The organism is Paenibacillus monticola (genome assembly GCF_009664975.1).
Taxonomy (GTDB): domain Bacteria; phylum Bacillota; class Bacilli; order Paenibacillales; family Paenibacillaceae; genus Paenibacillus_AQ; species Paenibacillus_AQ monticola.
Genome location: NZ_WJXB01000001.1, coordinates 634,385 through 692,055 on the forward strand (window position 1 = coordinate 634,385; position 57,671 = coordinate 692,055).

Annotated in this window: 56 protein-coding genes and 1 riboswitch (2 of these 57 running past the window's edge); of the genes, 29 read left to right on the forward strand and 27 right to left on the reverse strand. The window is 46.0% G+C overall.

Features of this window, described 5'->3' with window-relative positions:
* Window positions 1-670 carry the start of a methyl-accepting chemotaxis protein gene (locus GJB61_RS02570; RefSeq protein ID WP_154116800.1) on the reverse strand. The gene continues 1,019 nt to the left of window position 1, outside the view, so only the first 670 of its 1,689 coding nucleotides appear in the window; it begins with the start codon at window positions 668-670; its stop codon lies off the left edge, out of view.
* Window positions 671-1,002: 332 nt separating this feature from the next.
* A riboswitch (PreQ1 riboswitch) is annotated at window positions 1,003-1,048 on the forward strand.
* 10 nt (window positions 1,049-1,058) lie between these two features.
* On the opposite strand from GJB61_RS02570, the gene GJB61_RS02575 reads away from it, so the two are divergent.
* The gene (locus GJB61_RS02575) at window positions 1,059-1,784 is read left to right on the forward strand and encodes a queuosine precursor transporter (protein ID WP_154116802.1); all 726 of its coding nucleotides are present in this window, start codon (window positions 1,059-1,061) and stop codon (window positions 1,782-1,784) included.
* Between the two features lie 74 nt (window positions 1,785-1,858).
* Here GJB61_RS02575 and GJB61_RS02580 read toward each other — a convergent pair whose 3' ends face one another.
* Complete coding sequence (locus tag GJB61_RS02580; protein ID WP_154116804.1) at window positions 1,859-2,953, reverse strand: M24 family metallopeptidase; 1,095 nt, start codon at window positions 2,951-2,953, stop codon at window positions 1,859-1,861.
* A 226-nt stretch (window positions 2,954-3,179) separates the two neighbouring features.
* Between GJB61_RS02580 and GJB61_RS02585 the strand changes: the two genes are divergently transcribed.
* Window positions 3,180-4,022: an SDR family oxidoreductase gene (locus GJB61_RS02585; protein ID WP_154116805.1), complete on the forward strand. Its 843-nt coding sequence runs from the start codon at window positions 3,180-3,182 to the stop codon at window positions 4,020-4,022.
* A gap of 44 nt (window positions 4,023-4,066) precedes the next feature.
* Window positions 4,067-4,576 (forward strand): GNAT family N-acetyltransferase, encoded by a 510-nt coding sequence (locus tag GJB61_RS02590; RefSeq protein WP_154116807.1) that lies wholly within the window; start codon window positions 4,067-4,069, stop codon window positions 4,574-4,576.
* 4 nt (window positions 4,577-4,580) lie between these two features.
* On the opposite strand, the gene GJB61_RS02595 is transcribed toward GJB61_RS02590, so the two are convergent.
* A complete protein-coding gene (locus tag GJB61_RS02595; protein WP_154116809.1) occupies window positions 4,581-4,913 on the reverse strand; it encodes a winged helix-turn-helix transcriptional regulator in 333 nt (110 codons plus the stop codon).
* Between the two features lie 88 nt (window positions 4,914-5,001).
* Between GJB61_RS02595 and GJB61_RS02600 the strand changes: the two genes are divergently transcribed.
* The 4 genes from GJB61_RS02600 to GJB61_RS02615 are packed head-to-tail and all read left to right on the forward strand — an operon-like array spanning window position 5,002 to window position 7,043.
* On the forward strand, window positions 5,002-5,262 hold the full coding sequence (locus GJB61_RS02600) for a YqkE family protein (protein WP_154116811.1): 261 nt from the start codon (window positions 5,002-5,004) through the stop codon (window positions 5,260-5,262).
* A 40-nt stretch (window positions 5,263-5,302) separates the two neighbouring features.
* Complete coding sequence (locus tag GJB61_RS02605; protein WP_154116812.1) at window positions 5,303-5,809, forward strand: metallophosphoesterase family protein; 507 nt, start codon at window positions 5,303-5,305, stop codon at window positions 5,807-5,809.
* Window positions 5,810-5,838: 29 nt separating this feature from the next.
* A complete protein-coding gene (locus GJB61_RS02610) occupies window positions 5,839-6,303 on the forward strand; it encodes a GNAT family N-acetyltransferase (RefSeq protein WP_154116814.1) in 465 nt (154 codons plus the stop codon).
* 29 nt (window positions 6,304-6,332) lie between these two features.
* Entirely contained in the window at window positions 6,333-7,043 is a 711-nt protein-coding gene (locus tag GJB61_RS02615) for an HAD family hydrolase (RefSeq protein ID WP_229521419.1), read from the forward strand.
* 85 nt (window positions 7,044-7,128) lie between these two features.
* Here the strand turns inward: GJB61_RS02615 and GJB61_RS02620 are convergent, their stop codons facing one another.
* Both GJB61_RS02620 and GJB61_RS02625 read right to left on the reverse strand, forming a co-directional pair.
* Window positions 7,129-8,238: an FAD:protein FMN transferase gene (locus tag GJB61_RS02620; RefSeq protein ID WP_154116818.1), complete on the reverse strand. Its 1,110-nt coding sequence runs from the start codon at window positions 8,236-8,238 to the stop codon at window positions 7,129-7,131.
* A 164-nt stretch (window positions 8,239-8,402) separates the two neighbouring features.
* Entirely contained in the window at window positions 8,403-9,335 is a 933-nt protein-coding gene (locus tag GJB61_RS02625) for a glycosyltransferase family 2 protein (protein WP_154116820.1), read from the reverse strand.
* Window positions 9,336-9,538: 203 nt separating this feature from the next.
* Here GJB61_RS02625 and GJB61_RS02630 point away from each other — a divergent pair, with 203 nt between their 5' ends.
* Window positions 9,539-10,828, forward strand: a complete 1,290-nt coding sequence (locus GJB61_RS02630) for a glycosyltransferase family 4 protein (protein ID WP_195724206.1) — start codon at window positions 9,539-9,541, stop codon at window positions 10,826-10,828.
* Between the two features lie 8 nt (window positions 10,829-10,836).
* On the opposite strand, the gene GJB61_RS02635 is transcribed toward GJB61_RS02630, so the two are convergent.
* Window positions 10,837-12,021, reverse strand: coding sequence for an MFS transporter (locus tag GJB61_RS02635; RefSeq protein ID WP_154116824.1), 1,185 nt, complete (start codon window positions 12,019-12,021; stop codon window positions 10,837-10,839).
* A 165-nt stretch (window positions 12,022-12,186) separates the two neighbouring features.
* Here GJB61_RS02635 and GJB61_RS02640 point away from each other — a divergent pair, with 165 nt between their 5' ends.
* The gene (locus GJB61_RS02640; RefSeq protein WP_154116826.1) at window positions 12,187-12,909 is read left to right on the forward strand and encodes a DsbA family oxidoreductase; all 723 of its coding nucleotides are present in this window, start codon (window positions 12,187-12,189) and stop codon (window positions 12,907-12,909) included.
* A 77-nt stretch (window positions 12,910-12,986) separates the two neighbouring features.
* On the opposite strand, the gene GJB61_RS02645 is transcribed toward GJB61_RS02640, so the two are convergent.
* The 4 genes from GJB61_RS02645 to GJB61_RS02660 form a co-directional block, all read right to left on the reverse strand.
* Complete coding sequence (locus GJB61_RS02645; RefSeq protein ID WP_338115644.1) at window positions 12,987-14,567, reverse strand: oleate hydratase; 1,581 nt, start codon at window positions 14,565-14,567, stop codon at window positions 12,987-12,989.
* Window positions 14,568-14,742: 175 nt separating this feature from the next.
* A complete protein-coding gene (locus tag GJB61_RS02650; protein ID WP_154116830.1) occupies window positions 14,743-15,312 on the reverse strand; it encodes a TetR-like C-terminal domain-containing protein in 570 nt (189 codons plus the stop codon).
* A gap of 22 nt (window positions 15,313-15,334) precedes the next feature.
* The gene (locus tag GJB61_RS02655; RefSeq protein ID WP_154116832.1) at window positions 15,335-15,730 is read right to left on the reverse strand and encodes a hypothetical protein; all 396 of its coding nucleotides are present in this window, start codon (window positions 15,728-15,730) and stop codon (window positions 15,335-15,337) included.
* A gap of 22 nt (window positions 15,731-15,752) precedes the next feature.
* Window positions 15,753-16,268, reverse strand: a complete 516-nt coding sequence (locus GJB61_RS02660; protein ID WP_154116834.1) for a hypothetical protein — start codon at window positions 16,266-16,268, stop codon at window positions 15,753-15,755.
* Between the two features lie 176 nt (window positions 16,269-16,444).
* On the opposite strand from GJB61_RS02660, the gene GJB61_RS02665 reads away from it, so the two are divergent.
* Window positions 16,445-16,726 carry a PALP domain-containing protein gene (locus GJB61_RS02665; protein WP_154116836.1) on the forward strand — a complete coding sequence of 94 codons (282 nt, stop codon included), beginning with the start codon at window positions 16,445-16,447 and terminating at the stop codon, window positions 16,724-16,726.
* A gap of 83 nt (window positions 16,727-16,809) precedes the next feature.
* Here GJB61_RS02665 and GJB61_RS02670 read toward each other — a convergent pair whose 3' ends face one another.
* The 5 genes from GJB61_RS02670 to GJB61_RS02690 form a co-directional block, all read right to left on the reverse strand.
* A complete protein-coding gene (locus GJB61_RS02670; RefSeq protein WP_154116838.1) occupies window positions 16,810-17,850 on the reverse strand; it encodes an RluA family pseudouridine synthase in 1,041 nt (346 codons plus the stop codon).
* A 103-nt stretch (window positions 17,851-17,953) separates the two neighbouring features.
* Entirely contained in the window at window positions 17,954-18,142 is a 189-nt protein-coding gene (locus GJB61_RS02675; protein WP_154116839.1) for a CLC_0170 family protein, read from the reverse strand.
* Between the two features lie 57 nt (window positions 18,143-18,199).
* Window positions 18,200-19,417, reverse strand: coding sequence for a Ger(x)C family spore germination protein (locus GJB61_RS02680; RefSeq protein ID WP_154116842.1), 1,218 nt, complete (start codon window positions 19,415-19,417; stop codon window positions 18,200-18,202).
* Window positions 19,407-20,513 (reverse strand): GerAB/ArcD/ProY family transporter, encoded by a 1,107-nt coding sequence (locus GJB61_RS02685; protein ID WP_154116844.1) that lies wholly within the window; start codon window positions 20,511-20,513, stop codon window positions 19,407-19,409. The genes GJB61_RS02680 and GJB61_RS02685 overlap by 11 nt, the downstream gene beginning before the upstream one ends.
* Entirely contained in the window at window positions 20,506-22,152 is a 1,647-nt protein-coding gene (locus tag GJB61_RS02690) for a spore germination protein (RefSeq protein ID WP_154116845.1), read from the reverse strand. The genes GJB61_RS02685 and GJB61_RS02690 overlap by 8 nt, the downstream gene beginning before the upstream one ends.
* 174 nt (window positions 22,153-22,326) lie before the next feature.
* Between GJB61_RS02690 and recQ the strand changes: the two genes are divergently transcribed.
* From recQ to GJB61_RS02705, 3 genes are read left to right on the forward strand one after another with little or no spacing between them, the layout of a single operon-like run.
* On the forward strand, window positions 22,327-24,159 hold the full coding sequence (recQ, locus tag GJB61_RS02695) for a DNA helicase RecQ (protein WP_154116848.1): 1,833 nt from the start codon (window positions 22,327-22,329) through the stop codon (window positions 24,157-24,159).
* 16 nt (window positions 24,160-24,175) lie between these two features.
* On the forward strand, window positions 24,176-26,089 hold the full coding sequence (locus GJB61_RS02700) for a B12-binding domain-containing radical SAM protein (RefSeq protein ID WP_154116850.1): 1,914 nt from the start codon (window positions 24,176-24,178) through the stop codon (window positions 26,087-26,089).
* A gap of 17 nt (window positions 26,090-26,106) precedes the next feature.
* Entirely contained in the window at window positions 26,107-26,715 is a 609-nt protein-coding gene (locus GJB61_RS02705; protein WP_338115645.1) for a nucleotidyltransferase family protein, read from the forward strand.
* Window positions 26,716-26,742: 27 nt separating this feature from the next.
* Here GJB61_RS02705 and GJB61_RS31040 read toward each other — a convergent pair whose 3' ends face one another.
* The 6 genes from GJB61_RS31040 to mnmL all read right to left on the reverse strand — a co-directional run bounded on the left by GJB61_RS31040 (window position 26,743) and on the right by mnmL (window position 30,949).
* Complete coding sequence (locus GJB61_RS31040; RefSeq protein ID WP_195724207.1) at window positions 26,743-26,931, reverse strand: hypothetical protein; 189 nt, start codon at window positions 26,929-26,931, stop codon at window positions 26,743-26,745.
* Window positions 26,932-27,136: 205 nt separating this feature from the next.
* Entirely contained in the window at window positions 27,137-27,220 is an 84-nt protein-coding gene (locus tag GJB61_RS31485) for a putative holin-like toxin (RefSeq protein ID WP_154117290.1), read from the reverse strand.
* A gap of 170 nt (window positions 27,221-27,390) precedes the next feature.
* Window positions 27,391-28,359: an alpha/beta fold hydrolase gene (locus tag GJB61_RS02715; protein ID WP_154116852.1), complete on the reverse strand. Its 969-nt coding sequence runs from the start codon at window positions 28,357-28,359 to the stop codon at window positions 27,391-27,393.
* A gap of 25 nt (window positions 28,360-28,384) precedes the next feature.
* The gene (locus GJB61_RS02720; protein ID WP_154116854.1) at window positions 28,385-29,353 is read right to left on the reverse strand and encodes a type I phosphomannose isomerase catalytic subunit; all 969 of its coding nucleotides are present in this window, start codon (window positions 29,351-29,353) and stop codon (window positions 28,385-28,387) included.
* A 34-nt stretch (window positions 29,354-29,387) separates the two neighbouring features.
* Window positions 29,388-29,993 (reverse strand): tRNA 5-(aminomethyl)-2-thiouridylate-methyltransferase MnmM, encoded by a 606-nt coding sequence (gene mnmM / locus GJB61_RS02725; protein ID WP_154116856.1) that lies wholly within the window; start codon window positions 29,991-29,993, stop codon window positions 29,388-29,390.
* Window positions 29,993-30,949: a tRNA modification radical SAM protein MnmL/YtqA gene (mnmL, locus tag GJB61_RS02730; RefSeq protein WP_154116858.1), complete on the reverse strand. Its 957-nt coding sequence runs from the start codon at window positions 30,947-30,949 to the stop codon at window positions 29,993-29,995. The genes mnmM and mnmL overlap by 1 nt, the downstream gene beginning before the upstream one ends.
* Window positions 30,950-31,183: 234 nt before the next feature.
* Between mnmL and GJB61_RS02735 the strand changes: the two genes are divergently transcribed.
* Window positions 31,184-31,366: a hypothetical protein gene (locus GJB61_RS02735; RefSeq protein WP_154116860.1), complete on the forward strand. Its 183-nt coding sequence runs from the start codon at window positions 31,184-31,186 to the stop codon at window positions 31,364-31,366.
* 194 nt (window positions 31,367-31,560) lie between these two features.
* The gene (trmB, locus tag GJB61_RS02740; RefSeq protein WP_154116862.1) at window positions 31,561-32,277 is read left to right on the forward strand and encodes a tRNA (guanosine(46)-N7)-methyltransferase TrmB; all 717 of its coding nucleotides are present in this window, start codon (window positions 31,561-31,563) and stop codon (window positions 32,275-32,277) included.
* A gap of 27 nt (window positions 32,278-32,304) precedes the next feature.
* Here trmB and GJB61_RS02745 read toward each other — a convergent pair whose 3' ends face one another.
* Window positions 32,305-33,441, reverse strand: a complete 1,137-nt coding sequence (locus GJB61_RS02745) for an MGDG synthase family glycosyltransferase (protein WP_154116864.1) — start codon at window positions 33,439-33,441, stop codon at window positions 32,305-32,307.
* A 50-nt stretch (window positions 33,442-33,491) separates the two neighbouring features.
* Window positions 33,492-34,019: a phosphatase PAP2 family protein gene (locus tag GJB61_RS02750; protein ID WP_154116866.1), complete on the reverse strand. Its 528-nt coding sequence runs from the start codon at window positions 34,017-34,019 to the stop codon at window positions 33,492-33,494.
* Window positions 34,020-34,421: 402 nt separating this feature from the next.
* Between GJB61_RS02750 and GJB61_RS02755 the strand changes: the two genes are divergently transcribed.
* The 4 genes from GJB61_RS02755 to rplT all read left to right on the forward strand — a co-directional run bounded on the left by GJB61_RS02755 (window position 34,422) and on the right by rplT (window position 37,063).
* Window positions 34,422-35,660: a glycosyltransferase family 2 protein gene (locus GJB61_RS02755; RefSeq protein ID WP_154116868.1), complete on the forward strand. Its 1,239-nt coding sequence runs from the start codon at window positions 34,422-34,424 to the stop codon at window positions 35,658-35,660.
* 254 nt (window positions 35,661-35,914) lie between these two features.
* Window positions 35,915-36,412 carry a translation initiation factor IF-3 gene (gene infC / locus GJB61_RS02760; protein ID WP_154117291.1) on the forward strand — a complete coding sequence of 166 codons (498 nt, stop codon included), beginning with the start codon at window positions 35,915-35,917 and terminating at the stop codon, window positions 36,410-36,412.
* A gap of 57 nt (window positions 36,413-36,469) precedes the next feature.
* Window positions 36,470-36,673 carry a 50S ribosomal protein L35 gene (gene rpmI / locus GJB61_RS02765; protein WP_154116870.1) on the forward strand — a complete coding sequence of 68 codons (204 nt, stop codon included), beginning with the start codon at window positions 36,470-36,472 and terminating at the stop codon, window positions 36,671-36,673.
* 30 nt (window positions 36,674-36,703) lie between these two features.
* Window positions 36,704-37,063: a 50S ribosomal protein L20 gene (gene rplT, locus GJB61_RS02770; protein WP_036649386.1), complete on the forward strand. Its 360-nt coding sequence runs from the start codon at window positions 36,704-36,706 to the stop codon at window positions 37,061-37,063.
* Between the two features lie 136 nt (window positions 37,064-37,199).
* Here rplT and GJB61_RS02775 read toward each other — a convergent pair whose 3' ends face one another.
* Entirely contained in the window at window positions 37,200-37,745 is a 546-nt protein-coding gene (locus GJB61_RS02775; protein ID WP_154116872.1) for an acyl-CoA thioesterase, read from the reverse strand.
* Window positions 37,746-38,049: 304 nt separating this feature from the next.
* On the opposite strand from GJB61_RS02775, the gene GJB61_RS02780 reads away from it, so the two are divergent.
* From GJB61_RS02780 to GJB61_RS02800, 5 genes are all read left to right on the forward strand, one after another.
* Window positions 38,050-39,123, forward strand: coding sequence for a BMP family lipoprotein (locus tag GJB61_RS02780; protein ID WP_154116874.1), 1,074 nt, complete (start codon window positions 38,050-38,052; stop codon window positions 39,121-39,123).
* A 179-nt stretch (window positions 39,124-39,302) separates the two neighbouring features.
* Window positions 39,303-40,841, forward strand: coding sequence for an ABC transporter ATP-binding protein (locus GJB61_RS02785; protein ID WP_154116876.1), 1,539 nt, complete (start codon window positions 39,303-39,305; stop codon window positions 40,839-40,841).
* The gene (locus GJB61_RS02790; protein ID WP_239712664.1) at window positions 40,834-41,907 is read left to right on the forward strand and encodes an ABC transporter permease; all 1,074 of its coding nucleotides are present in this window, start codon (window positions 40,834-40,836) and stop codon (window positions 41,905-41,907) included. The genes GJB61_RS02785 and GJB61_RS02790 overlap by 8 nt, the downstream gene beginning before the upstream one ends.
* On the forward strand, window positions 41,908-42,858 hold the full coding sequence (locus GJB61_RS02795; RefSeq protein WP_154116880.1) for an ABC transporter permease: 951 nt from the start codon (window positions 41,908-41,910) through the stop codon (window positions 42,856-42,858). It begins immediately after the preceding gene.
* 185 nt (window positions 42,859-43,043) lie between these two features.
* Window positions 43,044-43,385, forward strand: a complete 342-nt coding sequence (locus tag GJB61_RS02800) for a hypothetical protein (protein WP_154116882.1) — start codon at window positions 43,044-43,046, stop codon at window positions 43,383-43,385.
* Between the two features lie 21 nt (window positions 43,386-43,406).
* Here the strand turns inward: GJB61_RS02800 and GJB61_RS02805 are convergent, their stop codons facing one another.
* The gene (locus GJB61_RS02805; RefSeq protein WP_154116884.1) at window positions 43,407-43,853 is read right to left on the reverse strand and encodes a GNAT family N-acetyltransferase; all 447 of its coding nucleotides are present in this window, start codon (window positions 43,851-43,853) and stop codon (window positions 43,407-43,409) included.
* 596 nt (window positions 43,854-44,449) lie between these two features.
* Between GJB61_RS02805 and ilvB the strand changes: the two genes are divergently transcribed.
* The 5 genes from ilvB (at window position 44,450) to GJB61_RS02830 (ending at window position 53,433) form a co-directional block, all read left to right on the forward strand.
* Complete coding sequence (ilvB, locus tag GJB61_RS02810; RefSeq protein ID WP_154116886.1) at window positions 44,450-46,192, forward strand: biosynthetic-type acetolactate synthase large subunit; 1,743 nt, start codon at window positions 44,450-44,452, stop codon at window positions 46,190-46,192.
* A gap of 5 nt (window positions 46,193-46,197) precedes the next feature.
* Entirely contained in the window at window positions 46,198-46,677 is a 480-nt protein-coding gene (ilvN, locus tag GJB61_RS02815; RefSeq protein WP_154117292.1) for an acetolactate synthase small subunit, read from the forward strand.
* A 181-nt stretch (window positions 46,678-46,858) separates the two neighbouring features.
* On the forward strand, window positions 46,859-47,851 hold the full coding sequence (ilvC, locus tag GJB61_RS02820; RefSeq protein WP_154116888.1) for a ketol-acid reductoisomerase: 993 nt from the start codon (window positions 46,859-46,861) through the stop codon (window positions 47,849-47,851).
* A gap of 110 nt (window positions 47,852-47,961) precedes the next feature.
* Window positions 47,962-49,503: a 2-isopropylmalate synthase gene (locus tag GJB61_RS02825; protein WP_154116890.1), complete on the forward strand. Its 1,542-nt coding sequence runs from the start codon at window positions 47,962-47,964 to the stop codon at window positions 49,501-49,503.
* Between the two features lie 297 nt (window positions 49,504-49,800).
* Window positions 49,801-53,433: a collagen binding domain-containing protein gene (locus GJB61_RS02830; RefSeq protein WP_154116892.1), complete on the forward strand. Its 3,633-nt coding sequence runs from the start codon at window positions 49,801-49,803 to the stop codon at window positions 53,431-53,433.
* Window positions 53,434-53,523: 90 nt separating this feature from the next.
* Here GJB61_RS02830 and GJB61_RS02835 read toward each other — a convergent pair whose 3' ends face one another.
* Together GJB61_RS02835 and GJB61_RS02840 are read right to left on the reverse strand one after the other, a co-directional pair.
* Window positions 53,524-54,672, reverse strand: coding sequence for a response regulator (locus tag GJB61_RS02835; RefSeq protein ID WP_154116894.1), 1,149 nt, complete (start codon window positions 54,670-54,672; stop codon window positions 53,524-53,526).
* A gap of 39 nt (window positions 54,673-54,711) precedes the next feature.
* On the reverse strand, window positions 54,712-57,671 hold the 3' portion of the coding sequence (locus GJB61_RS02840) for a hybrid sensor histidine kinase/response regulator (protein WP_154116895.1). 148 nt of this gene lie beyond the right edge of the window; only the last 2,960 of its 3,108 coding nucleotides appear in the window; its start codon lies off the right edge, out of view; it ends in the stop codon at window positions 54,712-54,714.

A 57,671-nucleotide genomic window follows, 5' to 3' on the forward strand; every position in this document is an offset into this window, starting at 1 on the left:
CTTCTGCCAACTTGTTGCTGTACGCCGCGAGCTGGGTTATTGGACGTGTAATTCTCCGGCTCATGAACATCGCACCGCTTAGACCAATAATTAAGGCCACTAGTGTAATTCCAGCACTGGTCCAGAGAATACTGCTCATTTTATCTTTTACAAAACCTACATCATTACTTACGCCGATAATCATCGTGCTGCCGGGGATGCCAACATACGCTGTTTTATGTACACCATGACTGTCACTATAGATTTCACTAAGTCCGCTTTTTCCTTTGGAGGCTTGTTTCATTGCAGGCGATACTTCAAGATTCTCTCCAACTTTCAGCTTAGAACCGTGATCTGCAATCAGATTAACGGCCTTGCCATCTTTAAGTTCCATCAGGAAGATGGTCTCCACAGCATGCTGCTTTCGTTTCTCTTGGAAAAAGAATTCAAGATTCGTAGCAGCCTGCTCGCTCTTGCCAAGCGTTTGCTGAGCATAGGTGGCATTTAGATTCTTATACACATCTTGCCCGGCTGCAGTCAGCAGTTTGTTGATTTGTGGCATGACATAACTGTTGATTGTATTAATGGATATAAAGTAGAAGCTTACACTTAACAAAAGAGACGTGAGCAACAGAACGATAAACAATAAACGCGTAAACTTGCGACTAATCGAATGCTTGAAACTAAACATATCATTCTCTCCTTTTCTGTAGCATGCATCTTTAATCCCATACCAACCGCTGGAGGATGGCATAGCCGCAATATATTCCAAAGGTCTAGGTCATATATCAAGCTGTAGCTTGGGGATAGACAACGTGATTGATAACTATTCTATAGAATTAACCTCAGGTTGAATAGTGAAAGTTTTGTTTTGTACCGCATTTTTTTCTGAAAAAGATGAATTATTGTCTAATGTTTTTCTTTTTTATAGAAAATGACGTAAAAAAGAGTTTTTTTCATAAAAATTTAAATAGAATGTTTATTGCTAGTATGCTAAAGTTAATATTTTGTTAAAGCGTCTAAGAAGCCGCGGTTCGTAACCATCCCGCGTAAACAAAACTAGGAGGAGTATCAGTAGAATGTTTAACTTGTTATGGGGAATTGCGTTTGTAATTGTCAATTTTGCTTTTTTTCTTCTTTGCTACCGCTTGTTCGGCAAAAAAGGTTTGTATGCCTGGGTAGGCATTGCTACGGTTATTGCCAACATTCAGGTCACCAAAACAATTTCCATGCCGCCAAATATTGTCATGACCCTCGGAAATACGATGTATGTGACTCTCTATATGACCAGCGATCTGATCAATGAGAAGTACGGGCGGAGAGAGGCGCGAACGGCGGTCTGGTTCGGTTTCTTCACCTTGCTGATGACCACGGTTATTATGCAGATGGCGCTGAAGTTCACTCCGGATGCGAGCGACTTCGCCCAGGAATCTCTGGAAAATATTTTTGGACTTATGCCGCGCTTGGCAATGGGGAGCCTTACAGCATACTTTATCAGCCAGTTTCTCGATGTTCGGTTATATTCGTGGATACGAAAATATTACAGCACTTCACGCCAGCTATGGATTCGCTCTAATGGCAGTACAATGGTTAGCTCCTTTGTGGATACGCTCATCTTCTGTACGATTGCTTTCGCCGGCAGATACGATTGGGGGGTGTGGTTACAGATATTGCTTACAACTTATGTAGTGAAGTTCTTGCTGACTGCAGCAGGCACGCCAATCCTTTACATCGCTCGTTCCTTCAAGTTTGCCGAGGAAGAGTCTGCTGTTCAGAGAGCATCGGATACCCGTATCTCCTCTTAGACAGTAATAAGAGCCACGCGAATTTGCGTGGCTCTTTCTTAAAATAGCAGATGCATTACTTAGAAGATCACTGCTTACAAATGCAGAACAGTCCATTCTTTCGGAAAGCTTGTGAGTGTCTGTGGACCGTCCGCAGTGATCAATACATCATCTTCAATCCGTACGCCGCCAAGTCCTGCAACATAAATACCGGGTTCTACGGTAAACACGTTCCCGTTCTCAATAACGTCTGTATTCAACCCGTGTAGAGAAGGGTATTCATGCGTATCCATTCCGAGGCCATGGCCGACGCGGTGCATGAAATAAGGTCCGAAACCTGCCTCAGTGATCACATCCCGTGCGGCCTGATCGACTGAACCAAAGGTAGCTCCCGCGATGGAAGCAGCAATACCGGCTTCATTAGCAGCCAGCACTGTATTGTATAAGGTCACGAGCTTGGCATCCACCTCTTCCACAGCAAAGGTACGTGTAATATCGGAAGCATATCCACCGGCATACACGCCAAGGTCGAACATGAGAAGATCGCCTGGTTGGATAATCCGGCTACCTGGTACTCCATGCGGCAGGGCAGTATTCGGACCGGAGAGCACCATCGTGTCGAAGGAGGGACCGGAGGCACCAACCTTTTTCATTAGATATTCCAGCTCGGCCACCAGTTCGATTTCGCTTACACCGGTCTTTACATGCTCCAGACCGCGGCGTAGAACTTCTTCTACAAGCTCGGCGGCATGCTTCATGCGGCTGACTTCTTCAGGGGTCTTCTTGGCGCGCATGCTGCGCAACAGCGGACCGATATCTTGGAAGCTCTTCGCTGATATGGAATCGGCCAGCAGTTCATATCGCGATACGGAGAAGTGCTCCTTCTCGATACCGAGTGTATTCAGGGCTGTACTGCCAAGACATTCTTTTAGCAAGTTATAGGGATTATCCGTATCACTATGTGTCAGAATCTTCGTAACCGCTGAGGCCGCATGGGCCGCTTCCGCATCTAGTGCCGGAACGATCAGTACAGGCTCCTCTCCCTTGATTAGGAGCAAGCCTAGAAAGCGTTCATGTGGATTGCTCGCAAACCCCGTCAAATAGTATACATGTTTGGGATCTGTGACGAGCAGAGCGTCAAGGCCCTCAGGCGTCATCTTTTGCGCAAGACTTTTTAGAGCATCGTTCATTTCAGTAGTTCCCCTCTCAGATTCACGTTAAAAACTGCAATGTTTCTATTATAGATCATAACTAAGAAGGGTGCACATATTGGAGAAGCAGGAGAAGTTCACCTCCTAAAGTTAATTACAAACTATCTCCAGCTTATAAAATGATGTAACATTATCTTAGAACATATTATCTTAAAGACTAGACTAGATCCAAGCTGGTAGGTTCCGTCAGGAAGGGGTACTAAGCATGAAGGGTAAAATCGTGATTGTAACCGGAGGAAACTCCGGTATGGGCTTGGCTACAACAATTGAAATGGCACGCAGGGGGGCACAGGTTATTATGGCCTGTCGCAGCCGCAAACGCGGGGAAGAGGCGCTTGCGAACGCCAAGCTGAAGAGCGGTTCAGACCATATTGAGCTGATGCTGTGCGATTTGGCCTCGCTTGACAGCATCCGCAGCTTTGCGGAAGAATTTAAGGCAAGCTATTCCGTATTGGATGTGTTAATCAACAATGCCGGAGTAGTGGCTATTAAACGCCAGTTAACGGCTGACGGTTTTGAGTTGGATCTAGGTGTGAATCACTTGGGACATTTTCTGCTCACTAATCTGCTGCTGGATACACTTAAGGCAGCAGAGCAAGGGCGTGTAGTTGTTGTTGCTTCGGGAGCCTACAAGATCGGTGCCCTTCATTATGAAGACCCTACCCTATCCCGCCGCTTTAACCCGGCCAAAGGATATGCCAGGTCCAAGCTAGCGAATATTCTGTTCACTAAAGAGTTGGCTATACAGCTGGAGGGAACCGGGGTTACTGCCAACTGTCTGCACCCGGGAGCGGTGGGAACAAACATCGGTGTGAACCGAGAGACCGGCTTTGGACGCTCGATGCTGAAGCTGTTGTCAATCTTCTTTCTGACTCCTGAGCAGGGTGCAGATACAGCGATTTATCTGGCGACTGCACCAGAGCTGCGCGAAGTGACGGGGCTGTATTATTATCGCCGCAAGATCAAGGAGCTGTCGCCAAGAGCGGAAAATTCAGCAGAAGCTGTGCGATTGTGGCAGTGGAGTCTGGAGCAGGTTGGCCTGAACTGATTATTTGTAGGGAATTATAATTAACATTGTGGAGGAATGCATGTATGGATTGGCAGAAGGGTAGTATTGAAGATGCAGCACCGGAAGATTTAGCGGCTATTGTAGAAATATATAACTCAACAATTTCTGGTCGAATGGTAACTGCTGACCTGGAACCGGTCACTGTAGAAGAGAGACTGAAGTGGTTCCATGAGCATAATAGCCATCATCGTCCGCTATGGGTGTTGCGAAAAGAGGGACAGATTGCCGCCTGGTTCAGTTTCCAGTCGTTCTATGGTCGTCCTGCCTATAATGGAACAGCAGAAATCAGTGTATACGTGAATGAGAACTTTCGCGGCAGTGGAGCCGGAACTCTGCTACTGAACAAGGCATTAGAGGAAGCACCACGCTTAGGCGTAAAGAATCTCATTGGTTTTGTATTTGGCCACAATCAGCCTAGCTTGCAGCTGCTGCAGAAATTCGGCTTTGAACAATGGGGTTTGCTGCCGGGAGTTGCCGAAATGGATGGTATCGAGCGCGATTTGGTCATCATTGGACGTAAATTAGAATCATAAGAAATCAAGGTTCGATAGATTCAGCCTCAGGTTCGATCCATTCGTCTGACCAGTGCTGCAAATCCCGAATGACGGGCTCCAGTCCAAGACCTTTTTCCGTTAAGGAGTACTGGATTCTTACAGGTGTTTCGGGGAAGACCTCCCGAAGTACAATACCCTCCAGTTCCAGTTCCTTGAGCCGCTCGGACAACAGTCTGCCGCTGATCGGAAGAGAAGCTTCAATGGCACCGAAACGCTGTGGTCCTTGCAGTAACTGATAGATGATCAGGCCTGTCCAACGTCTGCCTATAATATCCATGCTTTTTTGTAACCGTGGACACAGATCTGTGGATTTCATAAGGCTCACCTCTTATTGTCATTATAAACGAAAAGACCTATAACTAAAACAAATTTGAACTATAACACAACCGGAAAGGGTGATAGATATGGCTAAAAAGAAGAAATTGCCAAGCACTCCGCGCCCTGCTGCGGCGGATGGTCCCACTACACTGAAGGATCTGATCAGCAGTGATATCTTAAGCAAGCTTAAAGCGCAGTCTGATGAGTTGAAATCTGAGGAGAACGACCGTAAAGAAGCTGCACGTAAGGTAGTGGAAGATCAGCGTACTGCCGAGAAGAAGCGGCTGGAGAATGATTTTGCCCATTTGCTGGACAATAGCAGTCAGGACTGGAAGAAGTTTAAATAAAGAGGTAACATCACCTAGGATAGATTAGGAGCTGGACAAGATGAGAATTGGAGTAGTATCAGATACGCATATGAGCAAGAATGAGAAGTCTTTGCCGCAGGAGCTTATTGCAGAATTTCGCAAGGTGGACCAGATTCTACATCTTGGTGATTGGATAGACATGGAGATCTATGATCTGCTGGCGGAATTAGCTCCAGTTGAGGGGATTGCCGGGAACAATGATGGTGCCGAGATTATTGCGCGGTTTGGAGAGCGTAAGATCGTTACGCTAGAGGGAATACGTATTGGAATGATCCATGGACATGCGCCTTACTCTGGTAAGGGTACAGACGGGAATGCGCTCCTGGCATTTGCCGATGAACAGGTGGATGTCATTCTGTTCGGTCATTCGCATCAGCCGTTGCTGCATAAGCAGAATGGCATCCTGCTCTTCAATCCGGGCTCCCCGACGGATAAACGGCGTGAGAAATTATACTCTTTCGGTTTGTTGGATATAGAAGAAGGTAAAGTCAGCGGCCGCCATGTATTCTATGAATCTAAGAGCTGAGGCGGAAGCCAAGAAAGTGAGCGATATTGATGCAGAACTATCGTATAGAGCGAGCGAGTATGGAGGATATGGAGCTGCTTATCCCATTGTTTGATGAATATCGGATGTTTTATGGTCAGGTATCCGATCCGACAGGAGCTCGTGACTTTTTGACGGAAAGGCTAAAGCTTGATGAATCGGTTATATTTATGGCAGTAGTGGGTGAAGGCATTAATAAACGTGCTGGTGGCCTTACTCAGCTGTATCCGTCTTTCTCTTCAGTGACTATGCAGCGGCTCTGGATACTCAATGATCTGTTTGTATCTGCAGCGCAACGCGGGTTTGGCCTGGGTTCCATGTTGCTTACAAGTGCTCGCGCTTTTGCTGTAAGTACGGGCACCAAAGGTTTGTCATTAACCACGATGACGGATAATATGGTTGCTCAGCGCTTGTATGAAAGACAAGGTTATCTAAAGGACGACGAATTTTATACGTATAATCTCTTTTTTAAATAATAGATAGAGACATAATGAGGAGAGTTAACTTGGTAAATAGCAACAAGCAAGCTATTTTTTTCGATTTGGATGACACGTTGTATGATCATCTGGTTCCTTTCCGGGAAGCGGTGCGTGAAGTTCTGACTCCAGATGAGAGCAGTCTGGATTACGCTGAATTATTCTACATCGTAAGGCATCACAGTGATTTGCTGTGGCCGAAGTATCTAAGTGGGGAGCTTCCCCTCGAGGAGACGAGGGTGTTGCGTCTAGAACTTGCCTTTGCAGAGTTTGGTCTACCCCTTAATCGGGAGCAGGCTTCAAGGCTACAAGCATCCTATATCGGCCGTCAATACCAGATTGAGATGATCGAAGGCGTGCGGGAGCAGTTGGAACGGTTTATTGCAGACGGGCATATCGTAGGTATTATCACAAACGGCCCTGCGGAGCATCAGATGAAGAAGATCATCGGTCTGGGTGTGGACCAGCTCATCCCGCCAGACAGAATCTTTATCTCTGATGCTGTGGGTATCGCCAAGCCGAACCCTGAACTATTTGCTCACGTTAATCGCATGACAGGAACTGCAGCTGAGAATTCGATTTACATAGGGGATACATGGGCTAATGATGTGGTTGGTGCGCTTGCCGCTGGTTGGAAGGTATGCTGGTACAATCCAAGAGGAAGACAGCCGGCAACAGAACAAGAAGCAAGTTATATTTTCACTGACTATGAGGAATTCAGCAAATTGCCTATAGTGTAACGGACGATAAAAAGCGTTAGAGCCCTGGGCTCTAACGCTTTTTTTGAAAGTAATTTAGAAAGTTAACGCACTAAGCTAGGAATTATTAATTCGCAAAGCTGTACGTAGGATCTGTCAATTGTAGTCTTTCTCTAATCCCCGAGGTTGCATAAATCTTGTTATCATCGGTGATGAAGAAGGCTTCTACATTCTCGGGAAGTGCTTCCAGATATTTAATGCCAGCTTCTTCACCCATCAGGAACACTCCGGTGGACAATGCATCTGCATCTGTAGCATTCGGACTCATGATCGTCACGCTTTTCAGGCCATTCTGAGAAGGAAAGCCTGTGCGCGGATCAAGAATATGATGGTAACGTACCCCGTCTTGCATGAAAAAGCGCTCATATACACCTGAGGCATCAATCACCTCATTAGTAATCTTAATTGTCCCAAGCTGTGTGCCACGGCTCTTGTCAGGATCTTGCAGGCCAATGTTCCACTGCGACCCGTTCGGTTTGGTGCCAAGGGCAATGATGCTGCTGCCGCCGAGGTTAATCATCGCGCTGTCAAGGCCTTGTGCCTTCAAGTAGTCAGCGATACGGTCAGCGGCATAACCTTTGCCGATACCACCCATATCAAGAACCATGCCTTCTTTGGCCAGTTTCACAGTCTTAGCTGCTTCATCAAGGATAACATCCTTATAATTGGTCAGGCTTTTGCCCTTATCTATATCAGCTTGAGGAGGTACGTGGTCACCACCGCTGCCGATATTCCAGAGATCCACAAGGGGTCCAATCGTAGGATCGAACAGCCCGCCCATCTCCTCAGCATATTTCAACGATTGTTTGACAATATCCAAGGTTTCGTCGGAAACAACAACCGCTTCTTTTCCGGCGGCCTTATTGACGGCATAAATTTCACCATCTTCTTTGGTACGGCTGAACTCCTTATCCATTCGCTCCAGCATATGCTGAATATCATCCATATTTTTTTGAGCTACTGTGTCACCATAAACTTTGATATTTACAACCGTATCATAAATATAGAAAGTCTGTGACATAGAGGTTGTATCGCCTTCTTTTGTTACCGTTGCATCGTTTGGAGTTTCAGAAGTTTTGTCTTCCTTATTGCCAACAAATAGCCAGACGCTGACGGCTATGACGAGGATAATGACGAGAGCGGCGAGGATTAGCGTCAATTTCTTGTTCTTAAACATGTTCCACCATCCATAAAGTTAGTTTCTTGACCACATCTTTACTATCATACCCCAGATGAGGGACGGGGGAAACTATAATTCATGATAAATCTGGACATTAAAAGACTCTGCACCCAATATCCTGGAGCAGAGCTGGAACAAGAGCATTAACCTTCCTAATAGAGTCAATCGAGCATATATTCTCTATATTTATTTTTGCGGGGATTAAGTACAAACAGAATACCACCGGCATAACCGGATACCGCATTGAAATTCCGCTTAAGTGTTGCTTTTCCGGTTAAATAAGTCAGCGTCCACAGCAGGGCAGCATAATTTCTTACCGGAGCCTTCCGCAAATTGAGTAGATAGTAATGATTGATCGCGGTAGCCCGGGCAACGCGTCCAGCTTTGTCACGCGAGCTAGGAGATTCATGATGGGTAATCTTCATCTCCGGATTAATCACGAGCTTGCCATAACGACTAGCCAAGTGACACATGTAAATATCATCAGCAACCGCATAGCTGGTCATCCACGGGTAGGGTTTCATATCCTGCAGGGCCGAGCGCCGGAACGACATATTGCAGCCGTGGAAAAAATCAGTCTCAAAGGTATTCTCAGTTTCTCCCCATCGCAGCAAAGAGCCTGCTAATGTACTTGCTGATAGTCTTCCAGGGGAGCCTGACATTTGGCAGGTAAGCATGCCAAGCAGTTTGCCAGAGCGGCTGCTGAATAGACCCTTGGCTATGCCGCCCACACCCACAATGGATTCGTCCGCAGCATAGGTATCCAGCATACGGCGAATGTATAGGGGATCGTCCAGTTCAGCATCATCATCGAAGGTCAGTAGAATCTCACCATCGACCAGTCCCAGTGCTTCATAACGGGAGAGCCAGACACCGGGTTTAGTCTTGCGGTAATATTTCAATTCAGCTTGGGGCATTCCGGCCAGTACCTTACGGAAATACTTCAGCGTAGTCTCTGGAAGTTCACCGTCGTCAACGATAAGCAACTCGATGGATATATCCTCTAGCTCAGTTTGCCTGCCAATAGACTCGATACATAGTCTCAGGTCTTCTATCCGGTTGCGGGTAGGAATTACTATAGATACATCATGCATTTCGCTGACTCCTTCCCGGACGACTCATTCCGTCCGCTCTAATGGTGCAAATTCCCGACAAAACCTAATATCTCAATAATACTCCCCTCTGAAGTAGGACGTATATACCACTTTCGTTTACTTTTATTTAGTCCTATAGGGTTTATAATGGAATGACATCAGTGGTCCATCAACAATTCGGTAGTATAAAGGGAGGCAACGTTATGCATGTCGGGATCTTTATGCATACTAATTACTTTGAAGATTTCTTCGTTAAGGGATTGGGGCTCACTGAAGAGGAATACGTGAATTCATACCATAATGACTTTTCCTTCGATTATGCGCGTCTCTTGGGCAAGAGCGGCATACACACGACCATTTACAATTTTGTACGCAGTGGCAATGAGGTGCGAACTTACCAGCATGGGGTAGTGGATTGCACGGTAAAGTTTATTCCACTCGGCGCACTTTATAGAGCCTATCGTGCCATTCCTTTATCTCATCGGACGCCGATTGGGAAGTTTATCTCTCAATATGTGTCTACTATTCATAAGGATTTAAGCGAAATCTTACGTGCGGACGGGATCAACCTCATCTATGCCCAGGAATATGCTTCGGGCCGCTTCGAGCGCCTGGCTTCCATCGCCAAGAAGTTGAGTATACCCATTATTGCTGCTTATCACGGAGGTAGTATTCATAAATGGATTATGCCGATCAAGAAACGAACGTTGCACAAGGCGACTTTTCTTACAACGCTTAATGAAGATGAGCAGCTCAGCATGGTTACACATTTCCCGTGGCTGTCAGACCGGATCCGACTGCTGCCCAACTTTGTGAATTCGCAAATCTTTTACCGCCGGGATAAAAAACAGGCGCTTGTTGCGCTTGGGCTTGACCCAAGCAGCCGCTACATCATTACTGTAGGCCGTCTGTTCGAGCATCAGAAAGGACATTCCTTGCTTGTTGAGGCTGTACAGCAGCTCAAGGATATTCCGGATCTCAAGATTCTAATCGTCGGCAACGGACCTGATGAACGTAGATTGCAGGAAATGATTCGGGAGAAAGGTCTGGAAGACAAAATCATTCTGCTGGGTTCGATTCGCGATAAAGAAACTTTGGCGAATTATTATAATGCTTCCGAGCTATTTGTGTTGCCTTCGCGCTATGAAGGGCTACCGCTCGTTATTCTGGAAGCTAGCGCCTGTGGGTTGCCGACGGTTGCTTTTAATGTTATGGGAGTAAGAGGGCTGGTGCAGAATGGTGTGAGTGGTCTGCTTGCGGAGAATCTGGACCCCGCCGCCCTTGCTGCATCTCTTAGCAAGCTACTGGGCGATCCCGCCTTATGCTCAGAGATGGGCGAAGCCGCCTTTCAAATTGTCCGTTCCAGTTATTCCGAGGAGATTATTGGTGCCAAGCTGAACAGTCTGCTGCAGGAAAGCTTAGGGCTTGGAGCCGAACTGACTACCTTACGCTTAGGGGATGCCTTTGCACCCAAATTGACGGCGCCTTTGTAATCTATGTACTATTGTTTTGATTTCAGCAACAATGCTGCAGTTTGCTTACGAATGGGCAGAACAGCGAGCGTACTGAGTATTAGACAGACCGCGACAATGTAGAAGGAGAAGGATACGCCAAAGCAGTCGTTGGCTATCCCAATCAGCAGGTTCACTGCCATAGCGATGAGTGTGCCGCACATCAGGATGAGGCCGGTGACATAGGAAGCTCCTTCCTTAAACGCCCCGCGAATCGTGCTCATGAGGGTTGGATAGATAATGGAGAAGAAGAAACCGGAAGTCGCGAATAGAATGAGTCCACTTTGTCCCAATGAAAGGCCAAGTACACAAAGAATTGAGGCAATCGTCCCATAGATAATAATACTGCGGAAATGACCCAATTTATCAGCCACAAATCCGCCGAACAATCGACCGAAGGTCATCAAGCCAAAAAACAAAGTCATATAAAGCGCTCTGCGCTCTGCATCCAGTGAGAATTGTTCGCTCATATAATTGACGAACCAGTTACCGATGCCATACTCTGCTGCCACATAGAACCCGACTGCAGCAATATAGGCGTAGAGCAGCTTATTGCGGAAAATGTCACTTTTTTTATAGGCTCCGCTACCCGTTTGCGGCTTATAGGGAATTCGCAACAGCAGCAAATAGATGAATAAAGCAGCGCAGCAGAACAGCATAACCAGATAAAAGGTTTGCCAGCGCACGCCTTGCTTCAACAAGGTTCCCGTTACCTGCTGCATCGCCGTATTCCCGGTACCATAGGAGAAATTGACAAAGTTCATCAGCACAGCGGTTGAAGCTACGTTCATCGCCGGTCCTAACGTATTTACTCCCACATTGAACATGGCAATCCCTGAGTTAAGTATAGACAAGCCAATGATAAGGACTAGGAACGATTTACAGGTTACCAGTACAACCAAAGAGCCCATCGAGATGATAAAGCCGAGCGAGATGATCGATTTGTAGCCGAATTTCTCAATCAGAATCCCGCCGATATATTGAAAAAGCGCATACATAAACAGGCAAGCTGTTAATACATAACCAATCTGCGTATTGCTCACTCCGAAATCCTCTTTAAACAGAGGGACGAAAATCCCCTTAAAGTTATCGCTCATCGTCACAATTATATACATTAGCAGGAGCAAAAGTACGATTGGCCAGTTTTTGTGCTGCGCTTGCGAAACCTCTTTCATGATTATCTCTCCTATAAGCTGCAATGATGACGTCACTGACTAAAATTACAGTATATTTACGGAATGAGCAACGGGTAAACCTCAGAATAGCTAATAAGAATAGATTTGTAATTTTGAGCCATTAACTATATAATAGTAAGTAACGTAATTCAGGAGGTGTATATCATGAGAATAGATATTTGGTCCGATTATGCATGTCCATTCTGTTATATAGGTAAAAGACGGCTTGAAAACGCGCTGAGTCAGTTTCCTGATCGAGACAAGGTAGAAGTGGTGTATCGCAGTTTTCAACTCGATCCTACCGCTGCTGTAAAGAGCGATAAAGATATTCATGATTTGCTGGCCTCTAAATACGGAATGACCCGTGATAAGGCGAAGGCAATGAATGAACAGCTGGCTGAGCAGGCCAGAGGAGTGGGTCTTGATTTTCATTTTGATACGATGCAGTCCACTAACACCTTTGACAGCCACCGCTTGAGCCACTATGCCAGTGCGCAGGGAAAAGCGGCGGAGATGACAGAACGGCTGCTGCAGGCTTATTTTACGGAATCGCTCAATCTGGGTGAACATTCGGTACTGGTATCCCTTGCTGTCGAGGTTGGCTTGGGTCAAGCAGCTACTGCGGCGATGCTGGAATCCGAAGCCTACAAAGATGAAGTGAATGCAGATATTGCCGAAGGGCAGCGGTTGAATATTAACGGTGTTCCTTTCTTTGTATTTAACAATAAATATGCCGTTTCCGGCGCTCAGCCTGGTCCAGTGTTCACTGAAGTACTGGATACCGTATGGGCTGAAGAGCAGAATGCTCCTGTTCTGCAAGTAGTCGGCACGGGCAAGTCCGAGGGCTCAACGGAAGATGGCTGTTCTGACGGGTCTTGCAGTGTGTAATATAGCTACTGATTAAACTAAAGAGGCGAAAAGCTGGAGGGATTCCCCCATTGCTTTTCGCCTTTTTAGCTTGCTTTTTAGCGGAATGAAGTCACAAAGCTCGTGAACAACGTCCGGACATCGTATTGATACTGGTTAATCGGCTCAATCGGCCGGTTCATCCCAAGCAGCGTGTAAACCGCCGTTCTTGCCGCTCTTACGGAGTATTCCTCAGTAAATACAACATCATCGGGAATCTCGCAATATTGGCTGATGAACGCCAGATTGGTGGAGCCTTCAGGAACTACCTTGGGTCTGTCGCTGTTCAGTCTTGGCATGAACTGGGACGTAATATACGGCATCATACAAGGAATACAATTGGCGGAAGCCATAATCTCTTCTTTAGATTCTTCGAAATGAAGATGACCGATCAGCTCTTCCATAATTTCTTCCCCGGTACAATCGCTCATTCTCTTCTTGACGAAATCGCCGACCTTGTCTGGATACAGTCCGTAACCCCAGAATACGGTCACATTTTCTGGCTGGTTGCGGAAATGCGGCTGGAAGGCCAAGACGATGGACATGAACCAGCTGGAATCCTTGAAGGTAACCAAGGCGCCGGTACCGGCCCGGTTGCGGGAGAATTTCTCCATCCGATCGAAGAACTTGGAATCCTGGAAGGTTACGGTAAAAGACTCCCATTTGGATTCGTCTACATGGTCATCGAAGGAGGAAGGATTGCCTAGACCCGGCTTCTTGCTGGCGATATTCTCCCATAGTTTCCATGAGCTTCCCTTACCGTTCAAGAGTGGCGCTTTGGTCATAGAACCAATACTGGAGCCTTCGGTCATGGAGCCATTTGTGACGATCACAAGATCGCCTTCGTTCACTTCGATCACATCTGCCACACCTTGACGCAGCACATTCATCTTGGTAACAGTAATTCCGTCACCGTCTTTGAATTGCAGGTCGGTTACCGTACATTTTAAGGTGAAATCTATGCCATGCGGTTCAAGATATTTGTGCATTGGCAGAATAATAGAATCGTATTGGTTATAAGGAGTGCGGGTTACGCCTTCTAGGGTTTGAATTCTTGGGAATTCATGCATAAAGCGGATTATATATCTTTTGAACTCGACCGCACTGTGCCAAGGCTGGAAGGCGAAAGTAGTCGCCCACATATACCAGAAATTAGTTTGGAAGAAATGAGGGCCGAACCAGTCATTAATCCGAGCCTTGCCCATTTTGTCTTCCGGTGTAATGATCAGCTTGCCAAGCGCCAGTCGGTCTGCCATATCGAAGCCCATGGACAAGACATCTTCTATTTCGCCTTTTCGATTGACCAATCTGGCATTCGCATGTGTCGGGTTGGCATTATCAAATTCTATAATCTCTTCTCTAACGGATTTCTCCGGATGATCGATGGAAGGAATAGACTGCAGCAGTTCCCATAAATTCTCATAGGCCTCGTCATTGAGCATCCGCCCACCACGAATGACATAACCTTGCTCGCCATTGCCAGAGCCGTCGTTGCTGCCGCCGAGAATTTTCATTTCTTCAATGATGTGAATGTTCTGTCCCGGAAAGTCACAGTCTCTGACGAGGTATGCTGCACCCGCAAGTGATGCAATTCCGCCACCGACAAAATAAACCTGTTGATTACCGTACTCTTTTTTCACAACTGTCGCCTCCAAAGGGTATATTACTTGCTTGCTCTTCATGTTCTTAATGTAAACCTATGAGGACATAGAAGGTATGAGCAATACCCGACGAGTGTAACGTATTTAGTCAATTGGGGCAAAGTGTATGGTTTTTAGACAGCTTCTGCAAAAAAAAAGCCATGCACCCTAAGGGTCACAACGACTTGTTCTCATATTTATGCAGTGCTTTTAGGAAATGGCCTTCAATCAGATCGCTGAGCTTCGTAATAATCTGCTTCGGCGGTTCCTTCATGCCGTCTCTCAACCATTGGATCACGAGACCCGTAAAGGCCAGTGTATAGAAGTTGGCTATAAACCGTTTATCTTCGCTGCTTACCTCCATGCCGGTGGACAGTTCGTTAATAACGCCCATGATCAGGTCGTCCGTTACGTCGTAAAGATAGGCATCCAGATGATTTCTGCCGAGGGAATCGAGGGTGTTGTAGCAGAAGGCTTTGTTGCTCTCAATATAACAAAAAATTCTATGGAAGCCGTCCGTCCAAGTGTTATAGCTGCGATACTGGGCGATACTTTCCACGGCTTCGGTCTTATAGATCCAGCCTAGTAAATCAAAAATATCCTGAAAGTGATAATAAAAAGTCTGTCTATTTAACCCGCAATCATCTACAAGATGCTTGACCGAAATTTTATTCAGCGGAATATGCTCCATCAGCGATTTCAAGGAATGAGCGAGCGCATTTTTGGTCAGGAAGGAATTGGACAAAGGTACACCACCTTATCATCAATCATGATTTCCGCAGCCGTTTCATTAACCATTGAACGAATTCTGCCAATAAGCCGAGTGCAAATCCTCCCAGCATAAATATGGCGAAGGTGAGAAAGCCCGCCAGGTCCTCCCAGCCAGACATATCCCTATAGGAATAGATGAACATAAGCCCAAGTCCGATAATGATCCCGCCTGTGGTAATCAGCCATAGCAGCCTTGCACCCAGCCATCCACTACAGTTAAGAATCGCAGATATGACGAGGGATAATAGTGCAAAACGCAGCAGAAAGGTCCCATTTGCCGTCTGTCCGAGCAAAACGAATCTGTGTAGAATGAAGAGCAACCATAGCAGTAAGGCATAACCCGGTATCCAAAATAACCAGCGTGAGCTTTTGGCAGGAGGCATGAATTCCATTAGTAGTTCACCCCTTCAGTAATTATAGCGATTCTAGCTCCTCTGCACTTTGCAGCAGGTGCTTCAGCAGATTCGGAATATCTTCCATTTGTTCCTCGGTGATTTGTCGTTTGAATTTCAGCTCAATGCAATTATTATAAGTTTCACTTTCTTGACCATAAATAAAACTTAAGGATTGCACTGGCGTAAGCTCCGGACCCCATATGGAATTCAGGATATCTTGGATAGCCAGGCATTCCGTTTCAACATCCCCTATTTCCATATAAAAGCGCAGCCGGAGATTACAGCCCGGAATTGTATCCGGCGTTTCGAGAATTTCGTCGCCCAAATCCTTGAGCGTTGAACTAAGTACTATTTCGGAGGTGACATTCCCACCCTCGGTCAGTTGAAACGAAAGACTGAATTCTCTGGACATCATGGCCAGATCCAAAAGATCTGCACGATCCGTAACCATGAGCGTTCCATCCAGATTATCCAGGTCGTAGATTTGATTCTCAAAAGCGGTTTTAATATTATCAAAGACAGTAGGGTGGAACAATAGAGGCACCTTCTCAGTTCTGTTTCTCTTTATTGTATCATGACGCAAAAAGGAGTGAAAATGTTCCGAAGACAGTAACTGTATGGATGAAATTTTGCCACCTGCGAAGATCTGATTTATTCTATAGTGAATGGATATCATCTTCTATATTAAAACTATGAAAGCGGGAGTGTAGCATGAGTTACAGTTATTTGTCACATTTAGATTGTCCACAATGCGGGGAGACCTACGGGGCAGACTCTATTCAACAGCTATGTGTCTGCGGTTCACCGCTGCTGGTTCGTTATAAGTTGGACATATTGAAGGAGGAATGGAGCCGTGAAGCCTTGCTGGGCCGAAAACCCGACTTATGGCGCTATCATGAGCTTCTCCCCGTGCTGGACTGCAATAATGTAGTGACTCTGGGTGAAGGAATGACGCCGCTCTTGGAGATTGGTGAATTTATTACTAAACGATAAGAAAAAGGCAGTTCCAGGAAAGCACCTTGGACTGCCTTTTTTGTACGAATGAAGAGGTTTCGCGGAAATGAGAAACAGTAGGTCTAATGCTGGCCCTTTGGTGTTGCTGGCGCCGATGTTGCTGAAGGAGCCGTATATTTCAAAAAGGTCTTGGGAATAGGACTCTCAAAGGTTAAGAGTTTACCGGTAGTCGGATGAACAAAAGAGAGCACCCGGGCATGCAACCCCAACCGACCTACAGTTTTGGTTTCAGCGCCATATTTCTTATCACCGGCGATTGGATGTCCAAGATCAGACATATGCACGCGAATTTGGTTCTTGCGTCCGGTTTCCAGGTGTACCTCCAGCAAGGAGAAGTGGCGGTTCATCTGAATCAGCTTATAGTGGGTTATCGCATGCTGACCATCCCCTTCATGGGGGCTGGAATACATTTTGAGGGTAGAGGTTTCCTTCAGCCAAGAGCTGATTGTGCCTTCGGGCCGTTTAACGGCACCTTCCACGAGCGCCACATAAGAGCGTTCTTTAACCGTTTCTTTCCAGTTGTTTTGCAGAGTCTGCTGAATAGCCTCACTTTTGGCAAACATCATTAATCCTGATGTATCACGGTCCAGACGGTGTACGACAAAAATCCGGTTTTTGGGATTGGTGAGACGCACATGCTCCATAAGCTGGTAGTAAGCCGTCAACTCACTCTCCTCCGCAGTGGCGATAGACAGCAATCCTGCATCCTTCTGAATGACGATCAGATCATCATCTTCATGGACAATGGTGAGCCCAATCATTTCTTCTGCCTGAATCGGCTTTTCCTTATCAATGGCCACCGTTTGACCAGAGTGCAACTGGAGATTATGTTGTGTCACAACTTTACCATTCACCGACACTTGTCCACGCGAAAGAATGGATTTGATCGCATTTCGTCCATGGCCAGTAATATGGGTCAGTAAAAAAGGCAGCAACTCGGAGGGCTCGCTTACTATAAAAGGTTTAACTGGAGTTGCTGTTTTGGCTTTGGTTTTTTCATTAAACTTGCTATTTCTAACACTTGATTTAGATTGTGATTTTGCTGTGGAATCGGGCTTCGCGCCTCGTTTGGATGCTTCTTTAGGATTTCTTCTTGTATTCATGACTACATTCTCCGTCCTCTGATATTGTACTCCTCAATATACCATGGGTAGGGAAGAATTACTATGGAGAGAAAGCTTAGGCCATGCAGATAACTAGGATCCGTTAGTGGTCGGTGAACATTAAGGTCAGTATAGTTATAATCATTAAACAGATCTGCACCCAGCCCAAAATATGGGCCAGCTTCTTTTCCTTGCGCATATGATTGACAGCATAAATTTTCATATCCACTGTAAGCAGCAGAACCCCGGAAAAAAAGAGTGAAAATGCTACGAAGATTAACTCACGAAACATTTATACTGCCCTCCTAGTAGTGATACAGAATAATGTTTGTTCAGACCGAAATATTATTTACTTCTGTTTAAGTCCGACTCTACGGATCGACACCTTAACTTTAAAATCTACAGTGATATCTGAATACATGCGCTCCCAATCGCTTTTGTCGTGAATATTAGCCCTCCAGAAGGAGGGGCAATGTGCGCGAACTTTCTCGCCCATCCCGAAGATATCCGAGTGTGCCTGTTGAGATTGTAAAATGGCATGGTAGAAATTTTTGGTGACATACTGGTTTAAGGACTTCTCAAGCTCACTTATAGAATGGCTGGAACTGACTGGAGTAGAGCTGTGCAATTGCTCATCCAAACTTGTATCCAGAAAAATATTATAGGTGATATGAGGCTTCCCATTTTTAATCTGAGCCTTTGACTTGGAGAACCGTTCATCAATCTTGATCATAACTGGGCCGAAGTGTGGTGAATCGAAGAGCACGGAATAACCTCCGGGATCAATCCCCCTTATGCCCATGTATGCACCGAGTTCGATGGGAGTAGTAGATCCTACCATGGCTCCACCACTAAAGTAAGCAAGTCCTTTAATAATAACGTTCTCTTTATCGCCTAAGCCAATATAAGGCAAATTACCACTTTGACCCCATTTGGATTCGGTTGTCCAGAATTCACCTAAATAATTGGCAGGACATTTACCGGATTCCACGGATTTCTCCATCATCGCCAGGATATAGAGTGTCGGTACCCGCTGAAGGGGAGGTTGAATATACATGAATTTAGAAGCATCACCTTCGGACACCAGCAACCATATCCGCCGCCGAACTTCCGGATTACGACGCAAATAATCATTCAGATCATCCAGATTACTGCGTGCGAGCTCTTCACTGATAATGATGACCCGAAGATGAATAAGATAACGAGGATCCGAAATTTGCTGCTGTAAATTATTCAAGGCATCATCCAAAGTATATCCGTAAACTTGTACAACCCATACCGGATTTTGATTTCCACCACCACCACTATCGCCTCCCCCTGGCCCCAGTGGAACTCTTCCCGGAACAGCAATTTGTGCGGTTACACGAATCTGGGGGAGCTTAATCGTATTTTTAATATGTGTCGTCAGGTCATCTTTACCATCGTCAGCTGGTGCTTTATCTATAGACAATCCAAGCAAGAGGGCGCGATCTTCGATTTCGAGCTGATCCCAACAGCCGACAAGCATTCCTGACATTAGAGAGAGAATAATCAGGAGACTAATCCGTCTGAATATTTTATTTTTCATGAGAAAGTCCCCCTTTATTACGAATAAGATCTACTACCCAAAGTAGAAAAGGATAGACGGTTAGAAAAATCAAGCCAATTACTGACGTAACGAGAGCAACATCATAGACCTGGAAAAAATTTTGGGGCAAGAGGGACAAAACAAAGATAAAAGGTAGAAGGAAAGAGGAAATCAGGCGCTGATCCTTGATACGGATTAATTCCCTTAAAGCATATACAGCTAAATAGTAGTTTGTGAAAATCGTTGTGAAAACGGAAATAACCCAAACAACAATAAAAATGGCATCAAGACGTTCCAACAAACCTGTGCCGAAAGAAGCCGAGCGGGCCAACTCCAGAGTTGGATAAATGAGCAGTTCGATTTCATTCATACCAAACATCCCTAGCGAGACAATAACAATTATTGTATAGAAAATCCCACTGAAAAAAAGGGCAGCATTAGCTGCCTTTACCGCCTGTTTTGGCTTTCTCATTAGTGGAACCAGCAGTATCAGAATAAAGGTCCCTTGATAGAGAGAAGCAGATAAGAATACCCCCTTTGAAAAGCTGGATAGGGTGAAATTATTTCCTAATATCGGCAATAGATTCAAACCATCTATTTTTTTCAGGGATAACATTAAAATGATGATCACAGAAATTAAAATAAAGGGTAAATAAAAAACATGTATATATGTAAATTTAACAATGTTACGCCGGACGGATAAGCCAACAAGAATCAGTAGAATCAGCATCAATATTTCAATGGGAGTTCTCTTAAAGAGAACGGTAATACACACCTCCCCAAATTGGCGCATATTAGAACTTGTAGAGTTTAGAAAGAATAGAAAAATAATAATTGTAGAAAAGTCGGCCATGCCTCTTCCCAGCAGTCGGCGGCTGAACACAAACAGAGTCTCATTAGGATACTTTCTGCATACGGAGGCAGTAAACCAGCAGCCTATAAGAGCAGCGAAGATTGCTAAAATAGACATAAGAGGCGCACTATTGCCTCCGTATTCGACCATATATCGGGGGAAGACTAAAATGCCTACACCGATAATAGTACTAATAATTACCGCCATGAATTGGAACGTTGTTATAGGGCGGTTATTATTCATATTCGTCACCTCTATCCTTGAAAATCAAATCAGAGAACGCCTTTGGCAACTGATGTGCAAGCCGCGTAGAATTCGGGGAGTTCAAGAAACTTGGACGTTGTTTCATCCACCACAAAGGGGCTCGGATCACACTATCCTTCATATCCGTAGTCTTGAATGGGACATAGGGTGTCATGTAAGGAACCCCAAAGGATTCGAGAAATAATAAATGGTTAATAATAACAAGGGTACCGATCATCACTCCGTATAGACCGAAGCATCCTGCCAGCACAATCAAGGGAAATCGCAGCATTCTCAAGGCCAATGCAGTACTGTAAGAAGGAGTGGCAAAGGAACCAATGGTTGTTAAGGCAACAACAACAACGGTTGTGGGACTGGCTAATCCTGCTGCTACCGCGGCCTGGCCGATAACGAGAACACCTACGATGGAAAGCGCCCCCCCGATCATTTGTGGTAGACGAATTGTTGCTTCGCGCAGCACCTCCATAAATACTTCCATAACTAGCACTTCCAGTAGCGCTGGAAGAGGGACACCAGCTCTACCACCTGAAAGCGCCACAGCAAATTCAGTGGGCAGCAATTCCGGATTGAAAGAGATGATGGATACATATAGGGCGGGAAAGAAAAGCGAGAATATTAACGCAACTAGGCGGATTAAACGAATAAGACTGCCTACAATAAAACGTTCCGTATAATCGTCTATAGTCTGGAAAAATTGATTAAACAACGCGGGTACAATGAGAGAAAAGGGCGAGCCGTCCACTAGTATGATAGCCCTGCCTTCCAATAAAGCCGCTGTGGATTTATCGGGACGTTCAGTTGATTGCACTTGTGGAAACGGAGATAGCGGCTGATCTTCAATGAACTGTTCGATATACCCCGCGTCAATAATGCTGTCGGTATGAATCGCTGATAACCGCTTCATAACCTTTTTAATTAACGCCGGGTTGGCAATCCCCTCGATATAGCAAAGAGCAACTTGTGAACGTGATCGGGTTCCAAGAGGACAGGTCTGAACTCGGAAGTCTGGAGTTTGCAACCGATAACGGATCAGGGAAATATTTGCTTCCAGATTTTCTATAAATCCTTCACGTGATCCCCGTATGGTTAACTCTGTCTGCGGTGCTTCAATGCTTCGATGCTCGTTTTTGCGCAGATTGAAGGTTAGGGCTTGACCCACGCCGTCTATAAACAGAATTACGTTTCCCTCCACCAAGGATATTGGCAGTGTATTGAGGTCTGAAGTTGTGCTGCCACGAGCAATATGGACCGTTATATTCCAGATGAAATTTGGTAGGTCGCTCAGCTGTGTGGGAATCGTTAAGGGGGCGGAAGGAATATTCATTAATGGCTTAAGCACATGTTCGTGAATTTGCTCTTCATCAATCAGAGGAAAAAAGAAGACGATCGCCGCATCATAAAGACCATACATTCTAAAGTTGCGCACAACGAGATCCCCATTGTCTCCAAGTATCTCTTGAATGGTCTGCAAGTTATTTTTGAGCTCTAGATCAACCGGTTTCTGTTGAGGGGTTGGGTGAGCATTGCCGGACCCAGTGGATTGGCTTGTGATGGCTTTGTTTTTCGCCGGTGTTTTTTTTTGTTTAAAGGTTAAATATTTCTCGTTCCAATCCTGCATGGGCAACTTCCTCCCGGCTGAACAATATAGTCTACAAGATTTAGTGTTTCACAAGGCTTCATTATTTATGTAAGTTCTATAGTATAGGAGATGTAATTTCCCCCTCTGACAGTTGCTCATTGCTCCATTGGCCGCTAAACTAAAGATAGAAACGCTTAAGGAGTTATGATAGAGATGAAGATGCAAGTCCCTACTATGGAACAGGCGCAGGCTGAACTGCAAAAATATTATGGCTATCCGGACTTCCGCGAGGGTCAGAAAAAGATAGTTGAGAGCCTGCTGGAAGGCCGAGATACGTTGGGCATTATGCCAACTGGAGGCGGAAAGTCGATCTGCTACCAGGTTCCGGCGCTGCTGCTGCCGGGCTTGACGCTTGTAATCTCACCGCTGATCTCGCTAATGAAGGATCAGGTGGACGCACTGACCACAGCCGGCATTCCGGCAGCTTTTATTAATAGCACGCTGAGCGGGAAGGAAGTTAACGAACGGATTCGCGCTGCCCATCGGGGCGAGTTGAAACTGCTCTATGTTGCACCGGAACGGCTGGAGCTGGACTGGTTCCGTCTGGAAATGGCAGAACTATCTATTTCCTGTGTGGCTGTCGATGAAGCTCACTGCGTATCGCAATGGGGACATGATTTCCGCACGAGCTATCTTTCCGTTTCTCCGTTCGTGGAGGAATTGCCCAACCGGCCTATTCTGGCCGCTTTTACCGCAACCGCTACGCCGGAGGTAATGGAGGATATGGTCCGACTGCTGCGTTTGCGCAAGCCGGGTGTCTTCATGACCGGACTAGGACGGGATAATCTGGCGATGTCAGTACTGCGGGGCGAGAATAAGCGGGAGTTCGTTATGGACTACGCGGCAACACATTCTCATCAGCCAGGCATTATATATGCCGCCACTCGCAAAGATGTGGATGATCTGCATCAAAGACTGCAAGGTGCCGGAATAGCAGTAGGCCGCTATCATGCCGGAATGAACGATACTGAGCGGGCCGACAGTCAGGAAGGCTTCCTCTATGATGATATCCGAGTCATGGTAGCCACGAATGCTTTTGGCATGGGGATCGATAAGTCAAATGTACGTTATGTTATTCACTATAATATGCCGAAGAATATGGAGGCCTACGTTCAGGAAGCAGGGCGTGCCGGTCGGGACGGTGAGACTAGTGAGTGTATCCTGTTGTTCAGTGCGCAGGATATCATGACGCAGAAGTTCCTGATCGAGCAGAACCCGCAAGATCCGGAGCGCAAAGCCAACGAATACCGCAAGCTTCAATCGATGATTGATTACTGCTATACCACCCGATGCCTGCGAAATGCACATCTGGATTATTTCGGTGAAGAGCATGGGGACAAGCCTTGTGGGATTTGCAGTTCATGTACGGATGAACGGGAATTGGTCGATATGACCGTAGATGCGCAAAAAATATTCTCCTGCATTCACCGCATGCGGGAGCGCTATGGTGTGGCACTGGTAGCCTCGGTACTGAAGGGCTCTCGTAATCAGAAAGTAGTACAGTATGGTTTCGATAAGCTGCCAACACATGGCATGATGTCCGGCAAGAGCGAGAAGGAGATTTCCGAGATCATCAATGTGCTGATCTCGGAAGGTTATCTGGCCTTGTCGGAAGGGCAATATCCAGTCGTGCGACTGCAGCTCCCTGCTGCTGAAGTGCTGCGCGGCCAGCGTGAGGTTCTGCAGCGTGTAGCAAGGCCTTCCCGCACGGGTGCATCCAGTTCACGGGATCGCGGCCGTGGCCACGATCTGTCACCCTCAGCAGTTAATGAGACCGTATTCGAGCAGTTGCGCCTCATCCGGCGGGAGCTGGCAGGTCGGGAGCATGTGCCATCCTATATTATTTTTAATGATGCGACTTTGCGTGAGATGAGTGTGGTTTGCCCGCAGACAGAAAGTGCAATGCTGAGAGTGAAGGGTGTCGGGGAAGTGAAATATCGCAAGTACGGCAAGGAATTCCTTGATTTTTTCCAAAATGAAATGTAAAGAAGGTCGCAGAAGCATGAGAATCATCCTGGCCACATTAAATGCTAAATATATCCATACCTCACTGGCGATCCGTCTGCTTAAGGCTTACAGTGAACATGAATTTAAGGATATTCTTTTGGCAGAGTACACCATCAAAGATCCCTTGATGAATATCGTGTCGGATTTGTTTCAGAAACGGCCGGATGTGATCGGTTTTTCCTGTTATATATGGAATATCGAGGAGACGGTCAAGCTGATCGGTATTCTTAAACAGGTGATGCCTGAAGTGAAGATTATTTTGGGTGGGCCTGAGGTATCGTATGAGCCGCTGTATTGGATGAAACGGGAAGCTGGCATTGATTTTGTTGTTAACGGCGACGGCGAAGAAACCTTTCACCACCTGCTGCAGGAGCTGCGCGATGACCACAAATTCCACTTTGTATTTGGAGCTGCCTACCGTCAGGGGGAGGAGCTGATTGTCAATCCGCCGCGTCCCAAAAGTGATCTCAACACCCTGCCCACACCGCATCGTTTTGCCGATGATTTGCCGGATCTGGGCAAACGGATTGTATATTTTGAGACCAGTCGAGGTTGTCCCTTCAGTTGCTCCTTCTGTCTGTCGAGTATAGAGGTAGGCGTACGCTACTATGATATTGAACGAGTAAAGTCGGATCTGCTCTATTTAATTGGAAATGGTGCTAAGGTCATCAAGTTTCTGGACCGTACATTCAATATCAACCGCAGCTACGCGATGGAAATGTTCCAATTTCTGATCGATAACCACCAAGGCTGTGTGTTCCAGTTCGAAATAACAGCCGATATTATGCGGCCTGAGGTCTTGGATTTCTTGTCCAATAATGCCCCACCAGGAGTGTTTAGATTTGAGATTGGCGTGCAGTCTACCAATGACGAGACGAATGAACTGGTCAAACGCCGCCAGAACTTTACGAAGTTGTCCCGTACGGTGATGAAGATTAAGGAGAGCGGCAATATTGACCAGCATCTGGATTTGATTGCCGGACTACCGATGGAGGATTATTCCACCTTCCGCAAAACCTTCAATGATGTCTTCGCCATGGAACCGGAAGAGCTGCAATTGGGCTTTCTCAAGATGCTTCGTGGTACTGGGTTGCGTGCTCAGGCAGCCAAATATGACTATACCTACATGGAGCATGCGCCTTATGAGATTCTGAGCAGTCATATGATGCCCTTTTCCGATATCATCCGCTTAAAGCGGCTGGAGGATGTGCTGGAGAAATACTGGAACAGCCATAGACTCGACCATACGGCCAAATATTTGATCCGCCATGTGTTCGAATCGCCCTTCGATTTCTTTCAGAAATTCGGTGATTATTGGGAAGAGCGGGGCTGGCAGAAGATCGGCCATCAGTTGGAGGATCTGTTCACCCGCCTGCAGTCATTCCTCAACGACCGGGGAACACCATCCATGGAGGTTATAACAGGACTGATGAAGCTCGATTACTTCCTTGGACATAAATATAAGCCGCGTAAAATCTGGTGGGATTACACACTCGAGAAAGCGGATTGGTCGCATCATTTGAAGAGAATTGTCAGCCATCCTGAAAAAATCTCAGCGAAGCTGGCGGAGGCCAAACTCAGTGAACGGGAGCTGCAAAAGTTTATTATGCTCGAGGTGCTGCCCTTTTCGCTGGAAGCGGTGCTGGAATCCATCAGCGGCATGCGGGCCGGAGCAGAGGCCCCAGCTTTCGTGGATACCCTTTCCAGCGGTGAGTCGGGTAGCGATATCGTCTCAGCGTTAGCAGCCAGTGATGCAAATATCACGTTTGCGGCTGCGATGGCGGATGTTGCCTCTACAGCTGTGGCTGATGTACCCTCCAGCATAGTTGGAACCGGGAACACTTTGCTCATTGTGCTGTACCAGCAGGATGAAAGCCAGCGGGCGCAATATTACACGCTGCCGCTATAACACAGGGGGGCTTGGACGTGAAGGAACCAATTTCCTTATCTTTGCATGAAGAACAATATAAGGATAGGCTAATTAATATTTTTACTGAGAACGAAACGCTAATGTCTTTATTTCAAGCAGCGAGGTCATTAGGCCCACATCCCTATTTCATTGGGGCAGGCTGTCTTGTGCAGACTGTGTGGAATAAGTTAACGGAACGCCCACCGGAATATGGCATTGGTGATGTAGACATCATCTATTATGATGAGGCTGATCTCAGCTACGCTGCAGAAGATGCAATGATCACGAAAGGAAAGGAGTTTTTTGTCGGAACTCCCTTTCCGGTGGACATTAAGAATCAAGCTCGTGTGCATCTTTGGTATCGAGATAAATTCGGGATTGATCTTCAGCCTTATCACTCTTTGGAGGCCGCAATTGACACGTGGCCGACTACAGCCACGTGTCTTGGAGCGAGGTTGAAAGAGGATGACAGCTGGCACATATACGCGCCATTTGGCTTGGGAGATTTATTCAGCCTGATTGTCAGACCGAATAAAGTGCTCATAAACGAAAGCATATATTGCAGCAAAGCGCAGAAATGGAAGAAGTTATGGCCAGAGTTGCAGATTATTCCTTGGGAGGATTGACTGGGAGTGTAAGGCAGAACAGTGATCCTACAAGGAGGATATTCCCCTAGCGTTTGGTGAGCTTTTCAAATTACAGGGACGAACCCAGATCGGCGGTCGCATCAGCTTCAGGCGCAAGCTCAAACATATGGACCTCATGGCCCATTGCCGCCAGCCATCTGGAGTAAGCACCTGTTCCACCGCCGATATCGTAGATAACCTGTTTACTGGCTCCAAGATATCTGCTGATGATTTCCTTGCTCCGCTCCCATTCTCCCTTATTAATTGCAGGTGTAGTATTTCTGTAATAAAATGGGTTATGTTATAATAAGTATAAAAAAGGAGCCCTGCGTGAGCATGGCCCCACGTACAACCACTGCTGAATGAGCAGCCGGTCGTTAGTTTTTGCGTATGAGATAGACCGAAACCTTGCCGGGGCGGTCTATTTCTTTTTGATATAGGCTAGAAGCGCTAATATAAACATCCCGAATGCGAACATTAAAGCAATTGCATCGCGTACCTCCATTTCTATCACCTCCCAATAAAGGGGATGACCGGGTACTCAAACATGCAGTGTTGTACAGTTAAATTATATCATACTAGCATTGTTAAAAAATGGATCATTAGTAGATTTGTAGCGGATAAAAGAAAAGACAGGCATTCCGGAAAAGCTGGAATGCCTGTCTTTTAGCGTACCTAGGAGATTAAAGTAGCAGTCGTTTGCTGCTTCGTCTCTGCAGGCAAATGGCGGGCGAGCCAATCAAGCACATCGCTTGTAACTTGTTCCCGATTCACCTCATTCAGCATTTCGTGTCTGCCTTCTGGATATAGCTTATGTTCCACATCCGAGATCCCATGCTCCTTATATATCTTTACAAGACGCAGGACCCCCTGGCCGTTCATGCTGACGGGGTCTTTTGCTCCGGAAAAAAGATATACAGGCTTGTCTTTACATAGGGTGCGCAGAGATTTTCGCGAGTGTATGTCACGCAGCAACCGGAAGAAGTCACGGAAAAAGCGGGTAGTGCAGATCGCACCGCAAAAGGGATCAGCAATGTATTTATCTACTTCAGATGTATCACTGCTTAGCCAGTCAAACGGTGTTCTTACCGGGAGGAAGGTCCGGTTGTAACCACCGAATACGATGCCGTTCAGCAAAACGCTGCGATGACGGTCACCCTGGAGCCTGAACTGTATGCCAGCTAGTGACTCGCCGAGTCGCAGCATGCTGCGTGGGCCGTTGGTGCCACTGAGAATATAACCCGCATAGACCTCATTACCTTCTTCACACATCATCTTCTGGGCCAGAAAGGAACCCATACTGTGTGCAAAGAGGAATATGGGCTGTCCAACGTGTCTGGAAAGGGCTATGGCGCAGAGCTGGAGCACATTGCGCCGCATCCAGTAAAAGCCATTCTCTCCAGTATCGCCTAGTAGATCGACCTCACCCGCAGTTTGGCCATGGCCTCGGTGGTCATGGGCATATACCGCATAACCATGTCCAGTTAAGGCGACCGCAAGGCGAGCGTAACGGGCAGCCGTTTCGCACATCCCATGAGATATTTGTACAATTCCTCTGATGGGCATCTCTGGCTCCGGCAGCCACTCATAGACATGAAGATTTACTCCTACGGGATCAGTCATAGTAAAACTATTTTCCCTCATAGCCTTTCCTCCTGAAAGTTATGGCTTATGGCAAGTAAGAACGAAGCACGGTGGACTGACCTTCGATCGAGTAGGAGCCAAGACTTGATGGCAATAAATAACACTCACCTGCAGCATAGGGCTGGGAACCGCTGTTCCATTTCAGATGTCCGCTGCCTTCACAGATTACTAGAATAGTGAAGCTGTCTGATGTTGTAGAGAGATTCCATTCTCCAAGCACAAGTCCTTTTTCCACAATAAAATAAGGGGAAGCTGCGAGCTGCAGCCATTCACCAGGCACAGCATTGTCGGTCTTCATCGAAGTAGCTCCTGCACCTTCGTAAGCCGTAACATTGAGGGAATCCTCGATATGAAGCTCACGCGGCTTGCCATCAAGGCCAGGGCGGTCATAATCATAAATCCGATATGTAGTATCTGAGTTTTGTTGAATCTCTGCAACGACAACACCAGCACACAAGGCGTGAACGGTTCCAGCTGGAATGTAGAACGAGTCGCCGGCGGAGACGGATACCTCCTGAAGGCTGTCCATAACAGTACCTTTCTCAAGGGCTTCCCGCAGTGTCTCACGGGTTACGCCTTCTTTGAGGCCGTAAATGATTTTGGCATCTGGTTTGGCATCCAGCACATACCACATTTCTGTTTTGCCCAGTTCTCCCTGTGGCAATCCCTTATAGTCATCCGTAGGATGCACCTGGATGGACAGATTGTCATTGCAGTCCAACAGTTTGATCAGCAGCGGGAATCTTCCACCTGCTTCCGAAATCCCTTTGCTGCCGAACCATTCGTGGCCAAATTGCTCGCGGATTTGATCCAGGCCTTGTCCAGCCAATTCTCCGTTAACTACGGAAGAGGTTCCGTTCGGATGATCAGCGATCATCCAGCCTTCACCGATATGTCCTTCTGGCAAGTCCAAACCGAATTTCTCCAGTGCTCGGCCTCCCCAGACACGTTCTTTAAATTCAGGTTGAAATTTCAAAGGATAAGGTAACGTCATTTTTACAACTTCCTTCCTGTTTACCAAATTTAATTTAATGGTCCTTGCTTTTTTTCTTCTCGAGTGCCAAGCAATAAGGTGCATCGGCACGCTGGAGCTGACGATAAATAATGCTCTGTGCTACATGCATAGGAACGGCTGCCGCCCATGACTCTACGGCAGCGGCTTCCAGATCTCCTCCTGCATGGCCGGGATAAAGAACAGCTGTCATAATCCCTCCCGGGCGCAGCAGCCTTAATGCGGCTTCCAGCGCTTCAAGGGAGCTGTCCGGCTGAGTGATAATGCTCCTATCGGCATCGCCTGCAGGCAAATAGCCAAGGTTGAACATCACAGCCCCAACTGTTTCCGCCCAGTCAGCCGGAACGGCTTGCGCCATAGCGGCATGACTGCGCAGCAGCAAGGTCACTGGAGAGATTGCCAGCGGGGATTCCTCTCTGGCTAACCGAAGGCGTTCACTGGCCAGCTCAAGGGCGGCAGCCTGGATGTCGAAGCCGTACACAGCCCCGCGCTTTCCGACTGTTTTTGCCAAAAAAAGCGTATCTGCACCAGTGCCAACAGTCGCATCAATCGCGCGGTCACCAAGCGCTAGCCGCTCGGTGGTTAGTTTATGAGCAAAGCTAAGAACGGACAAGAAGCCCATTAGCCTTTCCTCCAATACTTACCTTGCCAAGTATCACGGGCAATCAGCTCATCGTCAATGGCATTGAGCACTTCCCATTTCTTGAGGCTCCACATGGGTCCAATCAGCATCTCCCGCGGGGCATCCCCAGTCAGGCGGTGTACGATCATCTCCGGCGGCAGGATTTCCAGCGAATCAGCAATTAGCTTTACATATTCATCCCGTTCCATGAAACGCAGTAGTCCAGCTTCGTATTGCTTGACCATCGGGGTCTTGCTCATGAGATGCAGCAGATGGATCTTGATGCCTTGCACACCCATATTGGCTACGGCGGAGACCGTCTCCAGCATCATCTCATGTGTTTCCTGTGGAAGCCCATGAATGATATGTGTGCAGACCCGGATACCATGCCGCCGCAATTTCGCTACAGCCTCTATATAGCATTGGGTATCATGGGCACGATTGATCAACTCCGAGGTGGAATTGTGGATTGTCTGTAAGCCCATTTCCACCCAGAGATACGTGCGCTGATTCAGTTCTGCCAGATATTCCACAACATCATCCGGCAGACAGTCCGGACGTGTAGCGATAGCTAGTCCAACAACTCCTGGCTGCTGCAAAATGATTTCGTAATATTCTCTAAGCTCCTCTACAGGAGCGTACGTGTTGGTGTAGGCTTGAAAGTAGCCAATATACTTAGCGTTTGGCCATTTCAGATGCTGTCTGTCGCGTATTTTATTAAATTGCGTAACGAGGTCATCGCGACGACTGCCAGCGAAATCACCAGAGCCTCTGGCACTGCAAAACGTGCAGCCTCCTTTAGCTATAGAACCGTCACGATTCGGACAAGTAAATCCTGCATCAAGCGATACTTTGAACACCTTTGTGTCCATTTCTTCGCGCATTTCGTAATTCCAGGTATGGAAACGTTTATCCCCCCATAACAGTGCGGAGGAGGTCTGTAAAAGGTTAGACATGAGTAGCTCCTTTCTGAATCCCATCTATTGTATCAAAAATCAGCGCATAACGTAACATTTACTCCCCGAACCCCTGCTGAAAATAGGGCTTGAGAAGGGTGTATTTATCTTGTAAATGCTTACACATTATGTTATATTCAAAGTATCAAAAGCCACTGCAGCCACAGGAAATTCATTCTTGAATTCATATTTTCGTGTCGTCCGGTCCATAATAATAACCGTGAGGTGATAACGATGAATTCTCAAACAGTAGTAGCCGAAGGAAAAGGTTCAATAGAGGTGCAGTTAACTCCCGATGAAGCTCTTTCATTGACAGGTGTGGAATTTAACGGCAACCCTAAGATTAAGATAGAAGCACAACGCAAGATACGCAGCGCATTCGAGAAGAAATTTGATTTTAATTCTCCAGCAAGGTAGACTATGGACTGTTGAAATAATGGACCCCAATTCCAAAATACAACAAGAAAGGAACTCTTCTGCCCGCCGTTTTGCGGTGTTGGCGGGAGAGTTTCTTTCTCTTTTTTGCTTTTATCCCTTTACTTTTGGGAACAAGTTCGGCACAATATTGCAAGTGATAGTTATAGCATTAGAGATAAGCGGAGGAATACCATATGCGTTTACGCGGAAGAAAAGGAATACGTGAAAGTCTGGAAGGACAGACTGATTTGGTCATTCTTGACCCTCGCAGTCTTATGGGACGATGGTCTGAATTGTTTGGCAATGACCATCCGATCCATGTGGAGTTCGGAATGGGTAAGGGACAATTTATTAGCCAGATGAGCTTTAAATATCCTGATATTAACTTTATCGGAGTGGATATGTATGATGAGCTGGTTCGCCGGGCAGGTGAGAAGGCTAGAGCAGTATGGGAGCCGGCAGGGCAAGAGACACCGCCGAACCTGAAGCTGGCCCTCGCCAATATTAATTATTCGGAAGAAGTATTTGCTCCTGGAGAGCTTGAACGCATTTATCTTAATTTTAGCGATCCCTGGCCTAAGGGGAAGCATGCACGCCGCCGTCTGACCCATCCGCGCTTTCTCGACAAATATCGCGGTCTGCTCAGTCCGCTTGGTGAAATTCATCTCAAGACCGATTCAAGAAGTCTTTTCGAGTTCTCCTTGAATGCCTTTGCCGATTATGGGCTGCAGATGAAGAACATTTCGTTGGATCTTCACGCGGATGGCGTTATTAACGAGGAACATGTAATGACCGAATACGAGACGAAATTTACGGGTCGTGGCGTCAATATTCACCGCTGTGAGGCGATCGTGGGAGCAGAGGCTCTCGAACTCTATCAAGCCAATAGACTGGAGAAATACAGACTATAGTTCGTAAAAAATGGCAGTCCAAGGGGTTTACCCTTGACTGCCATTCGTATTTCCAAGCATATCGATGATACTTTGCGCGCTTTGCAATGGATGATAGCGGTCGATTACCTTAAGATTGCTGTTACGTGTGTTCTGCACATCTTCATAGCTGTTTAATAGCCGCTCCATCCATTTGACGACAACATCCAGAGAGTCGATCGGCTCTCCGAATCCCGCGGCAGTGAAGTAGCGGCAGTTCTCTTCTTCCTGACCGGGCAGCGGATGATGGAATAACATTGGGATGCCTTTGGCTAGTCCTTCACTGCAAGTCATACCGCCGGGCTTCGTGACCAATAGATCGGATACTTCCATGAGTTTATCGATCTCGCGAGTGAAGCCGAGCAGAGAGATATGAGGATGATTATATTGCGGGTCCTCTTTCATTTTGAGCAGGAGCTTGTCATTGTTGCCAAGACAAAATACAATTTGAATCTGTTCTTTCCAGCCGGCCAGTGAAGAATTAATGACTTCATCGTTCATCATTCCCCAGCCACCGCCCATTACAAGGACAGTCGGCATATCCTGCAGCTTGAATTTCTCCAGAATTTCCTTTCTTCCGGGATGTTCCCAGAAATTCGGATGTACAGGAATTCCGGTCACTTGGATGGCTGCGGCAGAGACACCGCGCAGGCGTAGCTTGGATTTCACCTCGGGAGTGGATACCAGATACCGATCAACCTCTCTACTGATCCAGCTGGCATGCGCGTCATAATCGGTAATTACCGTCACGAGCGGAACTTTAAAGGCAGGGTCCAGCCGCTTCAGACGAGAAACCACTGCGCTAGGAATAAAATGTGTGCAGATAATAAGATCCGGCTTCAGTTGCTTCACAATATTTTTGGTCTGCGTATAAAAGATGCGATGCAAGGCAAGCGTTGTAAGACGATTGAATGATTTCTGGTGACGGTATACGTAGCCCATCAGTCGGGGCTGAGTGGTAATTGTTTTGCGGTACGCTGATACAATAAGCGGAGCCATCTTGGGATTTAGAAAATTCCCCAACTCCAGCACCTTGGTTTGTACATTAGGCGACAATTTGCGCAGGCTGCTGGATAGCGCATATGCTGCCTGGGTATGACCTGCGCCAAAGCCTTCTGATAGTAATAACACTCTTTTTTTGCGCAAAGTTTAATTCACCTGTTCTCAAAGGTTTTCACGGTTCAAATCAATAGGATTCAGATCCATAATGCTAGTGTGCCTGCTGCCACACTGGTCCCGATAGCCGCGCCCGCAATAACATCGGAAGGATAATGTAATCCGAGATAAATTCGGGAGAAGCCAACAGTGCAGGCCAGTGGCAACAAAATAACGGTCAGGGCTGGATATGTAGCCATATAAGGTACCGTAGCGGCAAATATAGCAGTAGTATGGCCTGAAGGAAAAGAATGATCCTTCAGCGGATTGTGGAACGTATGGGTACCCGGAAGCGCCAGATAGGGGCGCATGCGTGGATACAGCTTCTTGGCGACCGCAACAGGCAGATGGCTGATCGCTAGAGCTGCCAGCGCCTGCAGCGCAGTATTGCTCAAAGGCTGGGGCGCAAATGCCCATATGATAATATTGATGCCAACTGCGCCTGTAGCTCCTCCCAGATGGGTAAGATAAAACAACCAGAAATTCAAAAAGCGATTGTGCATTCGTCCGTTAATCCATTGAAAAAGGTGCCGCTCCCAGAGATGCAACTTCATGAATAAATGTCTCATATCTTGTCCCTCCGATAGTTCGGCTACAGATATTAGGCGCTCTTGCGACAATCCGTTTTTAGCATCCAACTGTCTTCATCATACTTTTTTAGGGTGGTCCATTTCAAGGAAAAGCTCGACTTTACTCGAAAATTGCTAGTTTTGACTTCCGGCACCCTTACGCCTTACAATGATTCAAGCAGGCCAAACAGGTTTAAAAGGATACAGAGAAATAAGGATTTCCGAAAGATGTGGAATCCGTCCAGTTCTTTTAAACATTATATAAATTTAGAAGCCTGCCAATAATATGGGGATGTACTCGGTCTATTGTAGGGGATGCAACAAAAGGGTCAGTAAAAACGTATAACGGTTCAGAGAGAGAAAAAAAGAACACAAAGATTGAAAAGGGGGCATCAAAAGATCATGACAGACGCACTGTTTGTTACGCTCCAAGTGATCTTGGCGGCAATTGCAGTTTATCAGTTTTCATTTTCGTTATTCGGACTGCACAAGAAGAAGAAAAAGGCTCATTTTAAGCCAGAGAAATCTTTTGCTGTGTTGGTTGCGGCACATAACGAGGAACAAGTTGTTGGCGCGTTAATGGAGAATCTTAAGCAGCTTAATTATCCGGCTGACTTGTACGATGTATTTGTTATTTGCGACAATTGTACAGACGGTACGGCCCGAATTGTACGGGAACATGGCATGAATGCTTGTGTTCGTACCAATTCAAATCTGCGAGGCAAAGGATATGCTATCGAGTGGATGCTCAAAGAACTATGGGGCATGCCGCGCCAGTATGATGGTGTCGTGATGTTTGATGCCGACAATTTGGCGCATACTGAATTTCTGATGGAGATGAATAATGATCTCTGTTCAGGCGCACGAGTCATCCAAGGATATATCGATACGAAGAATCCAGAAGATTCATGGATTACTGCCGCTTATGGCGTTTCGTATTGGTACATCAACCGTTTATGGCAGCTGTCACGTCATAATCTGCAGATGGCCAACTTTCTTGGTGGAACCGGCATGTGCTTTGAAACCCTTCTTTTGAAGGAGATCGGCTGGGGAGCAACAAGCCTGGTTGAAGATCTGGAGTTCACGATGCGCAGTGCTTCCAAGGGTATCTACCCACGCTTTAATTATGATGCCAAGGTATTTGATGAGAAGCCATTGACGTTCAAGGCTTCGTCAGTACAGCGCCTCCGCTGGATGCAAGGTCACTTTACAGTGGCTCGCCGCTACTTTTTTCCTTTGCTGTGGCAGAGTATTAAAGAGCGCAGCTTGACGAAGTTTGACCTCGCTCTGTATGGAGCAAATGTATATATTGTACTATTGACCTTTCTAATGCCAGCGGTAATGTTCGTTGATATCACAATGTTTAACGGACCTAACATCGCTAATATTTATGGACATCTACCTATATGGCTTAGCTATATAGCTGTTGGTGCCAATATCTTTACCTTCATTCTTGCAATGGCTCTAGAGAAGGTGAAGTACAAGAAAGTATATTTCTATCTGCTGCTCTTCCCTATTTACCTGATCTCTTGGTATCCAATCACGTTCTATGCGTTCTTTACGCAGAACAATAAGCAATGGAGCCATACCAAGCATACGCGTGTCGTAAGACTTGAAGAAGTTCAGAGTAAACAAGTATAATAAGTGTTGACACTATGTGCTCAGAGGTGTATAGTAATCAAGTGTGAAAAGCATAGAGATTGTAAGAAGAAGCACCGGCTTCTCACCTGTCTGGTCATTTGCCAGCTGGTTTGATCTCAATGATTTATGAATGTTAGAATTCATGAACGTTGATCAAACGGGGTGTCGGGAGTTACCGGCACCCCGTTTTTATGGAGAATTACAGTAAAGCGTTTAAGAAGATCCGGAGGTGGAGAGTTATCAGTAAGGAACATATGCTCAATGATGAAATTCGGGCCAAAGAGGTTCGGTTGGTTGGTGCGGAAGGTGAACAAATCGGAATTAAACCGATACGCGAAGCGTTGCAAATGGCGATTGATCTTAATCTGGATTTAGTCAACGTTGCGCCACAGGCAAAACCGCCGGTATGCCGCATCATGGATTACGGCAAGTTCCGTTATGAAACACAGAAGAAAGAGAAGGAAGCACGCAAAAACCAGAAGATCGTTGACATTAAGGAAGTCTGGTTCCGTGCTAACATTGAGGAACATGATTATCAAACTAAATTCCGCAATGTTCTCAAGTTTCTGGGTGAAGGCGATAAAGTGAAGTGCTCCGTACGTTTCCGCGGACGTGAGATTACACATGCAAGTATCGGCCAGAAAATCTTGGAGCGTGTTAAGAACGAAGTGGCCGATATAACTGTTGTTGAGCGCCAGCCTAAGCTAGAAGGCCGCAGCATGATTATGATTTTGGCTCCTAAAGCCCAATAAATATGGAGTCACTTGCTCAGCAATTTGACGCCGCATAATATTCAAGGAGGAAACACCATGCCTAAAATGAAAACACATAGCAGCCTGAAAGGCCGCTTCAAGATTACCGGAACAGGTAAAGTACTACGTTACAAAGCTCACAAGAATCACTTGCTGTCCCACAAATCGAAACGCGCTAAGCGTGTTCTGAATGGTAATCCAGTAATGGCCCCTGGGGATGTAAGACGTTTGAGACAAGGTTTGGCTAACTTAAAGAGATAATTATCACACATTTTTGGGAGGTTTATTAATATGGCAAGAGTTAAAGGCGGATTTGTAGTTCGTCGTAGACATAAAAAAGTATTGAAGCTGGCAAAGGGTTATTTCGGTTCCAAGCATCGCATTTTTAAAACAGCGAAAGAACAAGTAATGAAATCGATGGTTTATGCATACCGTGACCGTCGTCAGACTAAACGTAACTTCCGCAGACTGTGGATCGTACGTATTAACGCAGCAGCACGTTTGAACGGCTTGTCTTATAGCAAACTTGTATACGGCCTGAAATTGGCTGGTGTAGAAGTTAACCGTAAGATGCTGGCTGACTTGGCTGTAAATGATCTTAACGCATTCAACTCACTGGCTGTTGTAGCTAAAGAGAAGATTAACGCGTAAGATTCCTATAATATAACCGAAAAGCACCGCCTGCGGATTGCCCGTGCAGCGGTGCTTTTTTTGTGCGATGTGAGGTCAATTATGGAGTCACACCATGCAATATAGTTCATGGCTTAATTATGTAATGCTGGCTAGCCTATTCCCAGTACTTGCTGGTATTTAGCTGTGAGGCTAGTTTCTTGCTGCTTGTCCGTCTCACCTTACGCAGCTCAGATCGCTCGTTGGCTGACTCACTGATTAGCTTCTCTTCGTCCGTCTCAGGTACGATGGCTGGGACCGGAGCAGGAGTGCCATCTTCCTCAACGGCAACAAAGGTTATGAATGAGGTTGCAGCGACGGCGCGCTCACCCGTATATAGATTCTCCGAGATAACCTTTACGAATACTTCTATGCTAGTGTGTCCTGTCCAGGAGACGAAGGATTCGAAACAGACGGAATCTGTAGGTCTGATCGGCCGTAAGAAATCAACTGAATCAGAAGAAGCAGTCACAACATTAGTTCGGCAATGCCGCATAGCAGAAATAGAAGCTACTTCATCAATAGTGCTCATAAGTTTACCGCCAAATAAAGTCTTGTGGTTATTTACATCATTTGGGAAGACGCGGCCGGTCTTAAATACGCGTGACTCACGGCAATATTTAAAAGCAGGTGTTTCTTTTAATTTGTTGTCTTCGTTTAACATTCCGATAACTTCCTTTCAGTACAATTACTAAGCACTCATAATAATAGAAAATACTTCAGTGTGCAATAATATTAATGATATATATACGAGAACAGAGGAATTCTGAGGTTTTCTAACACGTTTCCGACATGATAATAACATACAATGTCATGGAAAGCGTTTTCTTGCAGAAAAATGCAAATTATTATTGACCTGAGGTCATTTATAGACTGGATTTTAGGCTTTTTTGCAGTTATAATTTGATCTAATGGAATGTCCAAGCAGAACACAGAAGACATCCAATTCTTAAGGGGGATCACTATCGATGAAAAAGATTTTTAAGCTATCTCTTGTTACGATGCTGGCATTCACAGTTGTTTTAACGGGTTGCGGAAACAACAATGCTAACTCTGGCAATGCCGCAGAAGGAAACACTAATGCAGCAACTAATGCACCAACAGAAGCACCAACGGATGCTCCTAAGACTGATGTTAAAGTCGGCCTGGTTACTGACGTAGGCGGAGTTAACGACAAATCCTTTAACCAATCCGCTTGGGAAGCACTTGAAGCACTCAAAACTGAAGCGGGTGTTGAAATTAAATATCTGCAAAGTAAATCCAATGCTGACTATGAGCCGAACCTTAACCAATTTGTTAAAGACGGCTATAACCTAACTTGGGGTATTGGTTTTGACCTAGGGGATGCAGTTCTTAAAGTAGCTACTGAGAATCCTACTGCTAACTTGGCCATCATCGATAGCGTAGTGGATGCTCCTAACGTTGCATCCGTTACTTTCTCGGAGAATGAAGGTTCTTTCTTGGTTGGTGTTGTTGCCGGTCTGACAACTAAGACTAACAAAGTAGGTTTCATCGGCGGTATGGAAAGCCCAGTTATCAAACGTTTTGAAGTAGGCTTCAAAGCTGGTGTTGCAGCTGTTAACCCATCTGCTGAAGTGAAGATCACTTATGCAGGCGCGTATGACAAGCCAGATACTGGTAAATCTTTGGCTGCTACATTGTATGATGATGGTGCAGATATCATTTTCCCAGCTGCTGGCGCAACAGGAAATGGCGTTTTCAATGAAGCTAAATCCCGTAATAAAGCAGGCGGTGCTAAAGTATGGGTTATCGGCGTTGACAAAGACCAATCCTTGGAATTTGGGGATGACGTTACTTTGACTTCAATGATTAAACGTGTTGACGAAGCGGTTAAGAAAGTTTCCCAAGAAGTTGTCGATGGTACTTTCAAAGGTGGTACTACTACAGTACTGGGCTTGAAGGATAACGGTGTAGGTCTTCCGGAAACATCTAAAGCTAATGTAACTGCTGATATTCTGGCTAAAGTTGAAGAATATAAAGCACAAATCATTGCTGGAACAATCACAGTTCCTTCTGAGTAATATCGCCTTAACTATTTTTTTGCACTACAAATAATAAACTAACAAGGAACAAGGCCGGTTTAGTGCTGGCCTTGTTCCTTGTTAAAGTACTGGCATAAGTATGGCATAGCGCTACCGTCCCGTAAGGGGCGGTACAGCCGTGTCTACATGGTAATATATTCTGTGATGAGGGTGATTCCATGAGTGCTGCGGCTCCTGTCGTAGAGTTGAAGCAAATCACAAAACGCTTTCCCGGTATTGTCGCAAACGACTCCATTAGTTTGACTTTGGAGAAGGGGGAGATACATGCGCTGCTTGGTGAGAACGGAGCAGGCAAATCTACTTTGATGAATATCGTATTCGGACTTTATCAGCCCGATGAAGGCAGCATCGAAATCGATGGGAAACCAGTTATTATTGATAATCCCAATAAAGCAATTGAGCTTGGCATTGGTATGGTTCATCAGCATTTCAAGCTTGTTGATCCTTTTACGGTAACTGAAAATATTGTCCTTGGCATGGAACCCAAGAAAGGTCTTAAAATCGACTATAAATCCGCTGCGGAGCAGGTTCGCAAGCTATCGGAGCAGTACGGCCTCCAAGTCAATCCGAATGCCAAAATCCATGACATTTCGGTGGGCATGCAGCAACGGGTAGAAATTATGAAAACCCTATACCGCGGAGCGGATATACTTATATTCGACGAGCCAACTGCTGTGTTAACGCCGCAGGAAATTATTGAACTGATGGCTATTATGAAGCGGCTCGTTGCAGAGGGCAAATCTATTATTCTAATTACACATAAGCTCAAAGAAATTATGCAGATTTCCGATCGGGTTACCATCATTCGCCGTGGGAAAGTAATAGATACGGTAAAAACTTCAGAAACCAATCCCAATGAGCTGGCTGAGAAAATGGTCGGACGTGACGTTACGTTCAAGGTGGATAAGCAGCCTCCAACTGTTGGACAAGCCGTTCTGAAGCTTATAGATGTCAGCAGTAAGAACAAAGATGGTGTCTCTGTGTTGAATGGATTGAGTTTTGAAGTTAAAGCAGGGGAAATATTAGGCATCGCCGGTGTGGACGGAAACGGACAAAGTGAGCTTATTCAGGCCATTACGGGATTGCGCAAAATAGATTCCGGCTCTATTAATATGTCTGGGAAAGAAATCGCTAATTTATCTCCTCGTAAAATTACGGAGATGAATGTTTCCCATATTCCTGAGGATCGCCATAAGCACGGTCTTGTGCTTGATTTCACTGTGAGTGAGAACATGGTACTGGAAACGTACTATAAAAGTCCGTACAACAAAAATGGTTTTCTTAACAATGAGGTCATCAATCAATATGCAGAGGGACTGGTCAAGAAATTTGACGTTCGTACAGCCTCTATAGAGAACAAAGCACGTTCCTTGTCAGGCGGTAATCAACAGAAAGCGATTATTGCGCGGGAAATAGACAAAAATCCGACATTGCTGATTGCGGCCCAGCCTACACGGGGTCTTGATGTGGGGGCCATTGAATTCGTCCAGAAGCAGTTGATTGAACAACGTGATAAAGGCAAGGCAGTGCTGCTCATTTCATTTGAGCTGGATGAGATTATGAACGTATCCGACAGAATTGTCGTTATTTATGAAGGACAAATTGTTGGTGAAGTATTCCCGCAGGATACGAACGATCAAGAGCTAGGACTCATGATGGCAGGCAGCTTGAAGCGGGGAGGTAATGCGGGTGTATAGACTCAAAAAAATATTTACCACAGATAGTTATATTGTTCCCTTAGTTGCTATTGTGTTGGGTTTCCTCGTGGGGGCTATTGTTATGCTGGTTGGCGGGTATGATCCTATCGCCGCTTATGCTGCCCTATTTAAACGTGTATTTGGTAGTCCATATGACTTCGGGGAAGCTGTTCGTGAGATGACTCCGTTAATGCTAACAGGTCTGGCTGTAGCTTTTGCCTTTCGTTCCGGTATGTTTAATATTGGTGCGGATGGTCAAGTCATGATTGGTATGACAGCAGCAACCGTTGTGGGTATCAAGCTGGCCTTCCTACCTTCCTTCCTCCTGGTTCCACTTGCAGTCATTGCAGCGGGTCTGTGTGGCGGTCTATGGGCTGGATTTGCGGGTTACCTAAAGGCTAAACGCGGGATTAATGAAGTTATCACGACAATTATGATGAATTGGATTGCACTCTTTTTGGCTAATTATATTGTTAGAACGTTTCTACTGCTTCCGGGTCAGAATCGCTCTGAGAATATCCCAGCTTCACTATCAATGACCTTCCTTAACTCAACCTTCGATAACGCCCGTTTACACTGGGGTACATTGATTGCCATTGCTGCAGCTATCTTCTTCTATATCTTCTTATGGAAGACCAAGCAGGGTTACGAAATGCGGGCGGTAGGTTTGAATCCTCATGCTGCCGAGTATGCAGGAATGAATGTTGGCCGTAATATTGTGAAGGCAATGTTCATTAGTGGTGTTTTTGCAGGTCTGGCCGGGGCAGGAGAGGTATTGGGTGTATTCCATTACCAATCTGTTTTTGCAGCATCTCCAGGTTATGGCTTTGATGGTATTGCTGTTGCTCTATTGGGATTAACACATCCACTTGGAGTTATCCTGGCTGCGATTCTCTATGGTACGCTGACTTATGGTTCGGCAGGCATGAGCTTCGGTGCTGATGTACCACCTGAGCTTATCCGCATAGTTATAGGTTCAATCATATTCTTTATCGCAGCACAAGGGATTGTACGCTGGGTGCTCAAACCGTTTTACTTCAAGCGCAAGAAAGAGAAGGTGTTATAAATGGATGTTCTAGGCCAATTGCTGAATACTACGCTTGTATTTTCCACTGCGCTTATTTTTGCCGCACTCGGCGGCATCTTCTCTGAACGCTCCGGTGTAGTAAACATCGGACTTGAAGGCTTGATGATGTTTGGTGCTTTTGCAGCTGCAGTGGGTGGCTATTACGCTCAAGATGCTGGGATGGGGGCTTGGGCTCCTTGGATTGGTGTTCTATGCGCAATGGCTGTAGGAGTTCTCGGCTCATTGATTCACGCCGTTGCGTCCATTACCTTCAAGGCTGATCAGACAATTAGTGGCACGGTAATTAACTTTTTAGCTGCTGGCAGTACACTATATATGGTCAAACTGTTATTTGATGGTGCAGGCGAGACTCCGTTGATCGATGGTTTTAGCAAAATCTCAGTTCCATGGCTCTCTAAAATCCCAATCATCGGCGAAGGGGTTTTTGATTCCTATCCGACAACCTATCTGGCAATAGTGCTAGTTTTAGTTATTTATTTTGTTTTGTTCAAGACACCTTTTGGTCTGCGTTTACGCGCTGTCGGCGAACATCCAAGTGCTGCAGATACGCTGGGTGTTAATGTTAATCGGATGAGATATATTGGCGTAATGCTGAGTGGTATGCTTGCTGGAATGGGTGGAGCTACAATAACTTTAACGACTACAAGCACCTTTGCACACAATACTATTTCAGGTCAGGGTTTTATTGCGATTGCAGCAATGATATTTGGTAAATGGAATCCACTGGGTGCCTTTGCTGCAGCAGTCTTCTTTGGTTTCTCGCAAGCGATCCGTAATTATGTCCAATTGTTTGAATGGTCCCAAAATATACCACAGGAATTTATCTTCATGATTCCTTATGTGTTGACCATTATAGTGCTTGTAAGTGCTGTAGGACGTTCCTCAGCTCCAAGTGCATTGGGTCAGCCTTACGATCCTGGTAAACGCTAATCCAGCTTATATTTTAATGAAATTGCATTTTCTAAAGCTGCCTTTCCGGTCTTTTTCCGGGGATGCGGCTTTTATTTGTGTTATCACAAAAAGTGGGCTGATGAACAGGCGAAAGGCTTTTCCAATGAATAGACTGTTTTGAAGAGAAAGATATGCAGATAAGTAAATCTTATAGGAGGGATATTATGACACAAGCAGTGACGAAGAAACAGGTCATGAAGCTAGTGGGAAAAAATATTGTTGCGGTGAAAAAGGACGGCACGAAGGTAACGGGCAAACTGCTGCGGATTTCTGGGAACCGCCTTATTTTGCAGCGCATAAATGGTAAAAGAGTGCAAACGAAAGCAATCATTCCACTAGTGCTGTTTGATTTGCTGGCTATAGGCACTGCACCGTATGCATATGGTGGCGGCTATGGCGCACCTTATGGTGGCGGTTACGGTTACGGTTATGGTGGTGGTGGTGTACCTTATGGTGGCGGTTATGGCTATGGTGGAGCACCCTACCCTCCATATGGATTCTTTTAAGAAGTAAATAGAGCTTCTGATTCAAGAGAAACGTTTCTCCAGTTCGTAACAAAAGTTTTGTGGTTGATAACGGGCTACGATGTAGCCCAATTTTTGATAAAAGACGAGACCAGCTGTATTGCCAATATCAACAGCTACCTTAGCCCGCTGACATCCGCGTGATAGTGCAAACCGCTCTGCTCGGTTCATCAGCATATTCCCCCATCGCTTGCGCCGGGCTGCAGGTGCTATGGCCAGCATATCGATGTAGAGCAGATCACCATGCAGCATAAAGTGGACGAACCCCAGTGGATCACTCTCATAGTCGGGACAAGCCACCAATGTGACTCCGTGACCCATACGCCGGGGTAAATCCTTTCTGACCTGACTGATTACGGATTGCGGCAGATGAGACAAGGGTACAAGCTGACTTTCGATTAAATCGAGGATAACTACATCGTCCTGTTTGGGTCTACGAAAACGGATCATAAAGCGCCCCCTTTCCACGCATTGTCGTACATCATATGTTAACGAAGAGCTGGGCGTTCCAGACCCCATAGAATAAGTAGTTGTGACGATTTTTAAAATATGGGTATTGACTAACCGTGTGAGGAATCATATAATGTGTCTAAACATTTTATCGATCATACATGTATCAGCTATGAAGAGGACGAAGTTTTAAGGGCTCTTTTGATCAGAGAGTGAGAGGAATTGCTGCAACCTCCACCAAAACCCCTTATATACGAGCTCACCTCGGAGCTGTTTCCCTGAAAGGTCCACTGGCTAGAGTGGTGGAATTATTAGGGGGAATCGTTTAGTCCGCGTTAGGGACTTCAGGTTACAGAGATTTGGGCCCAGCCTACATCGATGGATTTTTGTATACCTGATAAGGCGTTGCATCGTGAGATGTAATGCAAACATGGGTGGTACCACGGAAGATCAACCTTTCGTCCCTCACGCGCTAAGTCTGTGCGTGGGAGGCGAAAGGTTTTTTTGTTGTCATGAAAGTCCATTCATTCACCTGATGTATAAAAGACGGTTCGTCGTTTGCATAATGAATGTTAAATATCAGAGGAGGAATTTGGATGAGCGCGCAGATACCGGAAGTGCGGTCTACAGAGGAATTACGTGAGAAATGGAATAAACCAGAGGTGATTTCTGGGTCGGAGATTCTGCTTCGCAGTCTTGTACTGGAAGGAGTAGATACGGTATTCGGATATCCTGGTGGGGCTGTATTGTATATCTATGATGCTCTGCATGGTTTCACGGATTTCAAACATATTTTGACACGTCACGAGCAGGGTGCAATTCATGCGGCTGATGGTTACGCTAGAGCGAGCGGCAAAGCGGGGGTCTGTATAGCGACCTCGGGACCGGGAGCAACGAATCTGGTTACAGGTATTGCTACGGCTTTTATGGACTCTGTTCCGTTGGTTGTGATTACAGGTAACGTGTTTTCCACTCTGATTGGAACAGACGCTTTTCAGGAAGCGGATATTACGGGTATAACAATGCCGATTACGAAGCATAGCTACTTGGTACGGGATGTAGAGGATCTGCCTCGTGTCATTCACGAAGCTTTCCATATCGCCAATACAGGCCGCAAGGGACCGGTACTTGTTGATATTCCAAAGGATGTATCCGCAGCAAAGACATTATTTACTCCAGTAACAACGGTTAATCTACGGGGTTATAATCCGCGTACCGTTCCAAACAAGCTGCAGCTTGACAAGCTTGTGCGTGCGATCGCTGTTGCCGAACGTCCGATTATCATTGCGGGCGGCGGGGTAATCTACTCCGGAGCGCATGAAGCAATGTTCGAGTTCGTGAAAAAAACAGACATCCCGATTACGACTACTCTGCTTGGTCTTGGGTGTTTCCCCAGTGCTGAGGACTTATGGATGGGTATGCCAGGCATGCATGGTACCTATACCGCCAATAATGCCATTCAGCAGTGTGATTTGCTTATTAATATCGGTGCCCGGTTTGATGACCGTGTTACCGGCAAGCTGGACGGATTTGCACCTAAAGCTAAGATTGTTCATATCGACATTGATCCGGCTGAAATCGGTAAGAACGTATCGCCTGATATTCCGATTGTCGGCGATGTGAAGACTGTACTGGAAATGCTGATTCCTGAGGTTGGCCGCGCAACGAAAGCGGATGCCTGGAGAACGACAATTGCCCAGTGGAAGCAAGATCAACCGCTGCGTTATAAGGATTCAGAGACGGAGCTTAAACCGCAATGGGTTATTGAGATGATTAATGAAACGACTAAAGGGGAAGCAATCGTTACTACAGATGTAGGACAACACCAGATGTGGGCCGCGCAGTATTATAAATTCAACAAACCGCGCTCATGGATTACCTCAGGTGGTTTAGGTACGATGGGCTTCGGATTTCCGTCAGCGATCGGCGCACAGATGGCTTTTCCAGAACGGTTGGTAGTCTCCATTAACGGCGACGGCGGCATGCAGATGTGTTCGCAAGAACTCGCTATTTGTGCTATTAATAACATACCGGTCAAAATTGTGGTTATTAACAATCAGGTGCTTGGCATGGTTCGTCAGTGGCAGAATCTCATTTATGAGAAGCGCTACAGCTATACCGACCTGGGAGGCAGCCCGGATTTCGTGAAACTGGCTGAAGCCTATGGAGTGAAGGGCCTTCGGGCCACGAATAAAGCGGAAGCAAATGCAGCTTGGCAGGAAGCACTGGAAACACCAGGTCCCGTATTGGTGGAGTTCGTTGTTCCTAAAGACGAGAATGTCTACCCGATGGTAACTCAGGGTTCGACCATCGATAATATGCTGATGGGGGATGAATAACAGTGATGAAACATACGATTGCTGTGCTTGTAAATGACCAGCCAGGTGTACTGCAGCGGGTATCGGGCTTGTTTGGACGCCGGGGCTTTAATATTGAGAGCATCACCGTTGGACAATCCGAAGAGGTTGGTTTATCCCGGATGGTTATTGTTACTCTGGGAGACCAAAGCACACTAGAACAAATCGAGAAGCAACTTTATAAATTGATTGATGTTATCAAGGTAGTGGATCTTGGTTCGAGACCCATGGTTGCTCGCGAGCTTGCTCTGATTAAAGTGAAGTCGGAGCCAGCGGAGCGGCCGGAAATTATGGGTGTAATCGAAACCTTCCGCGCTTCGGTTGTTGATATCGGCAGTACAAGCCTGCTGGTGCAGGCCGTAGGAGATACTCAGAAAATAGACGCGATGATTGAACTGCTTAAGCCTTATGGAATTAAGGAGCTGTCGCGTACGGGTGTTACAGCGATGATTCGGGGTAATGGTTAAACGTTTTATTTTACGGCTTTAGCGAATTGCTGCTTTTTGGCATTACATTAGTTAATTGATGAATGGAAATTCCCGCGTAAAGAGCGGGAGCTTGAAGAGCCGCTTGCGGATCTTGCCGGTCTAGCGCTCTTGAAGCACCCGCTCTTTACAATGGGTCCCAAATTAAAGGAGGATTTTGACAATGGCAGTGACAACGTACTATGAACAGGATGCAGAGCTCAGTGTATTGAAAGGAAAGACGATCGCGGTAATCGGGTACGGTAGCCAAGGACATGCTCAAGCGCAAAACCTGCGTGACAGTGGTCTTCAGGTTGTCATCGGCTTGCGTGAAGGTAAATCTTTTGACACGGCCAAGAATGACGGCTTCGAAGTACTCTCAGTAGCTGAAGCAGTATCACGTGCAGATGTAGTGCAAATCTTGCTGCCAGATGAAACACAGGCCTCTGTGTATAAGAATGATATCGCACCAAATCTTAAAAGTGGAGCAGCTCTTATGTTCTCGCACGGCTTTAACGTACATTTTGGTCAAATCGTTGCCCCAGAAGGTTCTGATGTGTTGTTGATTGCACCAAAATCCCCGGGTCACATGGTTCGCCGCACTTACGTAGAGGGCTTTGGCGTTCCTGGACTGATTGCTATTGAGCAAGATGCAACTGGCAAAGCGAAAGAAATCGGACTTGCTTATGCTAAAGGTATTGGTTGTACCCGTGCAGGCGTTATCGCAACTTCCTTCCGTGAAGAAACCGAAACAGATTTGTTCGGTGAGCAGGCCGTGCTATGTGGCGGTGTGTCCGAATTGATCAAAGCAGGTTTTGAGACATTGACTGAAGCTGGATACGCTCCAGAAATGGCTTACTTCGAATGTTTGCATGAAATGAAGCTAATCGTTGACCTTGTATACGAAGGTGGCTTGGCTACGATGCGTGATTCTATCAGTAATACAGCTGAATATGGCGACTATGTATCTGGCCCGCGCGTAATCACAAGTGAAACTAAAAAAGCGATGAAAGCAGTGCTTACCGATATTCAACAAGGTAAATTTGCCCGTGACTTCATCCTTGAGAACCAATCTGGACGTGCCTTCCTGACGGCTACACGCCGTAACGAAGCCCTTCATCCAGTAGAAGTAGTTGGCGGACAATTGCGCGAAATGATGCATTGGATCAAGAAGTAATAACATATATTTAAGATAAAGATCAAACCTATAATGTAATTTTCAGATGCGGCCGTACATATGCGAGCCGCATTTGAGGGTTCTAGCACAATCTCTAGGAGGTGCTCAGCATGCGCAAAATATATGTGTTCGATACGACGCTGCGTGACGGAGAGCAGTCGCCGGGTGTGAACCTGAACACGCGTGAAAAGGTAGAAATCGCTTATCAGCTGGAGAAGCTGGGGATTGACCGCATGGAAGCAGGCTTCCCTGCTGCCTCACCGGGCGATCTGGCCGCAGTAAACGCGGTAGCCAGAGCGGTGAAGAAAGTTACGGTAATCGGCCTTTCCCGTTCAAGAGAGGGAGATATCGATGCTGTAAGAGAAGCGCTGAGAGGGGCAGAAGACCCTTGTATTCATATTTTCCTGGCTACTTCGCCTATTCACCGGTTGCATAAGCTGCGGATGGATAAAGCTCAGGTACTGGAAACTGCACAAGCATCGATACGTTATGCCAAAAAGTATTTTTCTAAGCTGGAATTTTCTTTGGAGGATGCCGGCCGCACGGAGCTTGATTTCATGGCTGAAATGGTTGGAATGGCTATTCGTGAAGGCGCTAACGTTGTCAATATTCCAGATACGGTCGGTTATTTGAACCCTTCAGAATATGGAGCGATTTTTAAATATCTAAAAGAAAATGTGCCTGATATCGAACGAGTGCAGCTTAGTGCACACTGTCATAATGATCTCGGAATGGCAACGGCCAATACGCTTGCCGCCATTCAGAATGGCGCGGATCAGATCGAAGGAACCATCAATGGGATCGGTGAACGTGCCGGCAACACTGCTATTGAAGAGATTGCGATGGCATTGGAGACTCGAAATGAATTTTTCGGGGCTAAAACTTCTCTGGTGCTGTCCGAAATCTCCCGCACAAGCCGTTTGGTAAGTAAGCTCACCGGGATGGTGGTTCCTGGTAATAAGGCGATTGTAGGCGCAAATGCTTTTGCCCATGAATCGGGTATTCATCAGGATGGCATGCTCAAAGAGAAGACCACCTACGAAATTATGACCCCTGAAACGATCGGACTTAAAGAGAGCAAGCTGGTACTCGGCAAGCACTCCGGGCGCCATGCTTTCCGCGATAAGATAAGTGATCTAGGGTACGATGTGTCTGAGGAAGAGCTGAATGCGGCATTTGCTAAGTTCAAGGATCTGGCAGACAAGAAAAAGGAAGTATCCGACGAGGATATTCTGGCGCTGATTGAAGAGAAGCTAATTGATACGCCGGAAGTATTCAGGCTACAGACCATTTATGTTACTTACGGCAATGAAGCGACGCCAACGGCCAAAGTTATTATTAACGGACCGGAAGAGCAGCCCATTGTTGCTGTTGCCGAGGGTAACGGATCGGTTGATGCGATCTACAACGCTATTGATAAGGCTACCGGAGAGGAAGTTACCCTTGGGGACTACTCGATCAAAGCCGTCAGCCGCGGCAAGGACGCACAGGGTGAGGTTCATGTTGTACTGTCGCAGGGGGAAGTTGCCGCGCAGGGCCGTGGACTGAGCACCGATATTCTGGAGGCAAGTGCCAGAGCCTATCTGAATGCACTTAATAAGCTGCTGGAGAAACGAAAAACCTATACCCAGCGCGATCATGCCAGCCTTTAGAATCAAGTAGAGACAGCATATTTATAACTTTAAAGAGCCGTCCCTTTTGTAGACTAAATCTACTGAAGGGGCGGCTTTTTGTGCTCGCTGAAACGATACCGACCTCAAGAAGGACGGTATCGTTTCTACTTGTCTATCAGTAGTTTATCAGTGAATTTTGATACGATCAATAAAGCTGGAATTGAGGAGGGAACTAAATCTGTTCAGAATTTGTTCATTAGTAGGGCTTACAGTTTATATTAGGTGGCAAATAAAAAACAAGGAAATGGGAAAAAGAAAAGGAGGCGTGTTGGAGAAATGAAAAAAAAGAGAATAGCGGTATTACTGATTATTTTGTTACTAATAACACAATGGACCTTTGGTATAGGCTTTACTACACAAGTACATGCAGCCGCAATTAATGACAGTATCATTACCAGTGTGACCATGGCTGTATATGATACGAACGGAAATACTGTAACAGATGCCGTTTATGAGCAGGGGGCGAAAGTTAAACTGGATTATGAATGGGAGCTTCCCAATCTTCCGAAATACAACGACGGCGACACGTTCACCTTCAGTCTGCCAGAGCAATTCAAACTCTATAATGATATTAGCGGGCCACTCGTATTCGATGGTATGGATGTAGGCGGATTTGTTGTGAATGAGGCTAATCATGAGGTTGTTATGACTTTTAATGATTACATAAGTACGCATGATGATATACATGGTGTATTAACATTCAGTACAGAGTTCGATAAGCAAAAGATAGTAGGCAGCACGGTGCAGCAAATTATTTTCCCGATTAAGGGGGGGCCGTACACCGTTACGCTCAATTTTAAACCTAATACAACCTCTGCTATTGAGAAAAGGGGAACACCAGAGGGCTATAATGCGGGCAGCATTAATTGGGAAATTGATCTGAATAAGAGGCTGAATAGTGTTGTCAATGCGGAGGTTAATGACCCAATCCCGAGTGGCTTGGCAGTTCCGCAAAATATCAAGGTTTACAAACTGGATGTTAATCTGGATGGTACTGCAGCACGAGGCACCTTGCTTGACAGTAGCCAGTACACAACTGCTGTGGCCGATGGAGTATTCACGGTTCTGTTCAGCAATTCTCCAACAACGGGTGCATATCGTATTGAATATTCAACAGAAATCCTCAACAGGGATCAAACAACCTTTACCAATACTGCGAACTTTAAAGGTGACAATCAGTCCTCCATTCCTGCTTCTGCTACGGTAAACGTACAATATGGAGATCCTCTGGAGAAGTCTTCCACAGCTTATGATTCAGGAACACAGACTATATCCTGGGCGGTTAAATACAACTACAACGAAAAGAATATCGCCCAAGTAAATGCTTCCTTAACCGATTTATTTGATGACGTCCATGAACTGTTTGCTGGATCAATCAAGGTATATCCGATTACTCTGGATCTGTCGGGTACGGAGACTAAGGGTACGGAGCTGCCTGCTTCTCTGTACACTGTGAGTCCTACAAGTAGTACGGGCAAAACAGGTTTTATTCTTAGCTTCAACAATTCAATCTCTTCAGCATATCGGATTGAATACCAAACCCAAGCGATCGACCGTGTGGAAAATGACCTTACTGTTCATAACACAGTCACAGCAGACACTTATTCAAGCACAGCTAATCGAGATACATCGCAGGTAATTCTTACTAAGACTGTGGGTGCGGTAGATTATAGCAATAAAACTGTCGAGTGGAATCTTAAAGTTAACGGTGACAGCTTCTATATGAATGATGTAGACATTACAGACACGTTTACTCAGGGTGGGCTGGAGTTTATACCAGATTCGTTGGTTATTAAGGACGGAGACGGAACGACTGTGCCGACATCAGTGTTTAGCGTGGTATATGGAGATCCGGTCACACCCAATGCAGGTTTTATTGTGCATTTTAACTCATCCATTACTGGACCTTACAGTATCAGCTACAAAACCACATATAATAACGACTGGCTAGAGGGTACCTGGACTGCTGGAACGTTCCCTAACAAAGCACTTGTAGAGTGGACGGATGGCGGTGCTGTGACTCATTCAAAAGTGACTACAGCCACATTCACCCCCCGTAACGAAGTGAAGAATAACGGCTTCAAGAACGGGTCTTATAATGCGGTTACTAAAGAAATTACTTGGACCATAGGAGTGAACTATAATGGCAAAACGCTGGCCGCAGCTGAGGTAGTGGATACACTTCCGCTGGGTGACGGTCAGGTGCTGATTCCTGAATCTGTTAAAGTTCAGAATATGAGTATCGCCGCCAATGGTAATCCGACTCCAGGTACCAGTGTAGCTGAGAGTGAATACACGGTAACCTATGGTAATCCCCTTAAGGTGAACTTTAATCATTCCAGCAGTTTGCCGTATTATATCGTGTTCAAAACGAGTCTTGATGGCAAGCTGATCGAAACAACTTTTAACAACACGGCAAAATTGTTGGATGGAGTTACACCGGTATCGAAGGACTTAACTGCTTCTCTAACCGTTCCCAAAAGCGGCGAGTATGTTGAAAAGAAGGGACAGCAGAGCGGTGGTAAAATCAATTGGACGATCAATATTAACCGTAACCAGTCTTATGTGAAGGAAGCCAAGGTTACGGATGAGCCAAGTGACAATCAAATTTTGTTAGCTGACTCCTTCCACTTGTATTCAACAACAGTTGCTGTCAATGGAGATGTATCAAAGGCTGCAGAAATGGTTAGAAATACGGATTATATGCTTGGTATTACAACGGATGATGCTACCGGCAAGCAAAAATTTGTATTAAGCTTCACTAATGATATTGATCAGGCTTATATTCTGGAATACCAATCACTGATTGTAGCGAACAATGGTGATGCTGTTAACAATACCGTTAACTTTACAGGCAACAATGTAGTTGAGGTGACCAAAGATACCGTGAAGGAGGTTATCGTTGGTGTCTCCAGCGGCTCAGGAACAGGCAGTGGGGTAAGAAGCATACTGACAGTAAAAAAGATTGATGAAGCTGACTCTACCAAGCTGTTAAGCGGAGCAACCTTCAAGTTGTACCGCCTCTCGGGTACAGACCGCGCATTGGTTAATAGTCTCACTACCGGAATCGAAGGAACGGTGGAGTTTAAAAATTTATGGTCAGGTAGTTATGTTCTGATCGAGTCAGGTGCTCCAACCGGATATATTCTCGACTCCTCTGAGCATCCGGTTACGCTCAATTCAACAACGACGCTTTCATTGACGAACAAACTGATGGCGACACCAACACCAACGCCAACAGCAACGCCAACATCAACACCAACAGCAACACCAACAGCAACGCCGACAGCGACGTCGATACCGACACCAACGACATCGACAGCACCGCCGGTTTACCCGTCTGTACCGACACCGACACCCTCAACGGTCCCTGGAGTAGTCGTTACAGTCACACCTTCAGCGACTGCTGGTGTAACGGCAACGCCAGCGGTACCAACAACTGTACCAAGCGCTGCACCAGGTCAACCCTCGGTGAGCAGTACTCCTGTTATTCCACAGGCTACTCCACCTGTGAATCAGGAAACAACTACTGAAGATATTCCAATCGAAGGTGAAATTCCCCTGGGTGGTACCCCTAGTATCGGTAAAGATCCGGGTCATGGGACAGTCACGCTTACTCCAGATGGAAAGTGGATTTACACACCAGATTCTGGATATATCGGCAAAGATAAATTCTCGATCATTGTGACCGATGAGGATGGAAACGAAGAAGAGACGATTATTGAAATTGATGTTGAGGAAGTACCAAAAGGTACAGTGACAGAGCCATCTGACAATGCTAGCCTGCCTGCCACACTTCCGAAGACTGGGGAAGGCAGTGCTCTTCCAATTTACTTGACAGGTATTGGACTGATTATTCTGGGGTTCATTCTGACGAGAAGATTCAAACGTGGTAGTAAAGCGGAATAATATATAGCATAGAGAATATGAAAAAATTGAACCAAAGACACTCGGACTGAATCCCGGGTGTCTTTGACTTTTATTTTGGCACATTATTTCTTACAGATATTTAAGACTGCCCAATTTCCATTGTGTATACCAAGCTTCAATATTGGCAGGCAGTTCAATGCTGAGCTCCCGGTTCAGCAGATCGCTGAGGAGGCGGTATTGCTCCTCTACTGCTGAACGTTCCCCTGTTTGGTCGTAAATTCTCATGAGTCCCATGTGACCCTGCTCGAAATATGGCTGCAGCTGCACAATTCTCTGGTAAATAGTCACCGCTTCAGGAATTCTGCCCTCACCAATAAAGAAGTCAGCCATTCTCATCGCATGGTGCAGCCAAATGGTTCGAAGACGCTGTCGTTCACTCTCTGCCCACAAATAATCGTAGTCACCATAATAATCACCTGTATAAAGTTCAAATAATTTCTGGTGTTTGGTACTGTTGCCTGCAACGATGGGTTCGAGGCTAAGGATGCCATTCTCCCATTCGACGGTATCAATCAGTATTTTCTTTGTCACCAGCATATATCCCTCTCCACCGCTGACGGTACTGATCTGTAGCTCATCGATTCCCCCTTGCTTCAAGCACTGCCGCACTTGATAAATGGTTGTATATAGATGAGTTGCGGCTTTTTTGACGTTGAATTCAGGCCAGAGGATATCGAAAAGTAGATCCTTACTAACAAACCGGTTGCGGTTGTGAAACAGATACGCAAACATTTCCTGAGCTTTGGAGGTACGCCAGCGGATGCTGGGAAGCAGCAGTTCACCGCGCTCAAATCGAAGCGTTTGAAAACAGCGGATCATTATTTCGTCTGTCGGTTTCGTGTGTTGTGCTTTCATAGCTAAGCTGTCTTCCAACTTGCGGACAGTTTTCAGCAGGCGATCTCGCCGTACGGGCTTTAGGATATAGTCCAATGCATTTAATTCAAAGGCTTCTGTAGCATAGTTGTTATAGGCGGTCACGAAGACAATGTCTGCTCGTGGACAAAGTTCCTGCATAATATCCGCTGCCTGCATGCCATTCATCTCAGGCATATCAATATCCAGAAAAATAACATCGGGATCTATCTGAGGAGCTGCAATGACAGCTTCGGAGGGATCTGTATAAGCGGCAACAATATGTACCGTTGTTAATTCCTCCAGCATTAGCTTTAATTTCATGAGGGCAAGCCGTTCATCGTCCACCAGTAATGCCTGGATCATATAGCAATACCACCACTCAGATTTAGTATAGTGAATCTGTTAATTTAACCTTCTTTGTTTGTGCTTATGGCTCTCTGCAGGAATGACAAAGCTAACTACAGTTCCATGTTCAATTTTGCTCTGGATGTGCAACCCCTTGCCGTAAACTTGCATCAGGCGTTTATGCGTATTGAGCATCCCGATACCTCTATCTGTGTTTGACTGGCTGAGCAGCATGGCCACCTTCTCTTCGTTCATACCTTTACCATTATCAGTTATGGAGACCTCAGCATCTTCTCCGCTAAGTTTGACCGCAATATGTACGGTACCGCCTTTGGCACGGTTTAAGATGCCATGTCTAACAGCATTCTCTACAAGCGGCTGAATTGTAAGTGGAGGCAGCTGGAAGTGAATGTTGTCTTCCAGATCCCAAGTGATCTCAAGCCTGCCATCAAACCGTTCTTTTTCAATGTACAGATAAGCCCGTACAAGTTCCAGTTCCCGTTCAATGGGGATCATAGGCTCGGCATTAAGAAAGTCAAAGCTCAAACGTAAATAAGCGCTGAAGGCATCAATCATATCGCTCATTCTTTCCGTATCAATAGAAGCCAAGGCAGAGATGGAATTTAAGGTATTGAATAAAAAATGAGGCTGGATTTGTGCCTGAAGGTAAGCCGCTTCCACTCTAAGCTGATCCTTAACTGCTTGTTTCAAATCGGTTAAGGAGCGCACCCGGATCTTTAATTCCAAGGCGTTCACGGGTTTGCTTACATAATCATTGGTACCTGAAAGAAATCCCGCATAGATATCCTCCGGTTGGCTGCGTGCAGTAAGGAGCAGGATAGGAAGCTCTGCCATAGAGAAGCGTTCACGGACGAGGCGCGTCAGCTCATAACCTGACATCAGCGGCATCATCACATCCGATATGAGCAGATCCCACTGCTCAGCATCAAGTTTCATGATTGCTTCCCTGCCACTAGTCACTGTAGTAATCTCGTATTCATCCGTGGTGAGAATCCCGCTAAGTATTTTTAGATTAACGGGATCGTCGTCGACTGCTAATATCTTCGGTCTTCGCACTGTTGCGGTATTCCTAGTTACAGTTGTTGCTGTTTGTGCCGAAGAGGTGATAAGCATGTTATGAATTATGGCGGTTGAGGGGTCTTCAAACGCATGCCCCTCTTCAACTGTGGCAAATGATGAATCTGATACTGATAGCGTGAAGGTGAAGATAGAGCCTTCACCAAGTGTTGAGGACACACTTAATGTTCCTCCATGCAGCTCCACCAGCTGCTTGCAGATGCTTAAGCCCAGTCCAATACCGCCGCCCATAGCGGTTAGGCTTGAATCACCTTGCTCATAGGGTTTGAATATTCTATGCTGAGTTTCCTCGTCCATGCCGATTCCTGTATCCATAATATGAATCCGGGCCGTTTGCTGCTGTACATCCGCATGAATTGTTACCGTTCCTTCGCGGGTATACTTTACTGCATTTTGCAGCAGGTTGAAGAGAATTTGAATAATCCTTTTTTCATCGCCAATGACACTGGGGAACGAATCTTGAATATCCATGCTTAAGCGTATGGGTTTCCCATCGGTCATAAACTTGAGCATATCTAACACACCAGAGGCAAGGGATTGAATGCGGACATTACCCAGCTGTAGCTGAATATTGCTCTCTCGCAACTGCGATAGATCCAACAGGTCGTTCAATAAAAGGGACATGCGGCGTCCTACAGAAATCAGTAACTCCAAATTGCTGACATTCTTTTCTTTTAGTGAATTCTTTTCACTATCTAATATGGTTTCGGCAATATTGATTATGCCATGCAGAGGGTTTCTGAGCTCATGAGAGGTATTCGCCAGAAAATCATCCTTCTGCTTAATCGCCCGCTGAAGACTCTCTGTCAGCTCTGTCGTCTGCTTCGCATTCCAGAAATAGCGTTTGAACCAGAAGGTAGCAAAGCCCAGGAAGGCAATAATCAGATCGAAGGGATAGAAGGTATTCCCAAGCGGGCTAATATTTTTAAATATTCCCCATAAGCCACTGCTAATGATGCTGGTTGCCGCAAGAAGTAGAAACACCGCACCGTCTTCCTTATTTTTGAATGATCTGAGAATCAGAAGAAATACGTCAACAGATAAAGAAAACAAGATCAGGATATACAATATCCTTAGGGTCTGGAAAAGAAAGATGTCTGTTGGCACAACAATAATAAGAAATGAGAGTATTCCGCACAAAATACTCAAGTTACGAACCGAATGAAACGTCTCCTTTTGAAATAATAGATGCTGGGCCAACTGAAGCATAAATATAAAAGTACCCATATATGCCAGTAGAATAAGCTTTACGGAAATCTCAAGACTCATGGGTAACCAGACTAGCAGCAGCTTGTCATCGTCAGATAATATACTTATGGTAGCGCATATGACCATAAGAGAAAAGTATAGCAGTACCTTTTGACGCGGACTGATAAGATAGAGGATAACTGCATATAAACCATGCAGCATAAGTACAATACAAACCATAAATTGCATGCTTACTGTAAATAAACGTTCCTTGTTAATAGCAGCTTCTGTTCCGAACATAAGGGGCTTGATAATACCACCAGTACTCTTATTATCATAGTTCGCAACATGGATAATAAGCTCAAGCTCGCTTTTGTCAGTAGTAAATGAGACGGAGTATGGAATATCCTGCGCGCTATACTGCTCTTCTCTTCCGGCAGGAGTTCCTGAATTTCCCAACACCCTTCCGTTCACAAACAGATTGGAGGATGCTTGTATCCCAGAGATAATCATGCCATAGGACTGCTCCTTCTTGTCTGTAAGAATGCGGAGACGATAAGAAGCATATCCGTAAGCGGACTGCTTATCATTGGAGAGAGCAGCCTTCCAGTTGCCTGGAACCTGAATATAGGTCCTTTCTAAAGTATTTGATCCGGCTTGGCCGGCAGAAGAAGTTATCAGTGCATTTGGGTAGAACTCCCATTGCCCATCTAGAGTAATGATCCGTTTCT

Excerpts from the sequence above, each read along its gene's own strand:
- GJB61_RS02670 (WP_154116838.1), bottom strand. The coding sequence starts at position 17,850 with ATGAATACAAGAAGAAATCCTAAAGAAGCATCCAAACGAGGCGCGAAG.
- rplT (WP_036649386.1), top strand. The coding sequence starts at position 36,704 with ATGGCAAGAGTTAAAGGCGGATTTGTAGTTCGTCGTAGACATAAAAAA.
- GJB61_RS02780 (WP_154116874.1), top strand. The coding sequence starts at position 38,050 with ATGAAAAAGATTTTTAAGCTATCTCTTGTTACGATGCTGGCATTCACA.
- recQ (WP_154116848.1), top strand. The coding sequence starts at position 22,327 with ATGAAGATGCAAGTCCCTACTATGGAACAGGCGCAGGCTGAACTGCAA.
- GJB61_RS02835 (WP_154116894.1), bottom strand. The coding sequence starts at position 54,672 with ATGATCCAGGCATTACTGGTGGACGATGAACGGCTTGCCCTCATGAAA.
- GJB61_RS02585 (WP_154116805.1), top strand. The coding sequence starts at position 3,180 with ATGAAGGGTAAAATCGTGATTGTAACCGGAGGAAACTCCGGTATGGGC.
- GJB61_RS02800 (WP_154116882.1), top strand. The coding sequence starts at position 43,044 with ATGACACAAGCAGTGACGAAGAAACAGGTCATGAAGCTAGTGGGAAAA.
- GJB61_RS02620 (WP_154116818.1), bottom strand. The coding sequence starts at position 8,238 with ATGTTTAAGAACAAGAAATTGACGCTAATCCTCGCCGCTCTCGTCATT.
- GJB61_RS02590 (WP_154116807.1), top strand. The coding sequence starts at position 4,067 with ATGGATTGGCAGAAGGGTAGTATTGAAGATGCAGCACCGGAAGATTTA.
- GJB61_RS02825 (WP_154116890.1), top strand. The coding sequence starts at position 47,962 with ATGCGCAAAATATATGTGTTCGATACGACGCTGCGTGACGGAGAGCAG.
- ilvC (WP_154116888.1), top strand. The coding sequence starts at position 46,859 with ATGGCAGTGACAACGTACTATGAACAGGATGCAGAGCTCAGTGTATTG.
- GJB61_RS02755 (WP_154116868.1), top strand. The coding sequence starts at position 34,422 with ATGACAGACGCACTGTTTGTTACGCTCCAAGTGATCTTGGCGGCAATT.
- mnmL (WP_154116858.1), bottom strand. The coding sequence starts at position 30,949 with ATGTCTAACCTTTTACAGACCTCCTCCGCACTGTTATGGGGGGATAAA.
- GJB61_RS02600 (WP_154116811.1), top strand. The coding sequence starts at position 5,002 with ATGGCTAAAAAGAAGAAATTGCCAAGCACTCCGCGCCCTGCTGCGGCG.
- GJB61_RS02735 (WP_154116860.1), top strand. The coding sequence starts at position 31,184 with ATGAATTCTCAAACAGTAGTAGCCGAAGGAAAAGGTTCAATAGAGGTG.
- GJB61_RS02580 (WP_154116804.1), bottom strand. The coding sequence starts at position 2,953 with ATGAACGATGCTCTAAAAAGTCTTGCGCAAAAGATGACGCCTGAGGGC.
- GJB61_RS02675 (WP_154116839.1), bottom strand. The coding sequence starts at position 18,142 with ATGTTTCGTGAGTTAATCTTCGTAGCATTTTCACTCTTTTTTTCCGGG.
- infC (WP_154117291.1), top strand. The coding sequence starts at position 35,915 with ATGCTCAATGATGAAATTCGGGCCAAAGAGGTTCGGTTGGTTGGTGCG.
- trmB (WP_154116862.1), top strand. The coding sequence starts at position 31,561 with ATGCGTTTACGCGGAAGAAAAGGAATACGTGAAAGTCTGGAAGGACAG.
- mnmM (WP_154116856.1), bottom strand. The coding sequence starts at position 29,993 with ATGGGCTTCTTGTCCGTTCTTAGCTTTGCTCATAAACTAACCACCGAG.
- GJB61_RS02685 (WP_154116844.1), bottom strand. The coding sequence starts at position 20,513 with ATGAATAATAACCGCCCTATAACAACGTTCCAATTCATGGCGGTAATT.
- GJB61_RS02750 (WP_154116866.1), bottom strand. The coding sequence starts at position 34,019 with ATGAGACATTTATTCATGAAGTTGCATCTCTGGGAGCGGCACCTTTTT.
- ilvN (WP_154117292.1), top strand. The coding sequence starts at position 46,198 with ATGAAACATACGATTGCTGTGCTTGTAAATGACCAGCCAGGTGTACTG.
- GJB61_RS02830 (WP_154116892.1), top strand. The coding sequence starts at position 49,801 with ATGAAAAAAAAGAGAATAGCGGTATTACTGATTATTTTGTTACTAATA.
- ilvB (WP_154116886.1), top strand. The coding sequence starts at position 44,450 with ATGAGCGCGCAGATACCGGAAGTGCGGTCTACAGAGGAATTACGTGAG.
- GJB61_RS31485 (WP_154117290.1), bottom strand. The coding sequence starts at position 27,220 with ATGGAGGTACGCGATGCAATTGCTTTAATGTTCGCATTCGGGATGTTT.
- GJB61_RS02640 (WP_154116826.1), top strand. The coding sequence starts at position 12,187 with ATGAGAATAGATATTTGGTCCGATTATGCATGTCCATTCTGTTATATA.
- GJB61_RS02630 (WP_195724206.1), top strand. The coding sequence starts at position 9,539 with ATGCATGTCGGGATCTTTATGCATACTAATTACTTTGAAGATTTCTTC.
- GJB61_RS02635 (WP_154116824.1), bottom strand. The coding sequence starts at position 12,021 with ATGAAAGAGGTTTCGCAAGCGCAGCACAAAAACTGGCCAATCGTACTT.
- GJB61_RS02665 (WP_154116836.1), top strand. The coding sequence starts at position 16,445 with ATGAGTTACAGTTATTTGTCACATTTAGATTGTCCACAATGCGGGGAG.
- rpmI (WP_154116870.1), top strand. The coding sequence starts at position 36,470 with ATGCCTAAAATGAAAACACATAGCAGCCTGAAAGGCCGCTTCAAGATT.
- GJB61_RS02775 (WP_154116872.1), bottom strand. The coding sequence starts at position 37,745 with ATGTTAAACGAAGACAACAAATTAAAAGAAACACCTGCTTTTAAATAT.
- GJB61_RS02720 (WP_154116854.1), bottom strand. The coding sequence starts at position 29,353 with ATGACGTTACCTTATCCTTTGAAATTTCAACCTGAATTTAAAGAACGT.
- GJB61_RS02785 (WP_154116876.1), top strand. The coding sequence starts at position 39,303 with ATGAGTGCTGCGGCTCCTGTCGTAGAGTTGAAGCAAATCACAAAACGC.
- GJB61_RS02655 (WP_154116832.1), bottom strand. The coding sequence starts at position 15,730 with ATGGAATTCATGCCTCCTGCCAAAAGCTCACGCTGGTTATTTTGGATA.
- GJB61_RS02680 (WP_154116842.1), bottom strand. The coding sequence starts at position 19,417 with ATGAAAAATAAAATATTCAGACGGATTAGTCTCCTGATTATTCTCTCT.
- GJB61_RS02795 (WP_154116880.1), top strand. The coding sequence starts at position 41,908 with ATGGATGTTCTAGGCCAATTGCTGAATACTACGCTTGTATTTTCCACT.
- GJB61_RS02610 (WP_154116814.1), top strand. The coding sequence starts at position 5,839 with ATGCAGAACTATCGTATAGAGCGAGCGAGTATGGAGGATATGGAGCTG.
- GJB61_RS02625 (WP_154116820.1), bottom strand. The coding sequence starts at position 9,335 with ATGCATGATGTATCTATAGTAATTCCTACCCGCAACCGGATAGAAGAC.
- GJB61_RS02595 (WP_154116809.1), bottom strand. The coding sequence starts at position 4,913 with ATGAAATCCACAGATCTGTGTCCACGGTTACAAAAAAGCATGGATATT.
- GJB61_RS02575 (WP_154116802.1), top strand. The coding sequence starts at position 1,059 with ATGTTTAACTTGTTATGGGGAATTGCGTTTGTAATTGTCAATTTTGCT.
- GJB61_RS02690 (WP_154116845.1), bottom strand. The coding sequence starts at position 22,152 with ATGCAGGATTGGAACGAGAAATATTTAACCTTTAAACAAAAAAAAACA.
- GJB61_RS02715 (WP_154116852.1), bottom strand. The coding sequence starts at position 28,359 with ATGAGGGAAAATAGTTTTACTATGACTGATCCCGTAGGAGTAAATCTT.
- GJB61_RS02805 (WP_154116884.1), bottom strand. The coding sequence starts at position 43,853 with ATGATCCGTTTTCGTAGACCCAAACAGGACGATGTAGTTATCCTCGAT.
- GJB61_RS02700 (WP_154116850.1), top strand. The coding sequence starts at position 24,176 with ATGAGAATCATCCTGGCCACATTAAATGCTAAATATATCCATACCTCA.
- GJB61_RS02605 (WP_154116812.1), top strand. The coding sequence starts at position 5,303 with ATGAGAATTGGAGTAGTATCAGATACGCATATGAGCAAGAATGAGAAG.